This window comes from Streptomyces sp. NPDC059256 (assembly GCF_042753785.1).
In the GTDB taxonomy this organism is placed as follows: domain Bacteria; phylum Actinomycetota; class Actinomycetes; order Streptomycetales; family Streptomycetaceae; genus Streptomyces.
This window is the reverse complement of record NZ_JBHYZO010000030.1, coordinates 1-57,671: the sequence shown is the minus strand read 5'-3', so window position 1 is coordinate 57,671 and position 57,671 is coordinate 1. Positions and strand designations below refer to the sequence as shown.

Sequence of the window (57,671 nt, the reverse complement as noted above, 5' to 3'; positions counted from 1 at the left end):
GGGCGGGGCTTGGAGACCCCCGCCTGCGCAGTCCAGCGGACGGAGCAGCCGCTGTGGTGGACCGCGAGTCCAAGGGAGCGCCAGCGGCACGCCCCCCCCGGGGCGCGGGTGACGCGGGGCATCGAGTCGGGGCAGCGGACAGATGGTGCGGCACGTGTGCCAAGGTGACCGCATGACGTGGAACGGTGACGAGTATCAGGCCAGGTTCGACCGCATTGCCGCCGACGGACAGGATGTCCACGGTGAAGCCACGATGGTCCGGTCCTTCGAGCCCACCACCGTCCTTGACGCAGGCTGCGGCACCGGTCGGGTCGCCATTGAGCTGGCCCGCCATGGAATCGCCGTGACCGGCGTGGACGTGGACGAGTCGATGCTCGCCGTCGCCCGGCGTCAGGCGCCGGAGATCCGCTGGCATCAGCATGACCTGGCCGATCTCAATCTGGGACTGTTGTTCGACATCGTGGTGATGGCCGGCAATGTTCCCCTATTCACATCGCCGGGGACGGAATCGGCCCTGGTGGCCGGGGTGGCGGCGCACGTAGGTCCGGGTGGCCGTCTCATTGCCGGCTTCTCCCTCGACCGCGGTTACTCGTTGGATGACTACGACGCCTACTGCCGCGTGGCGGGACTTGCCCTTGAGGCCAGATACGCCACTTGGTCCCGGGCCGCTTATGCGGGCGGAACGTACGCAGTTTCAGTCCACCGAAAGTCCTGAACTCCCGACGGCCAGCGCTCCCGACGGCCAATCGGGCTCCATAACCTGCCGTACTCCTGGACGACGTGCCCGTACCCCTGGCCGCGGGCTCAAGACGGCTGTCGTGGCTAGCGCGGCGCTGAGGCGTTCGGTGCCGCGGGAGCTGTGCGCCGATCTCGACTGGGACGTCTAAGACATGAACACCGCCAGGATCAAGCCGTTGAGTCGACTGCCCGATGCGCTTCACCCGCAGCGTCGTAACATGTCATCTCATGGATGACAGACAGGATGTCGTCGGCGTGATGACCGTCTGAGGGGGGTGCCTGTGACCGCAGCCAAGCGGCCGTCCACGACCAGAGCCGATGCCCACGGTCCGTCGTCCTTCCTCGCCGCCGCGGCGGCCCTTGCCGCCATAGACGACGTCCTGCGCGATGCCCAGTACGAGGCTCCCGACGCTGCTGGCCCCGGTCCCGAGCAGGCGCTGGCCTCGCTGATGATGCTGCGGCACGTGCGCGAGCAGCTCGCCGGCTGGGAGACCGGTCTGATCGAAACCGCCCGCGCTGCGGGCGCCAGCTGGGCCGATCTCGCCCGCCCCCTCGGCGTCGCCAGCCGTCAGGCCGCCGAACGCCGGTACCTCCGTGGCCGCCCCGGCGCCATCGGCACCACCGGAGAGCAGCGTGTGACAGCCACCCGCCAGGCCAGGGCCGCTGAACGCGCCGCGGTCACCTGGGCCCGCGCCAATGCCGCCGACCTGCGCCGCCTCGCCGGACAGATCACCGCGCTCGCCCACCTGACGCCCGAAGCACGCTCAGCTCAGGCCGCACTGCTTGCCGCCCTCGGCGCCACCGACGCCGCCGAGCTGCTCGCCCCTCTGACCGGCATGCGCCCTTACCTCGATGCCCACCACACCGACCTCGTCACCTGCCTGGACGCCCTCGACGACCGGCTCACGGTGACGGCCGCTGACCATGCCTGATGCCTATCACAGAGAGTCACCACAATCGGGCGCACTCCAGCCCGCCCTGAACCACGCCGACGACGGGCAACGACTCGTCTCGGCTTTGATTTCCAACCATTTATGACGTTCCCACCGAAAGGGCTCCACATGGGTAGCAGCAGTGTCGAGACGCTGGAATTCCAGGCTGAGACACGCCAGTTGCTCCGACTGGTGATTCACTCGATCTACTCGAACAAGGACATCTTCTTGCGCGAGCTGATCTCGAACGCCTCCGACGCACTGGACAAGCTGCGGCTGGAATCCCTGATCGACTCCAGCCTCGTCGACATCGACACCACCGACCTGCACATCGCGTTGGAGGTCGACCAGGACGCCCGCACCTTGACCGTCCGTGACAATGGGATCGGCATGAGCCGGGACGATCTCGTGGAGCTGATCGGCACGATTGCCAAGTCCGGCACCGCCGGACTGCTGGAGAAGATCAAGGAGTCCAAGGACGCCGCCACCGCCGAGAGCCTGATCGGGCAGTTCGGCGTCGGCTTCTACTCGGCGTTCATGGTTGCCGACAAGGTCATCCTGCGCACCCGGCGGGCCGGCACCGACTCCGGTACCCAGTGGGAGTCCGACGGCGAGGGCGCTTACACCGTCCAGGCCGTCGACGGCCTGCCCATGGGCACCTCGGTCACCCTGCACCTCAAGCCCGCCGACAGCGAGGACGGACTCGCCGACTACCTCGCCGAATCGAAGATCCGTCAGATCGTCAAGCAGTACTCGGACTTCATCCGCTGGCCCATTCGGATGGCCACCGAGCCCACCGAGTCCACGGAGCCCACCGAGTCCGAGGGCGAGACCACTCGCGACGTCGAAACGCTCAACTCGATGAAGGCGCTGTGGGCCCGGCCACGCACCGAGGTGACCGAGGCGGAGTACCACGAGTTCTACCAGCAGATCAGCCATGACTGGCTGGCCCCGGCCGCGACGATCCACATGCGGGCCGAAGGCACCTTCGAGTACGAGGCGCTGCTGTTCATCCCCTCGCAGGCACCCTTCGACCTGTTCTCGCGCGAGACCAAGAGCGGTGTGCAGCTGTACGTCAAGCGGGTGTTCATCATGGACGACTGCGAAGCGCTCATGCCCAACTATCTGCGCTTCGTCAAGGGTGTCGTGGACGCCCACGACCTGTCGTTGAACGTCTCCCGCGAGATCCTTCAGCACGACCGCCAGATCCGCGGTGTGCGTCGGCGCCTGGTCAAGAAGGTCCTCGGTGCCATCAAGGACATGCAGTCCAAGGACGCCGAGTCCTATGGGAAGGTGTGGGCGCAGTTCGGCCGGGCCCTGAAGGAAGGGTTGGTCGAGGACTCGGACAGCTCCGAGACCCTGCTTGAGCTGGTGTCGGCTGCTTCCACGCACGACCCGGAGAAGACCACCACGCTGCGCGAGTACGTCGAGCGCATGAAGGAGGGTCAGGAAGCGATCTACTACCTGACCGGCGAGACCCGCGCGATGGTGGAGAACTCCCCGCACATGGAAGCCTTCACCGCCAAGGGGTATGAGGTCCTGATCCTCACCGACCCCGTCGACGAGGTGTGGGTGGACCAGGTCCCGGCCTTCGACGGCCACCGTTTGCAGTCCATCGCCAAGGGCCAGGTCGACCTTGACGAGTCCGCCGACGGCGACGAGGAAACCACCGCCGAGAAGGCTCAGCGCGAGCAGGACTTCGCCGCCCTGCTGTCGTGGCTGACCACCACCCTGTCCGAGCAGGTCAAGCAGGTTCGTCTGTCGTCACGCCTGACGACCTCGGCGGCATGCATCGTCGGCGACGCCCACGATGTGACGCCGACCCTGGAGAAGATGTATCGGGCGATGGGACAGCAACTGCCCACGGTCAAGAGGATCCTTGAACTCAACCCCACACACCCACTGATCACCGCCCTGCGCACAGCACACGACGCCAATGCCGATGACTCCACACTGGCAGAGATCGCCGAGCTGGTGTACGGCAGTGCATTGCTCGCCGAAGGGGGCGAACTGTCCGACCCGGCCCGCTTCACTCGGCTGCTCACCGACCGCCTCACCCGCACTCTGTAACCGTGGGTGCAGACCGGCAGAGTTGAAGCGCCCGGTCGCTCCCCGAACTTGCCAGCCTCGCACTCACCTTGAACTCGCCCGCCCTACAACCCCTTGGGGTTTCAGGGCGGGCGAGTGGGTTCAGGCTGCCTTCGCTCACCCCGACCGTAGTACCCTCCGGGTTGCGCCCGGCACGGTCGAGACAGCAGTCAGAAGGGCCCATGAGTCTTCGATGTTCCGCGTCCAACTACCGTGGGTGCCATGACACTGCTGTCTCGACTCCACCGTTTTCATCAGAGGCATCCGTGGAGTCACAACGATCACTACGGCCCATGGACTGCCGACAGTGTGATCGCGTCAGGGGCCCGCAGCGTCCTCGACGTCGGATGCGGTACGGGGAATCTCGCCGCACTGCTCCATCGTCGCGGCGCCACCGTCACCGGGCTCGAACCCGACCCCGCGACCGCCCGCACCGCGGCGGAACGCTTCGCCGACAACCCTGCGGTCACCATCGTCCAAGCCAGCTTCGCAGAGCGCGACCGTCGAAGACGCTGGGATGCCATCACCCTTGTCGCTGTCTTGCACCACCTACCGCTGGTGCCCACGCTGCGGGAACTGCGCGGCTGTCTCACCCCGGGCGGGCGCCTCGTGGTCGTCGGCTGTTACCGGGAGAACGGACCCGTCGACCGGCTCGCCAATCTGCCGGCTGCACTCGCGAACCCGATCATGGCATTGGCCAAGCACCCGGCCCGCGCCGCTGAGCCGCCCTCGCACATGACAGCACCCACCACCGACCCGCAGGAGACCCTGAGCGACATCCGGTCTGCGGCCACCCAGGAGCTGCCCGGCGCCCGGATACGCCGTCGCCTGTTCTGGCGATACACCCTGGTCCATGACGCTCCTGCCTGACTGACCAGCCGCTGGCCCCTCGTAACGTGGTCTCTCCATCGACGATCCCAACGAGGCACCATGTCCAGGCCCGGACGTTGCAGTGCAGGTGCATGGGAAGGGACCGAACGCCTCTGCTCGCCATGGCGGGTCGGTCGACCTCTGAACGGAGAAGGGGGTGCTTCTCCGGGCACGGGTGCCGGGAGGAGTGGCTCGGGTTGCACCTTCCGTAGCGGTATGTGGTCCGGTGGACTCATATCCCACCCCACTGAGGAAGGCCCCTGCTCATGTTTTCGTCCTTCATTCCGCCGCGCCAGGTGAAGATCGGTGACGCGGCGGCCTTCGTCGGCACCACACCGCGGGCGATCCGTCACTACCATGAGATCGGCCTGCTCCCCGAGCCCGTGCGGGGCGGCGACGACCGCCGCCGCTACGGCTACGAAGACATGATCGGGCTGCTGTGGATCCGCAGGATGGCCGATGCCGGGATCGCCCTGGACGACATCCGTGACGCCTTCGCCGACACGGCTTCCGCCGGTGCCGACAGCGACGACGGCATCGCGGGCATCCTGGAGCGGCTGGAGGAAACCCTCATCGCCCAGGAAGCAGAACTGCGGCGGCAACGGACTGCCGTGCAGCGCATGCGTACCGAGGGCAGCAGGATGGGTCTGCTCTCCGACTTCGTCACCAGCCGCCTCAAGAGCCTGCCCGAGGGCTCGCTGCACCAGGCGGACCTGGACAGCCTGCTGGTCACCGAGCGGATCTTCGGCCCGCTCGGTGCGGCCGTCCAGGCCACCCGTTTCGTAGCCCTGGCCACTCACCCGGATCTGCGTGAAGACTCCGACCGTATCGATGCCGCCGAGGAGGCACTCGATGACACGATCGCTGTCGATGACCCCCGCGTAGCCCGGGTGGCTGCCGAACGGCACGCCTTCGAAACGGCGCTGCATGCCGTGATCGAGGATTCCGGCCTGGCGGAGAGCGACGACGCGCTCTTCGACTCCTGGGAAGACACCTTGCACCCCGCTACTGATGATGAGGGTGAGGCCGAGGCCGGCCCAAGCTCAGGCAGGGGGCATGAGTCCATGAGCGCCTTCGAAGCGATAGGAAAGATGCCCTACGACTTCTCACCGGCCCGACTGCGCTGCATGGAACTGGCCGAAGAACTCGCCGCTCACGAGTCACCCGCTTCCTGAATCACACCCTGGCTGTGTTGCTCGGAGGGTGGGTTGCTCGGGTGACGGGTTGGTGTCCGTTCAGTGGGTGTGGGGGACAGTCCGACGGTGGATCGCCCCGCTTCCACATCAGTCAGGGTGGGGGCGCGCCCGGCAGCTGGAGCGGGCCCGGAACCAGTGGCGCCGCGGGTGTGGCGGAAGCTGCTCGAATGGCAACCCGGGTGCTGTCGGTGGAGACGACGGACCTCGGCTCCGGCTGCTTCTCTCGACCTGTCGACCTATCCATCTCGCCGACTCAGATGGGACCGTATTGCTGTGGGGTGGTTGATGCCGATGGGACTTCCGAGAGACGGAAGATCGCTCGTATCTCCAGTTGCGCGATCGATCACCACTCGCCCCACGGGGAGCGACCGCTGGTTCCGTTCTGCGTCGCTGAAGCCAGGTGGTTGCCGGGCGCGGGAGCCCTGTACTTCCGACGGTAAGTCGGGCGATACCAGTGGGTAGTTGAGGGGTATCCTCTGTCGTATTTGCTGCCAGAGTGTTGAGTGATTTGCGGTGGGAGCGGGCAGCAAGCCTGTCCGCTCCATTGTTGCGTCGGCAGTCCTGACGTCTCCCGGTCGCGCTCTTGGCCGGGCTCTAGAAGGTGGGGGCATGGTCAAGGCGAGAGCCCAATACTCGGAGCACGGTTCGCAGGATCCGAGCGGATCCGGTGGCGTGGGCGAGGTGGAGCTGCGGCAGTTGCTTGCCGGGCTGACGGCCGTGCGTGACGGGGACTTCGGTACCCGTCTGCCCGGTGAGGCTGATGGGCTGCTCGGCGAGATCGCCACTGTCTTCAATGGCATGGTCGACCAGTTGTCCCTGTTCACTTCCGAAGTGACCCGGGTGGCCCGCGAGGTGGGCACCGAGGGCACACTCGGCGGCCAGGCGGAGGTTCCTGGTGTCTCCGGCACCTGGGCGGACCTCACCGATTCGGTCAATGCCATGGCCGGCAATCTCACCACCCAGGTCCGGGACATCGCGCAGGTTGCGACAGCGGTGGCCCGGGGCGATCTCTCCCAGAAGATCGACGTCGATGCGCGCGGCGAGATCCTGGAGCTGAAGAGCACCGTCAACACCATGGTGGACCAGCTCTCCGCGTTTGCGGACGAGGTGACGCGTGTGGCCCGCGAGGTGGGCAGCGAGGGCCGGCTCGGCGGCCAGGCGGAGGTCCCCGGGGTGGGGGGCGTCTGGCGCGAGCTGACCGACTCGGTGAACTTCATGGCCGGCAATCTCACCGACCAGGTCCGTAACGTCGCCCAGGTCACCACGGCGGTTGCCAAGGGTGATCTGTCCCAGAAGATCACTGTGGATGCGCGCGGCGAGATCCTGGAACTGAAGAACACCATCAATACGATGGTCGATCAGCTCTCCTCCTTCGCCGACGAGGTCACCCGCATGGCCCGGGAGGTCGGCACCGAAGGACAGTTGGGCGGGCAGGCCGACGTCAAGGGCGTCTCCGGCACCTGGCGTGACCTGACCGACTCGGTGAACTCCATGGCCGGGAACCTCACAGCCCAGGTGCGTTCGATCGCCCAGGTTGCGACGGCGGTTGCCAAGGGTGATCTATCGCAGAAGATCACCGTGACGGCCCGGGGCGAGATCCTGGAATTGAAGAACACCATCAATACGATGGTCGATCAGTTGTCCGCGTTTGCGGACGAGGTGACGCGTGTGGCCCGGGAGGTGGGCACCGAGGGCCGGCTCGGCGGGCAGGCCGACGTCAAGGGCGTCTCGGGCACCTGGAAGGACCTCACCGAGTCCGTCAACGTCATGGGCGACAACCTCACCGCGCAGGTGCGCTCCATCGCCGAGGTCACCACCGCGGTGGCTCAGGGGGATCTGTCCCAGAAGATTCGGGTGGACGCCCGGGGCGAGATCCTGGAGCTGAAGGAGACCATCAATACGATGGTCGATCAGTTGTCCGCGTTTGCGGACGAGGTGACGCGTGTCGCCCGGGAGGTCGGCACCGAGGGCAACCTCGGCGGGCAGGCGACCGTACGGGGTGTGTCCGGTACCTGGAAGGACCTGACCGACAACGTCAACGTGATGGCGTCCAATCTGACCGGTCAGGTGCGCTCCATCGCTCAGGTCGCCACCGCGGTGGCCAGAGGTGACCTCTCCCAGAAAATCACTGTCGAGGCGAAGGGCGAGGTGGCAGCCCTCGCCGGGGTGATCAACACCATGGTCGACACCCTCTCGGCCTTCGCGGACGAGGTGACCCGAGTCGCCCGCGAGGTCGGCACCGAGGGCCGGCTCGGCGGGCAGGCCAGGGTGCCGAACGTCGCCGGCACCTGGAAGGACCTCACGGACAACGTCAACTCGATGGCGAACAATCTGACCGGTCAGGTCCGCAACATCGCCCAGGTCACCACCGCTGTCGCCAACGGCGACCTGTCGAAGAAGATCGACGTCGACGCACGCGGTGAGATCCTGGAACTCAAGACGACCATCAACACCATGGTGGATCAGCTGTCGTCGTTCGCCGCCGAAGTCACGCGTGTGGCCCGCGAGGTGGGCAGCGAGGGCCGGCTCGGCGGACAGGCCGAGGTGGAAGGCGTCTCGGGCACCTGGAAGCGCCTCACGGAGAACGTCAATGAACTGGCCGGCAACCTCACCCGACAGGTGCGCGCGATCGCCGAGGTCGCGAGCGCCGTGGCCGAAGGCGATCTGACCCGCTCGATCACCGTGGACGCCTCGGGCGAGGTCGCCGAACTCAAGGACAACATCAACTCCATGGTCGGCTCGCTCCGGGAGACCACCAGAGCCAACCAGGAGCAGGACTGGCTCAAGTCCAACCTGGCCCGGATCTCCTCGCTGATGCAGGGGCACCGCGATCTGTCCCTCGTCGCAGAACTCGTGATGGACGAGCTGACCCCGCTGGTCGCCGCTCAGTACGGGGCGTTCTATCTCGCCGACGAAGGTGCCGAAGGTACGGAACTCACCCTCGTCGGCTGGTACGGAGGACCGGTCGGCACGGTCACCGGTCGACGCTTCGGTCTCGGCGAGTCCCTGGTCGGCCAGGCCGCCCGCAGTCGTCGCACGATCGCCGCCGACAAGGTGCCGGGCGACTACGTCATCTCGTCCGGACTGGGCGCCACGACTCCCGGCAGCCTCATCATCCTGCCGATCGTGGTCGAGGATCAGGTCCTCGGCGTCATCGAACTCGCCTCGTTCACTTCGTTCACCCCCGTCCACCGCGACTTTCTCGACCAGTTGATGGAGACCATCGGCGTCAACGTCAACACCATCGTCGCCAACGCCCGTACCGACGAACTCCTGGGCGAGTCACAGCGGCTCGCGGGCGAACTCCAGGCACGCTCCGAAGAACTCCAGGTCCAGCAGGACGAACTCCAGCGCTCCAACGCCGAACTGGAGGAGAAGGCCGCCCTGCTCGCCACACAGAACCACGACATCGAGACCAAGAACCTGGAGATCGAGCAAGCCCGCCAGGAACTGGAGACCAGGGCTCAGCAACTGTCCCTCGCCTCCAAGTACAAGTCCGAGTTCCTGGCCAACATGAGCCATGAACTGCGCACACCACTCAACAGCCTGCTGATCCTGGCCCAGCTCCTGGCGCAGAATCCCACCCGGAACCTCAGCCCGAAGCAGGTCGAGTACGCGGGGATCATCCACTCGGCCGGCTCCGACCTGCTCCAGCTGATCAACGACATCCTCGACCTCTCCAAAGTCGAGGCGGGGAAGATGGACATCCATCCCGAACGGATCCCGCTGCGGCAACTGCTCGACTACGTGGAAGCGACCTTCCGTCCGATGACCACGCACAAGAGCCTCAGCTTCTCCGTCACCACGGCTCCTGGAGTGCCCGGTGAACTGGTCACTGACGACTCCCGGCTGCGACAGGTGCTGCGCAATCTCCTCTCCAACGCCGTCAAGTTCACCGAGGACGGGAGCGTCGAGCTACAGATCGAGCCCGCTGCAACAAGCGAGCTGCCGACGACCATGGACCGCAGCGGCCCGGTCATCGCCTTCCGGGTGAAGGACACCGGTATCGGCATCGCCGAGCAACAGCTCGAAGCGATCTTCGGTGCGTTCCAGCAGGCGGACGGCACCACCAGTCGCCGGTACGGCGGCACCGGACTGGGCCTGTCGATCAGTCGGGAGATCGCTCAGGTCCTCGGTGGAGTCGTGACCGCGCGGAGCACTCCAGGCACGGGCAGTGTCTTCACCCTGTACCTTCCCGTCACTCGGGCGGGCTTCGAGGCCCAGACGGACGGTCCCGACACGGCCGGCCCACCAACCCATGAGCAGCCCCCGATTCCGATGCCGCGCCAGCAGCGCCGTCTACTGGTGATCGAGGAGCGTCCGCACGGCTTGCTCTCCCTCGTCGCCGAGAGCGCTGCCGCCAATCTCCCGGCCGGGCACGAGCGTACCGATCACCAGCCGGACACCTCCGTGATCACCGCTCTCGGCGCACAGGAGGCGGCGACGGCCCTCGCCGCCGAACCCGTCCACTGCGTCGTCCTCGACCTCGAACTACCCGACGGCGCGGCGCTACGGTTCCTCGAACACATGGACGGCGACCCGGCCCTCACCGCTCTACCGGTGCTCGCCCACAACAACCGGCGTCTCAACCCGGAGCAGGAACAAGCCCTGTTGAGCAGGTCCGAGAACCGCCCCCTGGAAGTGCTCTCCAGTCTGGACGAGCTGCGCGAGCGCATCGCGCTCCACCTGGCGGCGGAGCAGCCCGGCAGCGTGCTGCCGCTGGTCCGTGCCGAGGACGCGGGCCGACTCGCGGCCCATCCCGTCGATGCGTCGCTTGCGGAACGTACCGTCCTCGTCGTCGACGACGACGCCCGCAACCTCTATGCGCTCAGTGGCATCCTGGAACTGCACGGAATCCGCGTGGTGCACGCGGAGAACGGCCGCAAGGGAATAGAGGCGCTCATCCGTCATCCCCGGGTCGATCTCGTCCTGATGGATGTGATGATGCCCGAGATGGACGGCTACACCGCGACGGAGGAGATCCGTCGCATGCCTGCGTACGCGGAGTTGCCGATCATCGCGGTCACCGCGAAGGCGATGCCGGGCGACCGGGAGAAGAGTCTGGCCTCGGGAGCGAGTGACTACGTGACCAAACCAGTCGACGCGAATGACCTCATCGACTGCGTCCGCCGCTGGCTCCCACCCGGCAAGTAGGCCCCTGCGCCCGTCCTTCCCGACGACCCCCAGCCAGAAATCAGACATCCACGGTGAGCACCCCAGACGAAACCCCAGGACCGGAAAGAGCGGACGCGCCGGATGCTCCTTCCCCAGCCGTGCCACTGAACGATCCCGACGCGACGGTGGACGGCGCGGCCCACATGAGTTCCCCCGTGGGCAGGCTCGCCGCCACGGTCGAACGGTTGCGGCGCGAAGTCCGTGTGGCTCATGCCGAAGCGGACGGCCGTGCCCTGGTGGAGATGGCGAAAGGCATCCTCATCGAACGGCTGGGATACGGCCCCTCCCAGGCCGCCCAGCAACTGGCCACCCTCACCGGCCGCACCGGACTCACCCTCCTGGAACTCGCCGTGGACATCGTGAACGAAGCGTCCCGGGACGATGTCAGTCACGTCGCGGCCGAGTTCCTCCAGCGCACGGCATCTTCACCCGAGAGCCAGGCACGCCCTTCGGCCGCCGTACGCCTGCGCACGGCGGAGAGCGGCATCCTCGCGGCCGGCGATACGCAGGCGATGGCACACGCACTCCTCCACAACGCCCTGCGCCCCCTCGGGGCCTGCGCGGTCGCCCTATGGACCGCCCACGGGGACGGCTCCTTCGCCCTGGCCGGCTCCGCCGGATTCACCCCGCAGGAGGCAGCGCGCTGGCACCACGTGCCGCCCGGAGTCACCACTCTCGCCCGCCGGGCCCTGGACGAACGCGAACCCATCATCCTGCCCAGCCTCATCGAGACGGCGACGCCCTCCTTGGGCAGAAAGGACTGGCCGAGAGGCGGCAGGATGGCGGTCCCAGCAGGAACAGGAGGGCGCCTGCACGGCGTGTTGGAAATCTGCTGGCCGGGACCGCTGCCGCCGCAGCCCCCGCAGATCGTCCGCCAGATCGAAGCACTCGCCCAGTTGTGTGGGCACACCCTGGAGACCCTGCCCGCCCACAACGCACCAGCGCCGCTCCAACCACCCGGCATGGCGGAACTGATCGACCTCGCGGAAGGAGTCAGTGACCCCCTGCTCCTTCTCACCCCACTCCTGGATGCCGACGGGCATCTGGTCGACTTTCGTATCCGCCATGTGAATAGCCGATTTGCCGACCCCGCAGGGCGCCCGCCCGCCCAGATCCGGGGAGCGCTGCTACTGGAGGCGTACCCGCTGGCCGCCGAGGACCACGCCCTCTACGGGAAGATCGAGCATGTCCATGCGACCGGAGAGCCCTTCCGTGCCCGGCACATGAATCTCACCGCCCTCGTTGACCAGGTCCCCCTGACCGCGGTCGCCGATGTCAGCATCAGCCGCGTGGGGGAGACACTGGTGTTGATCTGGCGGATCGAGGACGAGACCGTGCGCTTGGCGAGCCTGTTGCAGCATGCCCAGCGACTCGGGCGCATCGGTGGTTTCGAAGAGAACCTGACGACCGGCAGCATCACCTGGAACAGTCAACTGTTCGATCTCTACGGCCGACAGCCCACCTTGGCACCCCTGCCGCTGCGCGACCTGGCCGCGCACGCCCATCCTGACGACCGGGTCGTCATCGACCGCCTTCTGCACACGGTCTTCCAGTATCGGCGCCCCGCCTCCGCAGCCTTTCGCCTACGCCGTGCCGACGGCGTCACCCGGCATATCCGTGTCATCGCCGAACCGGTGCTCGACACCGACCAACAACTCAGGACGGTCCGCGGCGCCTACCAGGACATCTCATCCCAACACTGGACTGAAGTAGCCCTGCACGCCACACGGGATCAACTCGCCTACAGCGAAGCCGAGTCGGAGGAACGCAACCGGCTTGCCCTACAGCTCCAGCACGCCATCATGCCCCCCAGCCAAGGCCCGCTCGACCTCCCCGGCCTCAGCGTCGCCGTGCGGTACCGCCCGGCCGCCACGGACGCGCTCGTCGGCGGCGACTGGTACGACAGCGTCGTCCTGCCCTCCCGGAAGATCCTCCTCTGCGTCGGCGACATCGCCGGACACGGGGTCGGAGCCGCCACCAGCATGGTGGTCCTGCGCAACGCCCTACGGGGACTCGCCGTCACCGGCGCCGGCCCGGGGCAGCTCCTCACCTGGCTCAATCTCGTCGCCCACCATCTCACCGAACAGATCACCGCCACCGCAGTCTGCGCCCTCTACGACCCCCGAACCCGCGTACTGCGCTGGGCGCGCGCCGGGCACCTACCGCCCGTCCTGATCCGCAACCAGAAGGCCCAGTCATTCCCGCTGGGGCGCGGGCTTCTTCTCGGCGCGATACCGGAAGTCCCCTACAGCGAGCAGGAAGTGCAACTCGAACAGGGCGACATCTTGCTGATGTACTCCGATGGACTGGTCGAGCGCAAGGACCTCGCCCTCGACGATGCTCTGACCCAGCTGCTCACCACCGCGACAGGACCCGACCAATCCCTGGAACAACGTCTCGACGATCTCCTCGCCCGTAGTCAGTCGGACACCGACGATGACACCTGCCTCATCGGTATCCACATCACCTGACACCTGCCGTTGGAGTGCGGAGTCCAGGCGTCGCAAGGGGCATGCGGGCGCGCCACGGTAGCGCTCCGACCGGTTTGGATTCGGGTGAGCCGTGCCCGACGCGCCCTGGCCACGGTGCCGATCCCGGTCCCCGCCGCTGCGGAGCATCACGTCAAGCTCCCGCCCGTCCCACTCACCGTCGATCAGGCATTCCCTCTTGCCCTCGCCTCTCTGAAGGGCAGCGCCCGCATGGTTCCGCGCCATCCCCGGCTATCGATCGGGTCTGTCGTGAGGGTGCCTGCATAGGCGGGTCGGCTATAGGGCAGCCTTCCCCCGTCCCATGGCAGGACCCTGGATGGAGCCCTCTTTCGTGCGCGTACTGTTCACCACTCTTGGCAGCCCATCCCATGGGCGTGCCCAGTTGCCACTGGCCCGAGCCCTCGCCGCAGCAGGGTGTGAAGTGCTGGCGGCCACCACCGCACCCGTCGCTGAGGTCTTCGAGCAGGACGACGTCAGGGTGACGAGCTGTATCAGCGGGTTCAATCCGGGCTCCCACGCGACGCCGTCCCAACTCAGTGAAATCACCGACCGCACCGATGTACATCCCGAGCAGCGACGGGCGCTGTTCTTACGGGTCATGTCACAGGCTCTGTCCGGTCCGATGGCCCGGGACGTTCTTGATGCGGTGCTCCCCGTGGTGCGTGATTTCCGGCCGGAGCTGATTCTTCGCGACGGTATGGACCTGGGCAGCGTCCTGATCGGTGAGATGCTCGGCATTCCCCAACTGCCCACTCCCTCCGGGGCACTCAACGCGTTCGACCCGGCTGAACTCCTGCCGGGCCTCAACATCCTGCGGGAAGAGCATGGGCTGCCCGCACATGAGGATCCGCTGTCGATCGTCCCGCGAGGGCGCATCGACTATGTGCCGCCCGCCTACTCCTTCGCCCGGTATCTGCCGGTGTCGCGGTCGTACCGGCAGACGGTGACCGTGGATCGCAGATCGGTCCTGCCGCGGTGGGTTGTGGATCTGCCCACCGACCGACCGTTGGTGTTCGCCGCCATCGGCACGGCGCTTCCCATGATCCATGAGAAGACAGTCGACCAGGAGGCCGGGAAACCACCGTTCTTGATGCCGGATCCGGTCGACACTCTGCGGTCGATCATCGAGGCCGCAATCCGGTTGGACGACTGCACCGTCCTCGTGGCGACCATGGGCCTCCCCGTGGACATCGATCCCCTGCCGTCACACATCCACATCACGGAGCGTCTGCCGCAGCCGCTGCTGCTGGAATCCGTCGACCTGTTCCTCACCCATGGCGGGTTCAACAGCGTCCGGGAGTCGCTGCGCACGGCGACACCCATGGCGGTGCTCCCTCAGTTCGGAGATCAACACGGCAACGCACAACGCGTCGAGGAACTCGGACTCGGACGAGAGATCATCGACAACACCCCCGACGGCATCACGACGGTCTGCCGCCAGGTCCTGGCGGATCCGGTGATCGGCGCGAACTCCCGTCGGGCGCGCCTGGCGACCCTTACGCTCCCGGAGATCGAGAGCGCGGTCACCGACCTGGAAAATCTCGTTGGTGCTTCATGACCAGGTGATGCGCAGGGACAGTGGCGGCGGCTGTCTGGTTCGTGGCGTGCCGGTTGGTGGCGTGCCGGTTCGCCCTTTCGGTCATGTCACCGTGGGGGCCCTCGTACGCTTCTGGGGCGCTGAAGCGTGACGGGTGCGCGGACTTTCGCGCCGGATTGACGGTCGCGAAGGGCAGCCCGCTCACCTTCCGCCGGGCCGGGGGCCTCGACCTCCGTGAGCAGGTCCGCCTCGACACTGCCCTGAGCGAGCTGGGCGCGACCTTCTGTGGCCCGCGCTGATCACGGTCACCTTCGATGTGCTCCGTGCGGCATTCTCCTGTCTGGGCATCACGAGCTGACATCCCGCTTCGAACACGCGGTTCCCCCGAAAGTACGCCCGTCGAAGTGCGCCCGCGCGACGAGAGGGACGCTGGGGGCCGGGCCGCAGAGACAAACACCTCGATGGCCCCCGAATCCGCCCCTCCTCGTTTGGTCGTACTGGCATAAAATCCTCAAAGTGAGGAGGTGTCCTGATCACGCCCTCTGCGAGGCGCTCCCGCTTCGCCGATGCCCTGCCCACGCTTGGGAACAGTGCAGCCGTCCGCGGCACAGAACTGTGTCCCCGGCCGCTCTCTGTGGGCCGCCTGCCAGCCGGTACCGCACTCCAACCCACCAGTGGAGGTCCGATGAGCTACTTCCTCCCCGAAGACGATGCGGTACGCACGGCATGCCAGGGGCTGGCGCTGACGTATCCCGGAATCGGCCTGTGCGTCGAGCCCCTCTATCTGCTTGCGACCAGGCCCGCGCCCCCACGGAGGGTGGCACTGGTGACCGGGGGCGGTGCCGGTCATGAGCCACTGCACACCGGCCTCCTCGGCCGAGGCGGACTGGACGCCGTGATACCCGGCCCGGTCTTCACCTCACCCAGCAGAGCGCAGATCGCCGCGGCCACGCAGGCGGCAGCCGCTCTCGGCCAGCGCGACGGCGTCCTGCACATCGTGAAGAACTACACGGGTGACCGCATCAACTTTCGCCTTGCCGCCGAACAGGTCCGCTCGGCGGGCATTCCGGTGGCCGAGGTCGTCATCGACGACGACCTCGCCACTGAGGGAGCCGCCGCCGGGCGCCGGGGCACGGCGGCTACGGTCGTGGTGGAGAAGCTGCTCGGTGCCCTGGCCGACCAAGGCGCCGACCTCGACACCCTCGCCGCACTGGGCAACCAGGTCGCCGCCGCCTCCCGCAGTCTCGCCGTCTGCGCACGCGCCCACACCACCCCCGCCACCAGGGCACCCGCCTTCCGGCTGGAACCGCACGAGCTGGATTTCGGAATCGGTATCCACGGCGAGCGTGCCGCCCACACCACCACCGAACCCCACATCGTCGGCCGCCTCGTCACCCGCATGGTCGATGAGCTCCTCGGCAGTGTGACACCGGGCGAGCACGGAGTGATCGCACTCGTATCCGGTCTCGGCGGAACCAGCGACCTCGAACTACATGCCATCGGCGCTCTGCTCCACCACGACCTCACCACCCGTGGCATCCATGTCCACGCCCTGGCCGCGGGCACCTACGTCTCCGCCCTCGACATGGCCGGCTTCAGCATCACACTGACCGCCCTGGCCCCCGCCTGGCCGGGCCTGTGGGACCTGCCCACGGACACACCGCTGCGCCTCCCGGGCCCCGCTGCCTCCCGCACCACCACCCTGACACCTCCCACCACCACGTTCGACCACCAGGGTCGAGAGCAGGAACAAGGACAAGGCAGCCGCGCCTTCCTCGATGAACTCGCGCGGCTTTGCGCCTCGGCCCACAGCGACCTCACCGCACTGGACCAGGCGAGCGGAGACGGGGACTTCGGCGACAACTTCTGCGGTGGCGTGGCCACCGCGGTCCGCCACGCCACCGCGACGGGTCTCACGGGTACCTCAGCGCTCGCCGACACCTTCCGCGACCGCGTCGGAGGCTCCAGCGGCCCCCTCTTCGGTATCCTCTTCTCCGCTCTGGCTCCCGGCGCCGACCACACCCCACCGGACATTCCCGCCATCGGTGCTGCGCTGCACCGGGCGTTGAGCCGGATCACCGCCATCGGGGGCGCGTCTCCGGGCGACTGCACACTGATCGACGCCCTCGCCCCCGCGTCCGAAGCGATGGTCGCGACCCACCCCTCGGACTCACGACGACCTCTGACCGCGGCGGCGTTGGCAGCCGTCGAAGGAGCGCGTGCCACCGCCGAGCTCACCGCCCGCAGGGGCCGAGCCAGCTACACCGGTCACCGCTCCGCCGGTCGCCCCGATCCAGGCGCGGTCGCGGTCGCCCTCGTCCTCATCGCTCTCGCCCGGGTACACGAACCCCACCCCGCAGCGGAACTCCCCGAACTCCCGACCATCACCCGCTAGCCGAGGGGCCGGCCGCCTGGGAGCGGCCCGAGGGACGCGTCCTGCCCCGCAGGGTCTCCGTGCTCGCGAGTTGAGGCACGTCGAGCCCCGCTCACCGAGCCTGCCGCTGCCGGCTGAACTCCGTTGGCGGAGAGGTCCTTTCTCGTACCGGCACAAGTATGGCCGTGGCTACTTTTGCCGGCGGAACTGCCTGGTCGGCCGGGGTGCGCAGCGATTGGATCAGGGCTGTCCGGTACAGCGCCGTCCCGGTGGAAACCATCACCTCGCCACCTCGCCACCTCGTCGCTTCGTCGCTTCGGCCATGGGGCGGGTGTTCCCCTCACACAAAAGGAAGAAGCCTGTCGTGAAACTGTTCCGACGCCGTACCGGGAAGCAGAGCAAGAGCCTGCCCGCACTCCTCACGGCCCTGGGCACGGCCGCTCTGATCCTGGGTGCGCAGTCCGTCTTCTCGCAGCAGGCACCGGAGAAACCGGAAGAGAAGAAGGAGAGCTTCGCCGTGCTCCCCGCGGCAGCGGCGACAAGCAAGGGCTTCCATCTGACGGACGCGCTCTGGACGACAGCGCACATCAGAAACGGAAGGGGGGTTATCCCTGGTACCGGTTACGACACCGGTGTGGTGGTGAGCTACATATCCCCCGCCAACCGAAATCCTGAAACCCAGAGGGACTGGATCGGAATTCACCCGCACGGCAATGTGACGCACGGAAACAAGATCGACTGGGACTGGGTGTGCCCGAACGAGAACGACCGCTGCACTTCGTTCGGGGCTGCGGCAATCGGTGCGGGATCTACCCGTATCAAGAGGGGTGAGAAGTACACGATCGCCTACTGGCGGGATGAGCCGGTGATCGGAGAAGGAACGGTCGTTGCGACGATCGATTTCGTGGCCCCGTGATGAGTAATTCCCCCGTGCCTCGGATGCACGGTTTCAGCGGTCCGCTGCGCTCGGTCCTTGCACTGGTTCTGGCACTCACTTTCACCCTGACCGTGCTGGAGCGTCCCGCCCGGGCGGCGCCGTCCGACGCGAATTCCCGGGCGTATGTGACGGCATACATGGGCCTCATCGCTTCGATTCGTGAGCGCCTCCGAGCGGCTGGCACCGGTGGGACCACGACCGCAACCGCTCCGGCGGGAGCCATTTCCTGGGAGCTGGGAGGCGAGGAGCAGGTGCTCGTCAGCGTCAGGGCGCTTGCCAGCTTCAATGGAGCGGACGACCCGGACTCTGCTGATGTCCAGATAGTGTTCAACCGGACGAACCTCTATGTGCTCGGGTTCTACCTACCGGGCACAACGGGAAGATACTACTACTTCAGGCACGGCGTAAGCCATCCGAATGTCGATTGGGGTGCTTCGACCGTGGAGCGCCACGAGCTTCCCTTCGGAGAGAGATACGCCAACATGGGCGTCGGTGATCTCAATTTCGAGGTGAGCCGGGAAGCCATCATGTCGGCGGTGATGGCACTGCGCGCTCCGAACAACAGCAACCTCGGCAGCCTGCAGAGAAGCGTTGCGGTACTGGTGGTGGCGCTCGCGGAGGGCGCACGGTTCCGTCCCGTCGTGCAAGCCCTGGCGAACAACATCCTCTGGAACCAGTCCTGGAATCCACAGATCCATGAGCGGCTCATCCACAACTGGAGCGCGATCTCGGCTGCGGTTCGTGACCCGGCGAGCGAGGGATACGTCAACGGGTCCCCGGAACAGCCGAACTGGACGATGTCCAGGGTCGAGATAGCCATCGCCCTGTACTTCCTGTGGCGGCATGTGCCTTCGCCACCCGGTCCGAAGGTCCCGAAGGTCAGAGTCATGGCACTGGGGGACTCCATCACGCTGGGTGTGGGCAGTACGCCTGCTCGTCTTGGCTACCGGCCCGCTCTGGCCGCGGCGCTGGCCAGCACGGCGACCACCGTGGAGTTCGTCGGCTCGCAGACGGATGCAGAAGGCAACCGGCACGAGGGCCACTCGGGCTGGTTCATCGAGGGCATCTCCTCGTACATCGAGGAGTGGCTGGCTGCGGCGCAGCCCAATGTGGTTACCCTGCACATCGGATCCAACAACATCCACCACGGCCAGAACGTCGCAGGCGCACCCGCTGAACTGGGTGGCCTGCTGGACAAGATGTTCGCCATGGCACCTGACCTCACGGTGCTCCTCGCTCCCATCGTCCCCAACAGCAATCCGGGCAAGCAGGCCCTGGTGAACACCTTCAACGCCGCGCTTCCCGGGATCGTGCAAGAGCGGCGGTTGAAGAACAACAAGGTGCGGCTGGTCGACTTCAGCGCCATCAACGACAGCGACCTGAACGACAGGCTCCACCCCAACAACAGTGGCTACCAGAAGATGGCCGACGCCTTCCACAAGGGAATGGGCGCAGCCGCTACCGACAAGTGGATCACTGAGAACGTCGTCGTCTCACCACCTCCGCCCGGCTCCGACATCCCCGGCGACTACGATGTCGACCTCGATGGTGATGGTAAGGCTGAGTACTTGGTCCTTGGTCCGAATGGTTCGGTGAATGCTTATAGGTACACCACCGGTACTAGTTGGACGGATCTGGGTCGTATCGCTTCGGGTTCTGCGCAGTGGACGGATAAGCAGGTTCGTTTTGCTGATCTCGATGGTGATGGTAAGGCTGAGTACTTGGTTCTCGGTCCGAATGGTTCGGTGAATGCTTATAGGTACACCACCGGTACTAGTTGGACGGATCTGGGTCGTATCGCGTCTGGCTCTGCGCAGTGGACCGATAAGCAAGTCCGTATCTGAACCCTTCGCCCGCACGACTATGGCGGGCCTGCCGGTCACCGGCGGGCCCGCCATTTGGCGTTCGCGTTCACAACTGATGCCCCACCCAGTGGTACAGGCTCTGGTGCGGCACCCACTCGCCCCCGAAGGCGGACAGAAGCCGGGCCGGCGTCTCCCTCGCGACGGTATGGGCTCGTCGTCCATGGCACGCAGATCGAGGTTGAACTGCCCGTCCGGGACGATCTGGGCCCAGCAGTCCGCAACGCGGCGACGTCGATCCGCGGCGGCCACAAGGCACACGGCGCTCGCTCGGCGCGAGCAGCACCTCGGACGGTACGCACCAAACCGGTCAGGCTTTCTTGACCACGCTGGATTTGAGTTGCATGGCGCCGAGTCCGTCGATCTTGCAGTCGATATCGTGGCCGTCCGCACCGTTGACCAGGCGGATGTTGCGGACTTTGGTGCCGGCCTTGATGCCGCTCGGGCTGCCCTTGACCTTCAGCGCCTTGACGACGGTGACGGTGTCGCCGTCGGCGAGTACGTTGCCGACCGCATCCCTGATCACCTGGGCCTCGGCGCCGCTCGCGGAGCCGCGGGTTGTCGGCGTCCACTCATGGGCGCACTCGGGACAGATCAGGAGTGCACCCATGGTGTAGGTGTAGGCGCTGGAGCACTGGGGGCATGGCGGGAGGGTGTCGGTCGCGTCGTTCACGGGGTTTCTCATCCGGAGGGTTCCTGTGTCGGGTATCAGGTGTCGGGTGTCAGGTTGTGGTGGCGTTGGGCCATTCGTCGCTGTACCACTGGCGTTGATCCCCTGGCACGAGGTGGTGGGCGGTGAGGGCGGTGGGCAGATCGCCGTGTACGGGGATCGATGGATGGGTGCTTTCGGGTACGAGGAAGCCGTCGGCCGGGATGGCGGCCAGCTCCAGGCGGCGTCCTTCGGCGGCGAGTTGGCGTGCGGCCTGGACGACGGCAGCTTGTCCGTCGGTCGACCAGCCGCGCAGTTCGGTCAGGTCCAGGATGACCGGTCCTGTACCCCGGGCCAGGGCCCAGCCGATCGCACCGGTGAACCGGGCGACCGCCTCGGGGCCCAGGTGCCCGGCCAGGGAGAGAACGCTCAGGTTGGGGTGGGTGGTATAGCGCCACTCGATGGTCATCCGCTGCTACCTCGGTCTTTCGTAGGGGATGGTTCACAGGGGGAGGGTGATCCAGATGCTTGTGCCGTTGCCGTCGGCGTCACCCCGGTACGGGATCGCGGGCCGCCACCGGGCGCCCACCGGCATCAGCGCCGTCACCGCGGTCGCGTGCCCGGTTTCGGGAGTCGAGCCCGGAGGAGACGCCGGAACCGAGGGTGAGCGGCAGGGTCGCGATCGCCACGGTCAGGCGGGCGAGTAGATCGCGGCGCGGATTGCGGGTCATGGCGGTGAAGTCCGTGGCGGCAGGCAGCAGCGACCGGATCGGGTCCCAGGGCCGGCGGGCCAGCAAGGTGCTCACCGGGACGTGACCACGTCTTCCCGTAGCTCCGCGAGGAGCTCGTTCTGCCCGGCCAGCATCTCGGTCAGAATCCGCCGCGCGGCCCGCATCAACTCCGCCACATCCCCGCCAGCCAACTCGTACACCACCGTCGAGCCCTCCCGGGTGGAGGTGACGATCCCAGAGCGACGCAGCACAGCGAGCTGCTGAGACAGCGCCGCAGGCTCCACCTCGATCGCGGTCAACAGATCCCTGACCGGCATCGGACCACTCTGGAGCAGCTCAAGCACCCGTATGCGGACCGGGTGCCCGAGCATCCGAAAGAACTCAGCCTTCGCCTGATACAACGGCACCTGCACCCCTACACCAGCTCCCTCATCCACATCCATGGCGCTACCGCACCCGAGGTCGGATGAACGCCCGGCTGCCACACCTCCTCAGCAAGGACGCGGCGACGTTCATGATGTAGCGAATTGCGCAAATTTGCAATTTGTGTCGTCGTGTGATGGGCGCACAGGTGGGCCACCTGGGTAGCTGCCATGCTGCCCCAGCCGATTTCGGTATCTGCCTGCGGGGCTTCGGCGCCCCGTACCGAGTGACTGTTTGGCCAGTGATGAGTTCACGGCCTACGTCGTACTACGTGACCGGTCATTGGTGCGTCGAGCCGGAGAGCCGCGATCCACGGCGTGGCCCTCGAACGGTCCGTTCCCCATGCTTCCCCGGGCATCGTCCCATCAGGGGACCCACCGCGGGGTAGCCATAGGGGCGGCCCGTGACAGCCGACTAGGTGGGGGGATCGACGGTGATGGTTCGGAATTGGCTGGATGAATCCATCTCGGCAACGGAGGTCCGCAAGATATGGGTGTGGGTCGGCCACGTTGCCGGCTGGCTCTGCGCGTTGTCCGCGTGCGTGTACTCGGTACTGTACGGATCCACCTTCGCTGGTTTCGTCATCACACTCGCGGCCTGCACTGTCTGTCAGATGTTCGCAGTGGCGGCGGCCCTGTGGCCCGGCGATGGCGCGCGCTCCAAGGGCGCACTTGACTGCCACATCCGCGCCGCGTTATCCGGCATTCTCTTCCACTACTTCGCCATGGTGGCTGCGTTCCCTGTCCTGCTTGTCGTGCTGGTGACCGGGCATGACATTGACAAGGAGGTGCTCGGTCCGATCGCCATGGGCGTGCCCGCCCATATGGCGGCCAGCATCATGAACCTGATCGCCGTGGGGCTGTGCGTCGGTCGTTCAGAGCGACGCGCAAGGCGCGATGGAATGCCGGACTGCCCGGACTGGAGCGACAGCGGAGGAGGCTGTGGCTGCGGTGCCGACTGATCGCCCCGCGGGCGACCCGCGCGGTGCAGTTGTCGGGTGCGGGCGCGTCGGCGCCGCCCTGGGGAGCCTCCCTCCTGAAGGCGACCGGCCCATTCAGGCGGGGTCCGGGTTTCGGGCGCCGCGGCGGCCTGATCAGCACCTTCCTCCTCGCTGCCTGTCTCACCGGCGCACTTGCGCACTCAACGAACCGTGGGAGGTGCCCGTATTGGGCCCCTCCCATGGCTGCGCCATGACTCAACCAGCGCTCACATGCTGACTAGCGGGTCCTGTCCCACGGTCAGGCTTGGATGCGGCAGTACAACTTTCCCTTGTAGATGAGGCATTCGCGGGGTTCGGAAGCGAGGGTCCGTGATGTCGGCGTGGACGGCGTGGTCGGCGCCAGAGCGGATGCGGTACCGGCCAGCGGAAGCAGAGCGAATGCGGCGACGACCGTCGCGGCAGCAACTCGGCCAAGAGCCTTGTGCATATGGTTCTCCCCGTGAGGTAGAGCGGAATGTGGAGGGACTCAACAGCCCGACTCCGCCGGGCAACACCTCCCCGTGGAATGGAGACCCCTGAACCCCACCTAACGCAACGCTACCCAGCGCGATTGCACGAATACCCTCTGTTGCTGAATGCGGAACTTCGTTGCGCCTCCGATGCGGAATGTGCGAAAAGGGCGTTCGATGCCAGGATGCCCGGTTCGTTCCGCACGCGGACCCTGTGTGAAGGAAGCCGCGCAGCACCTTCCGGACGTGAAGCGAGCCGTGAGCGTCGTCGAAGTCGGCCACTCGGCATGCGATCGACGGTCTCCCATGCTGTTGGGCATACCGCTCGCCGGCTCCAACAGACCCGCCCTCGCCACTCCGTTCCCCGCTTCAGACACCAGTCGCAAGGCAGATCACAAGGTCCTCGTAACCAGGCACTCTCCCTTCAGCGTCTGGCTCCAACACCATGATGTGCTGGGGTCAGTCCCACCAGAATTCCCAGGAGTGAGCGTCAACGAGTCGCTCGGCGTATGAGACCAGCGTGTGGGGACGGGAGCCCTGCCAGATGTTGTCCGGGCAGAACGCAAAGTGCTCCGCGGCGATGAGGAGCGCGTCTTCTGTCTGCGTCGGCGGGGTGGCGATGCTGAGGTGGAGGGTGTCGAACCCTACGGCGACGACGCGTGCGCCGAAGCGCTGCTCCCAGGTTCGCAGAACGGTGGAGAACTTCGCGGTGTCGTTGTCGTAGTTGGCGGGCCCGTCCCATCCTGCGACGGCGAGTGCGTCGGCACCCGAAGCCGCAGGGACCAGCCCGAGGCGGACACGGGCCCGCAGGGAGGCGAAGAACTCCGCGTACTCGGCGGCCTCTTTGTCCGGATCGGGTCCTGTCGGCCGGCCGGGGGCCAGGCCCGGCCATCGCTGCCCGAAGGGTGCGGTGACGGCCAGTCGTTCGGCGGGCGGAAGTACATCGTCGACCTCGTCGGTGGTCGTGTATCCGCGCCACCAGTGTGCGAGGAGTTCGGCCGGGTCGTGATCCCCGGGCGAGGACATGCGCTCGGGGGACAGCTCACCCGAGGCCCAGGGCCGGAACTCGCTGTCGCCGGGATCCCGGCAGTCGAGCAGGAGGGGCCACAGTCCGGTGCGGGTGTGTTCGGCGCGTATGCGCGCCCACAGTCCGGGAGCGACCGGGCCGTCGCTCAGCCAGAGAATCTGGTTGCCGTCGCTGCTGTCTTCGGACGTGATCATTCGGCCGGGCGGCAACGGGGTGTCGAGAAGCGTGCAGGGTTCAAAGGTCACGCGCGGATGCTAGCCCCACGGACTGACACGCCTCGCAGTCGACGGCACTCTGACGCCAGTCTCCATTCCCGGCGGCGTCGAGCCGAGACGCGCGGCCACGCCGACGATCTCGTCGAGGACTCCATCCGGCGTTGGGAGGGGGCGCGGAAGTCGATGATGTTGTGTTGGCCTGCCGCTGGCTCGGACACGCCGCTGAACGGCGCGCCGACTCCCGTCGAGGTACCCCTTGAGGAACAGCAGAGACGGGTGGGGACGGTTGGCGTCGACGACGATGTCGGCTTCGTCCAGGTGGGTCGGCTGTCGGGAGACGAGGCCGATGGCCATCGCGGCCGTACTCACCCGCCGGTTGCGAGAGCCCACCGCTGCCCCGATGTCGGCCCTGGATGGAACATCCGCAAGGCGAGCCGGAAGTCATATCTCTCGGGGATGGTTCACATCCCTTGCTATTGGTACGGACCAATGTGATTCTCTGGTATAGACCTCCGCCCCAACCCCCCGCACCCGGGGCGGTGTTGTCCAGATCCTCCCGACGTCCCCTACACGTACGAGAGTGAGTCGCCATGTCTGCCGTCCGACGCCGCTTGGCCGCAGCCTCCGCGGTCGTGTCCACCGCTACGTTCCTGTCCCTGACGCCCTCACCCGCGAGTGCGCACGGCTCTGTCTTCGGCCCGGTCAGCCGGGTGAGCGCATGCTTCGCCGAAGGCCCGGAGACGCCGAAGTCCCAGATCTGCAAGGACCTCATCGCCGACTCGGGGACCCAGCCGCTGTACGACTGGAACGAGGTGAACATCGCCAATGCCGACGGCAGGCACCAGCAGATCATCCCCGACGGCAAGCTCTGCTCCGCCAACCGCGTGAAGTACCGCGCCTTGGACTGGGCCCGCACTGACTGGCCCGCCACGGCGGTGACCGCGGGTTCCTACGACTTCAACGTGAGGGTCACCGCGGCCCATCGGGGCACGATGACGATGTACATCACCAAGCAGGGCTTCGACCCGACGAAGCCACTGAAGTGGTCGGATCTGGACGCGGCCCCGGTGGGTACGTACTCCACGCCGGGCATCAGCGACAGCGGCTACTACCGCTTCACCGGTACCCTTCCCGCCCGCACGGGCCGCCATATCGTCTACAAGGTCTGGCAGCGCCACGACAGCACCGAGGCGTTCTACGGCTGCTCGGACGTCACCTTCGGCGGGGCGGGCACGTCCGTGGCCAAGGCTCCGACCGAGGCGAGGATCGACACGAGCGCACCCCGATCGACCGTAAGCCACGCGGGCCATGGCGGGGACGAGCACGCGCCCGCACTGGTCTCCGCTCCGTCGCAGCCCGCGACCGCTTCACTGCCAGGTGCTGTGGCCTGGGCTGGAGGCGCAGCCGCGTTCGCGGTGGGCGCCCTGCTCCTCGGCCGCGGTCGACGCAGGACGAACTAAGGCGGTTTCCGGGCGGTGTGACGCCACCGCGAAGACCTCATGCCGGACATCGTGCTGAGGCAGCCTCTTCTCCCCCCACGGCCTTCGCGCTGATCCCTGTGCCCCACTGGTTGGAGCACAGGGATCAGACGGAGGCCGATTTCGTATCCGCGGCACCAGCACGGGGACGCGGAGAAGGCACGGGGACGCGGAGAAGCACGGCGCAGTAGTCGTACGGGCCCATGAGGAGTTCTCCGCAGGGAGTGAGGAGTTACTGCGCAGGGCCGGAACGATCCACTTGTTTCGTTTCGGACCCCACTGGCGATCCGTCCACGGAAAACCTGGTCGGTACGGGAACTCCGATGGTCCGCTGTCCGACCAATGGAGCAGATCACCCCAGGACCGATGAGGAGACCCGAATGCCACGCATGAACCGACGGGATGTGCTCCGTGCCTCCACCGCGCTGAGCGCCACCGGCGTGCTGGTGGGCGCCGCAGGCTCCATGAGTGCCGCGGCGGCGGATCATTCGGTCGCTGGGAAGGAGCGGATCGGCCCGTTCCGAGTGCAGGTCGTCATGTTCGACGGCGTGGAGGAGCTCGACTTCGCCGCGCCGTACGAGGTGTTCTCCGCTGCGGGGTTCTTCACCTCGCGGCCGGTGGAGGTCGACTACGTGAGAGCCTCGGGACCGGCCGCCGTCACGGCGGCCTACGGGACACGGCTGCGGGGCATCGGCCGCTGGGCGCCCGACGAGGCCGATGTGCTGGTCGTACCGGGCGGTGGCTACGGCCGACGGGACAGCCCGGGGGTATGGGCCGAGATCACCCGGGGCACACTGCCCCGGGCACTGGCCGAGGCGGCCCGTCCGGGACTCACCATCGCCGCACTGTGCACGGGCGTCATGCTCTGCTCCGCCGCCGGGTTGACCCGTGGCCGCCCCTGCACCACCCATCATGGGGCCCGCGCGGACCTGGAGTCGCAGGGCGGCGTGGTGAAGAAAGCCCGGGTCGTGGACGACGGCGATCTGGTGACCGCGGGCGGTATCACCTCGGGTCTGGAACTCGCTCTGTGGATCGTCCGCCGTGAACTCGGACCGGACACCGCACTCGGCATCGAGGCGATGCTGGAGTACGAGGCACGTGGCACGGTCTGGGCACGACACTCCTCGGCGCGATAGACCCAGGGCCCGGGGCCGTCTTCATCCGACGGTATCCGGGAGCCCGACGCCGCCGCCCCCCCGACCGCGCCGCCGATCTCGTCGATGTCGGGGCGGGTCGGGTCGATGTTGGGTCGGGTCGGGTCGGGTCGATGGGGAGGGTGGATGCCACCGATGGCGCGCCTCCAGTCCTCCGGCCGGACTGACCGCTGCGCATGCTCCCTGGAGCGCGATGCCGCACACTCTTGAAGAGGGCTATTGCGCAGGCCAAAGTGAGGGTGTTCGGCGTGCTGGAGGTTCCGGTCTGGCTGTGGGGTGTGTTCGCCGTGACGGTGATCGTGTCGCTGGCGGTGGACCTGCTGTCCCACCGGACCGCGCACGTCATCCGCTTCAAGGAGGCAGCCCTGTGGAGCGGCCTGTGGGTGAGCCTCGCCGTGATCTTCGGTGCGGTCGTCTTCCTCGTCCTCGGAAGTGCTGCCGGCACCGAGTACACAACGGCTTGGCTGCTGGAGAAGAGCCTGTCGGTCGACAATCTGTTCGTCTTCGCGGTGATCTTCGCGTACTTCAAGGTGCCCCGCGCCTACCAGCACCGCGTGTTGTTCTTGGGGGTCATCGGCGCGCTCGTCTTCCGCGGGATCTTCCTCTTCCTCGGTGTGGCCGTGGTCAGCCGCTTCACCGCGGTGCTGTTCGTCTTTGCGGGGGTGCTCTTCTACAGCGCCTACAAACTCCTGAAGGACGAGGAGGACAGTTTCGACCCGGGCAAGAACTTTGCCGTGCGGATGCTCCGGAAAATCATCCCGGTTCGGGACGAGTACGTTGGGGCGAAGTTCTTCGTCAGGGAAGTCGGCAAGTGGGTGGCGACGCCACTTCTTGCGGTGGTGGCGTCGATCGAGGCCGCCGACCTGATCTTCGCGGTCGACAGTGTTCCGGCCGTCCTCGCGGTCAGCGACGATGCCTTCATCGTCTACACCAGTAATGCGTTCGCCATCCTCGGCTTGCGGGCCCTCTACTTCATGCTCGCCGGCCTTCTGGACCGCTTCCACTACCTGGGCAAAGGCTTGGCGATCATCCTCGCCTTCATCGGTGTCAAGCTGATCCTTCAGGCATCCCACAAGATGATCAGCCCCAGCATTCCGGAAATCCCCTCACCGATCAGCCTCGCAGTCATCGTCGTGATCCTGACGGGTTCCGTGCTCCTCAGTCTCAGAAGGTCCGCTCGGATGGACGGTGCGAAACAGGCCGATGAACAGCGAGCTTCTTCCGCGGCCCCCGAGCAACCTGGCCCGCCGCCTGCGGCGAATGACGGTGATTCCTCATCTGGATCACAGGGTCGGGACGTTTGAGCCCGTCCGCGCTCACGGCAAGGAGGCGGCACTTTCCTTCCCGTAAATGCGGACATATAGTAAAAATATGGCCAAAACAAAGAGCGAAACTGACGTGTACATGTGCCCGATGTGCAAGCAGCCCGTTCCGACCGCGATCCACCGCCGCCGGACCCTTGGCGTATTCGTTCCGGTCTGGGGCCCCGGCGCATGCCAGAACCGCGACTGTCCCGAGTACCGATTGGACCCCCAACGCAAGAAGTCGCCAGCCCGGTGACGAGGAGGACGACGGAGCGTCCGTGGTCAGACGAGACTCCATAGGCGTACATCCCGGTCGGCGCTGGCCACGGTTTTCCCGTCCCGGCTGATGGCGACCGAGCACAGGGCCCCGGCGCTGTCGGAGAGGGTCGTGGTGCTGGCCCGACGCAGGATGTCCCATATACGTACGGTCTCGTCCTCGCTGGCGCTGGCGAGCTGCTCGCCATCCGGTGTGAACGCGACTGCTCTCACGATCTCGGTGTGCCCATCGAGTGTGGCGGTACTGGTCCGGGAAGCCACGTCCCACAGCCGGATCTTCTTGTCCCAACCACCGCTGGCGAGAGACTTTCCGTCGGGGCTGAAGGCGACCGACGACACATAGAGGGTGTGGCCGGTGAGGGTGGCGAGCGGGCTTTCGGCTGTCACGTCCCAGAGGCGGACCGTGTTGTCCCAGGCGCCGCTGGCGACGGTCTTCCCATCAGGACTGAAGGCGACGGAGACGACATCGGAGGTGTGGCCGGCGAAGACCGCGATGGGGACTCCGCCGGAGACCTTCCACAGACGCACCGTCAGATCCCGGCCCGCACTGGCGATGGTCTTGCCGTCCGGGCTGAAGGCGACACCGTTCACCGATTTGCTGTGACCGGTGAGGGTGGCGACGAGATTGCGGTCGGCCACCCGCCACAGCCGGATGGCGCTGTCGCCGTGACCGGTGGCGAGGGTCTTGCCGTCCGGGCTGAACGCCACGGCCAACACCAGGGAACGCCCGTTGACCGACGCGGTGAGGGACCTGGTGGCCGTGTTCCACAAACGGACGGTGTTGTCCTCGCCCCCACTGGCGACGGTCTTCCCATCGGGGCTGAACGCCACCGCGTACACACCCTTGGTGTGCCCCTTGAGGCTGGTCGTGCTCGGTTGGCCGGATGGCTCGTCCGCACCCGGTTTGAGCGCCCATGCGGCCCCAGCGAGCCCGGCGACGGCCGTGGCCCCGGCAAGGACGACCGTCCGACGGGCCGGCCCACTCCGCCCTACCCCTCCTGCACCCGCCGGTGCGGCGGGTGTATCCGGTGTGGAGATATGGGTGGGCGGGTGCGGCACGGACGGACGTTGCCGGGCGGGTGCGGTGACGGTGGGCTGGTACTTCGGTGCCGGTGGCGCTGGATGGTCCGGCCGGGTGGGCGGGTGATGGAGTTGGCTGAGTCGGGCGGCGAGGGCAGTGGCACTGGGGCGTTGATCGGGGTTCTTGGAGAGAAGGTCGTTCAGGGTGGGGGCGAGTTGTGCGGCGTGCCGGGGTGCGGGCAGGGGCTGGGAGAGGATGGCGTGGAAGAGTGCCATCAAGGTGGGAGCTTCGAAGGGGCTCCTGCCTTCGACGGCGGCGTACAGGGTGGCTCCGAGGGACCAGAGATCGCCGGCAGCCGTGGCGTCCCCGCCTTCGAGCTGCTCGGGAGCCATGTACTGAGGCGTTCCTACGATGGTTCCGGTACGGGTGAGCCGGGTGCCAGCCGAGTCGTCGAGGACACGGGCGATGCCGAAGTCGGTGAGGATGGTGCGCGCGCCGTGGATGAGGATGTTGTCGGGCTTGAGGTCACGGTGGACGACGCCAGCGGCGTGGGCATGTGCGAGCGCGTCAGCGATCTCCGCGCCGATCTCGGCGACCCTCTGCCAAGGGAGCTTGCCGTTCTGGGCGATCAGGCCGCCAAGTGAGTTCCCGGGGATGAACTCCATGACGATCCATGGAGCGTCAGCGTCCTTGACCACGTCATGGACGGTGATGATCCCGGGGTGTCCGAGTGTCGCTGCCACCCGCGCCTCGCGCATGGTGCGTTGAAGCAACTGCTCCCGTTCACCCGACGAAGTTCCCGCCGGCAACACCACTTCCTTGACGGCGACCCTGCGGTCGAGGGTGTCATCGTGCCCCCGCCACACCCGTCCCATACCGCCCTGGCCCACCAACTCGACCAATCGGTACCGGCCACCCACCAAGCGTCCCACTTCCCCCACCATGGCGGTCACTTTAGGCCACGCCACCCCGGAAGGCCGGCCGAAGTCACAGCGGGGACCGGGCAACACGAATCCCAACCGCGGCCACTCCTGGCGCATGTCCGACGGCTCTGGCTCGGATGATCGCCCCCGAGCCTCCGACCGGTGCGCCGCGACGGAAGGCCCGTACGGAAATGATCCCGTACGGGCCCCGGTCGTCATGTCGCTACGGTACGAGCCTCAGCAGCTTGTTCGGGGAGCCCGCTCCGATGGCGGTGAGAACGTTGGGCGTTGCGCCGTTCACGAGTGCCGTCGCCACGGCCGCGGGGGAGGCGCCGGGGTGGTTGGTCAGGTAGATCGCGGCAGCGCCGGAAACGTGGGGCGCGGCGAAGGAGGTGCCGTTACCCGTGTAGGTGGCGGTGTCGGAGTTGTTCCAGCCGGCCGTGATGTCGGAGCCCGGCGCGAAAATGTCCACGATGGGACCGTGGTTGGAGTAGGTGGCCTTGGCGTCGGTCCTGGTCGTGGCACCCACGGTGATCGCAGTGGTCACTCGGGCGGGTGAGTAACCGGATGCGGGTGCCCCTGAGTTGCCGGCCGCGATGGAGTACGTGACGCCAGAGGCGATCGACCGCCGGACCGCGTTGTCCAGCGTGGGGCTGGGCCCTCCGCCGAGCGACACGTTCGCGACGGAGGAGGCCACGTGGTTGGCGGTGATCCAGTCGACGCCGGCGATGACGCCAGCGGTGGTACCGGACCCGGTGTTGCCGAGGACACGCACGGCAACGATCTTGGCCTTCTTCGCCACTCCCCAGGTGGTCCCGGCCGCTGTGGTGGCGACATGGGTGCCGTGCCCGTAACCGTCCTGGGCGATGGGGTCGTTGTCGACGAAGTCGTACCCGTTGAAGGCGCGGCCTGCGATGTCCTGATGGGTGATGCGGACCCCGGTGTCCAGGACGTAGATGGTCGTGTTGATGCCCGCCGAGTCCGGGTAGGTGTACGTACCGTTCAGCGGGAGGTTCGCCTGGTCGATCCGGTCAAGTCCCCAGGGCGCGTTGTACTGGGTGGCGGTCGAGTGGACCTTCTGGTCCTGCTCGACCGAGGCGACCGCCGGGTCCGCGGCGAGCCGCTTGGCCTCGGTGTGGCTGAGCGTGGCGGCATAGCCGTTCAACGCCGCGGTGTAGGTGCGCTTGATCTGGCCGCCGTAGCTGGCTATCAGTTGCTTGCCGCGGGCGGTGGACGCGGTGAAACCAGCGGTCTGCTTCAGCGTGACGAGATAGCTTCCCGGCACTGCGCCTGCTGCTCCGGCCTGCAGGATTCTTCCCTCGGGCTGGGCTGCCTGGGCCGGTAAGATCGCGCCCGCTCCGGCTGCCAACGCCACTGTCGCCACGGTTGCTACCGCTGCGACGATCCGCCGCTTGGTGTTGCGCACTGCTGCCATCGAGTGGTCCTCCTCGAATGGTGGCGCGCCAGAAGTGCACGCGCCCGCTGGGTGCGGCGTACGGGGTCTGTACGCCGCCACCGACGATGGCGCGACGCTCTCGGGCAGGGCAAGCACAAGCCGACTGTTGCCATGAGCACGACATGTTGCCACTCGCCCGTCAACTTGGCTTTACATGCGGCAATATGAACGTCGTCTTGTGTGCGCGATCCGACCGGCTCAGTCCGAGTGTCCGCGGAGCATGCAGAGCCCGCCGTTCTTGCGCAACCGTCCGGACAAGAAGTGACATCAGCTGCCGAAAGGGTCGATTCAGGAGGGCCTGCCCACCCGGCGAACACTCAAGGCCGATGGTCTCCGGCGCCTGACTTCTGGCTGCACGGATCAGAGTGATCGGCGTGCTCAGGGTGTCTCTCGGGTCTTCGCATCGAGGCGGGTACGGCCGCGCTTCTCGCCCAGCGGGTATCCGCCCACGGCTCCCAAGTAACGGGTGCTCTGCAGAGCACCCGAGAAGAAGAGGACACTGCACCTATGACCCTACCCAAAACGCATCATTGCTCAGCCTGCTCGGACGGTGCTGTGACGGAGACAATCGTTCATGAGGACCTGGTCGTCGGAGCACCCCTGTCCATGGAAGATCTCACCGATGCAGAGCGCCTCGATCGGTTCGCCCGTAAGTACGCCCACGACGGTTGCCAGGTCAAAGAGGTCCGGCGGGTCACACAGGACAGCTTGAGCGGCTACGCCTGGTCCGTTCGTTTCACCGAGAGCCCTTGACGCATTGATCACCGGGCAGCTCCGGGAAGAGCGCCGCGAGGAGGAGCCTGGCCGATGAACATGCGCTTCGCGTAGCGGGCTCTGAAGGGGAGGTCGCCGTGTGTGCTGAATGGCTGCGCGGTGGCCTCGCTACGGGGAAGCCAATGCACCCGCCCCGGCACCGGTCGTGCGTGGCCGACCCCGGAACCCCGAGGGCCGGCGGGCAGAACAGAACAGCCGCGACGACTTCCACGCCACAGCGGAGTGGCTGATCGACAACAGATACGGGCACCAGCGCGGAGCCTGCGAGCCCGGTCAGGTCAGCCCGCGGCCGTACGCCTCCTGTGGGCCTTTCTGTCGATCCCTCGTCAGCCCCGATGCCGCCGTACTGTCGCAGGGCCGCACCTTCGTGAGGGCGTGGGACGCGATGTGCCTGCGACCGCGGCGACATCGCCGGTGGGGTGTGCGGCCGGTCAAGATCAATCTGAGCGGCGCTTTCCGTACCGTTACTGCTGGGACCCGGGCCAGGTCGCGGTGTTGGGGTCGATGTGGTGGGCACGGGCGCTGGCGTCGATGCTTCGACGAAGCCATGTGGCGAGGCCGGCGCGGATGCCGTCGTAGTGGGCGGCGAATCCCGGGTCGGCCTCATACATCCGGCCGAGACAGACCTGCATCTGTCTGGTGAGGGGAAAGTACGAAGCAAAGACTTCGCGGTGTCGCTCGACGAGTTGATTCGCTTCCGGGCTGCCAGGTGTGACGCCTGCATCCATCGCATCCCCGAGGGCGCTGTCGAAGCCGGCGATGCCGTCGGCTATGGCCTGCCATTCCTCCGGACTGCGAGAGGCCGAGCGTTCGGCGTACTGCCGCCATTGCGTCGTGTCTCCGTAGCGCTGACGGGCTAGGGCCGGCCCGTCCGGGTTCCACTGGGGGCCGAAGATCGCGGCCTGCTGTTCGACGGTGAGCAGCAGGCCGCGCTCGTGGGCGTCGATCATCCGGTCCAGTCCGGCGCCGAGTCGCTGAAGGCGGTCGATCCGTTCAGCGACCTGGGCACGCTGCGCGCGCAACGCGCCGGGCACGTCTGCGGTCGAGTCGTCGAGGACGGCCCGGATCCTGTCCAGACCGAGACCGAGCTCTCGGTAGACGACGATGCGGTGCAGGCGTTCCAGATCACCAGGGGTGTAGAGCCGGTATCCGGCAGTCGTGCGCAGCGATGGTCGCGCCAGACCGATCTCGTCCCAGTGGTGCAACGCGCGGACCGTCACGTCCAGCCGTGTCGAGACCTGCCCGACGGTCAGGCCATCGGTGTCAGTGGTGTCAGGCGTGCTGGTCATGGTCGCCGCGACCGTCGACGGGTGCGGTGATCCCGATGGCTTCAAGGTTCCGTGCCTCCTGGCTGGTCGGATCGAAGGGCTTCGCGGCGGTGAAGACGACCCGTGTGTTCTCAGGGGTGATCACCTCCACATCGCGGGTGTTCCAGGGAGTGTCCCGTGGGCCGTCGACCGAGTTCGGGCGCAACCGACGACATGCCTCGGCAAGGGAATCGACCTGGCTGAGCACGCCCGAGAAGCTGAAGCTCATCGCCGGTGGCTGCTCGGGCACGCTCGCCGCCGAGACGAGGAGTACGTCCTGGAACGCCCACCGGCGCAGATGCACCATGGTGTCGGGGATGCTGAACAGCTCGAAGAACCCGAGCCCACGAATCCAGAAGTCCACCGACGCCGCCAGATCGCTCGTGGGGATCGTCACGAACGCGGGCATCCCGTAGATGCCGCGGAACGGCTCCGGCGGAACCGCATCCGGGCCGGGAGCAGGTACGGGACTCATCTCGAACGCGTTGTAGTAGTCGCTCATGCACCCCACCCTCCAGCCTCACCCAACGTGAGGGTCAAGCCGGACCTGTGAATCTCGACCCATCCCAACGGTCCGACCGATGTTGTGACTGCGTACAACTGAACGGTAAGGCAGCCAAGGCAGCTTCTGAACGCGCTGTGCCGTCCGACCCCGCCCGCGACCAAGCGCATGTCAGTTTCTGGCCGCGTTGCCGCGTTGCAGGTCGGTGATGTGTGCAGTGGGACCGTGGCAGAGGTGTCTGGAATCGGCTACGTGCTCCGGGGCGGCAGACAGGTGTCGATGACCTCGGCGATGAGGGTGGCGCCGCGGCTGTTCTGGTGGATGTGGTCTGTCGTGAGCACGAGACCTCGGCGCCGCGAGATCGTGTCGAAGCTGCGGCGTAGTACGGAGTGCCGGAAGAGGACGCCGACGCCCGCCGCGGGAGTCAGCTCCCGGTAGGGGATCGGCAGCGGGTCCGCTTGGCGTAGTTCCTCGATCTGGCGTTCGTGCAGCGGGAGGTAGGTTGCCTTGTTGGCGGTGGCGACCTCGGCGATCATCCGGCTGTACGCCTGCGATGCCTGCGCCGCCGCTCCGTCGAGTTGTTGGCCGAGGACCGGGAGCGACAGCAGCCCGATCGTCGCGTCGGTCTCCGTTCGCAGCCGGTCGACGACGGTTCCCAGGCACTGCTGGAACCAGCCGGCCGACGGGCGCTCGGGGAGTTGCTTGCGTCTTATGGCCCGCTCGATGGGGTATCCGGGGAGGCTCGCTCGGGCGTCGTTCGTCCCGATCAACACGGTGATCACGTCCGGCGGGTCATCGACGACGGCATCGAGGCGTTGCAAGAGGTTGAAAGCGAAGTCGCCGTTGGCGCCGAAGCGGTTGAGCCGTACGCCGCCTGGACGGTGACGTCGTTCGAGGATGTCCAGGTAGTCGACGCTGAGCTGTGCGCGGGTGAGACTGTCGCCGAGGCACGCGATGTGTGTTGTCACGGCGTCTGCGGGTCGGGTGTGCCGACGTGCTCGGTCGGGCGGGTGTCGGTCCGGGGCCGGTGTTCGGTGCCGAGGCCGGCGGTGATGGTCAGGATGGAGGCCGGCCCCGCCATGTCGACCGCGTGCCAGGTCCCGGCCAGGTTGACGGTGGCCTCTCCCGGCCCGAGCACAACGCGTTCGGGCACTCCGGCCATGTCGCGGATGACCGTCACCGATCCGCTGAGGCAGACGACCAGTTCGTCGCCGGCGGGGTGGCGCTCCCAGTGGTTGCCGAGGCCGTCGCCGTCGAAGATCGTCACGATCCGGCCCTCAGGGCCGTCCGCTGCGACGGCGGCGCTGTATGCCTGAAGCACCTCCGGGACCCAGGCGAAGCCCTCGATGGGTTTCGCTCTCGATCCCAGCCCGAGGTGTACGGGGGTGGTCCGCAGGTCGATGGCGTTGCGTTCGTGGTTGACGAGTCTCATGCCGACGATCGTCACAGGACGGCGAGAGGTTGGTCTTGAAGGAAAGGGAACGGAATCCGACGCGACGGGCAGCCGGTAGGCGACTACCTGTTCCCGAGGAGAACTTCACCGCGACGCCAGGCCGTCGGTGATCGGCCCGTGAACTCGCTCCAGTCCCGGACGAGATGGGCCTGGTCCGCGTAGCCGGAGGCGGTGGCCACATCGGCCCAGGGGAGCGGGTCGACTGCCGTCGCCAGTTCGTGTGCGTGCTCGAAGCGGAGAACTCGGGCGAAGGTCTTCGGCGACAGGCCCACCTCACCGCCAAACCGCTCGGTGAGGTACCGACGGCTCCAGCCCAGTTCTGCCGCGACCGCCCCAACCTGGACGCGGCCCCGCGCGGTGACGAGGCGGCGCCATGCCTCGGCCACCTCGGGGCGTATCCGGGGCGCGCGGTCGCCGCCGCGGCTGACGGTGCGCAGGAGCAACTCGTCCAGTGCAGCGAACCGTGCGGCCCATGTCGTGGCCGCTCGGAGCCGGTCGACCAGTTCGACCCCAACCGTTCCGAGAAGCTCGTCGAGTGGGACCAGTCGGTGGGCGAGCGCAGCGGCGGGCATGCCGTAGATGGCCCGAGCCCCGAGCGGTGTGAGGGACACTTGAACGCCTTGTTGGCGTCCGTCGTGGTGGATCGCGACGGAACGGCACATCAGACCGCCGGCCACACTGTCGAATCGGGTGACCGGTGACCCGTCGTCGACGCACGCCGCCACCTCCAAAGGGTCGGACAGGCTGATCACCGCAGTGAGCACGCGGCTCGGCGGACCGCAGTGCACCCCTGCCGGGAACCCGCGAAGGTCGAAACCCACATACGAGCCGACGTACCGCCGCAAGGCAGGCGCCGGACGGGCAGCGAACCTGGTGGCCAGATGGTCTTCCACCCTCATCAGTGTACGAACCCGCGAGCCAGGCGAGATCACCACCGGAGAGCAACCAAGTTGCCCCGGTTCGTTGTGAGCCGTACGGAGATACCTCAGCGAGCGGCGGGCGCCTGCGCAGGAGACAACGGCAAGCCGGTCCTCTGCCCTGAAGCGGAGGCGCTACTCAGGCATGCTCGGACGGTCGACGGTCGACGGATGGTGGCTCGGGGCTCATCAGTGAGCCGGCTGCGCCGTCCCCAGCGTTTCCCGGTGCCTCCGGTTCGCGGCCATCAGCCCGTCGAGTGTGTCCCTGGTCCGTACGAGGTCGGCGATGTGTGTGGTGAGTCGCTCATGCTCCAGCGCCATCCGTGCCAGCGCAGAGTCGGAGTTCTCCTCGCTGGCCGCGTCGATGCCGGGCAGCAGTTCGGTGATGGTGCGGCTGGACAGCCCAGCGGCGTAGCGCCGTTGGATGAGCGCGACCCGCTCGATTTCAAAACTTAGGCTACCCTCACTCAAATGAGACAGCCTGTCTGTGAAGAGGAGGCGGCATGACCATAATCGAAACAACGGCCCCCGATCGGGAGAGCGATGCTCCTCAAGAGGTCCCGGCATCCCACCCCGTGTCCGGCTCCGACGACCGGGCGCGCACCGTCCTGAAGGATCTGCTCGCGCCGGTCCGCGTCCCGACCTTGATCGGTATGGGACTCCAGGTGATCGGCTCCGCCGCCGCCGTCGTTCCCTTCATCGCCATCGCCGAACTGGCCCGGGCCCTACTGGCCGCCGGGCCCACCGACGAGAGCGCGGTGCGCCGGGCCGTACTGATCGCCCTGCTCGGTCTGACCGTCCGCGGAGTGTTCGGCCTCGCGGCCCTCGTCGTCACCCACTTCGCCGACGTCCGACTCCAGGCGTCACTGCGGCGCCGGATCGTAGACCGGCTGGGCCGGGTCCCGCTCGGCTGGTTCGACGCCAACTCCTCGGCCGCAGTGCGCAAGGCGGCCCAGAACGACGTGCACGACCTCCACCATCTCGTCGCCCACAGCGCGATCGAATCCGTGGGTGCGATCACCGTCCCGATCGCCGGATTCGGCTATCTCCTCTGGCTGGACTGGCGCCTCGCCCTGCTCGCCGTCGTCACTCTGCCCGTGTACCTCGGCGTGTACGCGTACATGATGCGGGACTTCGCCCCGCAGATGGCCGCGATGGACGCGGGTGTGGCGGCGGTCAACCGCAGCATCGTCGAGTTCGTCCAGGGCATCGCCGTGGTCAAGACCTTCGGCCGTACCGGGCAGGCCCACGCCAGCTACCGGGAGGCAGCCACCCGCTTCGGCCGCAACTACAGCGACTGGGTACGCCCGATGCTCAAACTGGAGGCCGTGGCCTCGATGGCGATCTCACCACCGGTCGTCCTGCTGGTCACCCTCGGCGGCGGCATCTGGTTCGTCTCCCGCGGCTGGGTGACACCCGTGGACGCGGTGACCACCTCCCTGGTCGCCATGATCCTGCCCAGCGCGCTGCTCACCCTCGGATTCAGCGCCCAGGCCAAACGCGAGGCGACCGCCGCCGCGCTGCGGATCGACGCCGTCCTCACCGTCCCCGTCCTGCCCGAGCCGGAGCACCCCCGACCCCTCCGGGGCCACGAAGTCGCCCTGGAGACCGTGTCGTTCAGCTACGACGGCACCCGGCAGGTCCTGGACGGAGTGAGCCTGCGGCTCGCTCCCGGCACCCTGACCGCGCTCGTCGGCCCATCCGGTGCCGGAAAATCCACCCTCGCCGCCCTGGTCACCCGCTTCCACGAAGTGACGGGCGGCCGTGTGACCGTAGGCGGAGTGGACGTCCGCGAACTGAGCACCAGGGACCTCTACCGCACCGTCGGCTTCGTCCTCCAGGACGTCCGGCTGGTACGCGGCACAATCCGCGACAACATCCGGCTGGGAAAGCCCGAGGCCGGCGACGCGGAGGTTCGGGCGGCGGCGGAGGCAGCCCGGGTGCACCAGCGCATCCTCGCCCTCCCGGACGGCTACGACACGGTCGTCGGCGAGGGACTGGCCCTCTCCGGCGGTGAGGCGCAGCGCGTCTCCATCGCCCGCGCGCTCCTCGCGGACACCCCCGTCCTCGTCCTCGACGAGGCCACCGCCTTCGCCGACCCCTCCTCGGAGGCCGAAATCCAAGACGCCCTCGCCCCGTTGATCGCCGGACGGACCGTCCTGGTGATCGCGCACCGGCTCTCCACCGTCACGACCGCCGACACCATCGCCGTACTGGACGGCGGACGCCTAGTGGAGCGCGGCACCCACGCCGAACTGCTGGCCGCCGACGGCCGCTACGCCCGGCTGTGGGCGACCCACGAAGGGACCAACTCATGATCCGCGACCTGGCGGCCGTACTCGGCCCCGACCACCGACCCGCCCTCGTCCGCTACCTGGGAACCCTCGCCCTCACCGGTGTCTCCCAGGGCGCCGCGGTCGCCTTCATCGTCCCCGTACTGGGCCGGCTGTTGGCGGGGGACACGGACGGCGCCGCGCAGTGGCTCCCCTGGATGGGCGGGGCGGTGGCCCTCTCGCTCCTCGCCCACTACGCCCAGGCCATGCTGGGCTTCCGGCTCGCCCTGGTGATCCTGACCACGCTCCATCACCGACTGGGCGACCACGCGGTGACCCTGCCGCTCGGCTGGTTCGACGGGACCACGGTCGGACGGCTCAGCCGGATCGGCACCAAATCCGTCTTCTCCATCGCAGGAAGCTGCGCCCATTTGCTCCAGCCACTGGTCACCGGCGTCCTCGCCCCGGCAACCGTGATCGTGGTGATGCTCTGGCACGACTGGCGGCTCGGCCTCGCCGTCCTGGTCTGCTCACCACTGATCCTGCTGACCGCCCGGCTCTCCGTACGGCTGATGACACGATCGGACGAGGAGAACGACCGGGCCGGGGTTGAGGCGGCCAACCGAGTGCTGGAGTTCGCCCGCGACCAGACCGTTCTACGGGCCTTCGGGCGCACCACCGAGGGCTACCGACCGCTGGAAGACGCCCTGGAGGAACAGCGGATCGCAGCACGCCGACAGGTCGTGCTCTCCATCCCCGGCATGCTGCTCAGCGGTTTCGCCGTACAGCTCTGCTTCTCCGCCCTGATCGGCGTGGGTGCTCTGCTTGCGCTGCGGGACAGCGTCGACCCGGTCGAACTCATCGCCCTCCTCGCCCTGGTGGCGCGCTTCACCGGGCCGCTCGCGGAGGTGGGGGAACTGGCCGGGGTGCTACGGATGGCCGGGAACGATCTGCGCCGGGTGCGCGAGGTCCTGGACGAATCGCCACTGCCCGCACCCGAGCGCTCCACCCCGGTCCGCACCCCTGGTGAGATCGAGCTGACCCGGGTGCGCTTCGGGTACGGGGAGGGCCCGGACGTGCTCGACGGCGTCGGCTTCACCGTGCCGCCCCGGACCATGACCGCCCTGGTCGGTGCCTCCGGGTCCGGGAAGACCACCGTGACCCGGCTGATCGGCCGCTTCTCCGACGTCCGCGGGGGCACGGTCCGGGTCGGCGGAACGGACGTGCGGGAACAGCGCACCGAGGACCTGATGGCCCAGTTGGCACTGGTCTTCCAGGACGTGCACCTCTTCGACGACACCCTGATCGGCAATATCCGCATCGGACGGCCGGACGCGACCGACGAAGAGGTCCATCGCGCGGCCCGCCTCGCCGGGGTGGACGAGATCGTCGACCGGCTCCCGGACGGCTGGTCGGCCCGGGTCGGCGAGGGCGGTCGGGCCCTCTCGGGCGGTGAACGCCAGCGGGTCTCGGTCGCCCGCGCCCTGCTGAAGAACGCGCCAGTGGTCCTGCTGGACGAGGCCACTGCCGCGCTCGACCCGGAGAACGAGGCGGCGGTACAGCGCGCCCTTGAGGAACTGCGCGCGAACAGCACTCTCCTGGTCATCGCCCATAGGCTGAGCACCGTGATGACAGCGGACCAGATCGTGGTACTCCACGAAGGACGGGTCGCCGAACGCGGCACCCATGCGGACCTCCTCGCCCTCGACGGGCACTATGCGCGCTTTTGGCACGAGCGGAGCCGGGCGGCCGGGTGGCGGATCACCGCGGCCCGCTCATGACGAACGCCGCCGACGGGGCGGGCACGGAGGAGCCGGGACCGGGGTCCACCGGTCCCCGGCGATCCGGAACGGACCACAGGGGCGGCGGGCGGGGGGCTTCACCCCGGCCGCGCCCCGCCCCCCCCCCCCCGCGCCGCCCCCCCCCCCCCCCCCGACTCTGCCCGCCGAGTACCGCTGGACAGCCTTAGGAGCCCTCGCCCGCCGCTGCGGCCTTGGCCTGCGCGTCCTCCACGGACTTGCGCACCTCATCCATGTCCAGCCCACGCGCCTGACCGATCACGTCCTCCAGCGCGGCCTCGGGCAGCGCGCCCGGCTGGGCGAAGACGGCGATGTTCTCGCGCACGATCATCAGGGTCGGGATCGAACGGATGTCGAAGGCCGCGGCCAGCTCCTGCTGTGCCTCGGTGTCGACCTTGGCGAAGACCAGGTCGGGGTGACGCTCGGCGGCACCCTCGTACACGGGCGCGAACTGCCGGCAAGGGCCGCACCACGAAGCCCAGAAATCGATCAGGACGAAGTCGTTCTCCGACACCACCTGGTCGAAGTTCTCCTTGGTGAGCTCGACAGTGCTCATGATTTCTTACCTCTCGGATGGATACGGTGGGCTCGCCCCGCACAACCGATCCCGGGGGCGCGCTATTCCACCCCCTGCCCGTGTGGCCAGGAGCCACACCCGGCACCAGACTGTCCCTATGACGACCGAACCTGTGGAGTACGACGTCGTGGTGCTGGGCGCAGGGCCCACCGGGGAGAACGTGGCGGACCGGCTGCGCGCCGGGGGCCTGAGCACGGCGGTCGTGGAGAGCGAGCTGGTCGGGGGCGAATGCTCGTACTGGGCGTGCATGCCCAGCAAGGCGCTGCTACGACCGGTGATCGCCCGGGCGGAGGCCCGCCGGGTACCCGGGCTGAGGCAGTCCGTGCAAGGACCGCTCGATGCGGCTGCCGTCCTTGCACACCGTGACCAGGAGGTGTCCCACTGGAAGGACGACGGCCAGGTGTCCTGGCTGGAATCCACCGGAACCCACCTCTATCGCGGACGCGGTCGGCTGGAGGGCCCGAAACGAGTCGTGGTCGAAGGACCCGACGCGGAGCGCCGTGTGCTCACCGCACGACACGCCGTGGCGGTGTGCACGGGCAGCCGGGCCCTGCTGCCGGATCTGCCCGGTCTGGTGGGTGCGAAGCCCTGGACCAGCCGCGAGGCGACGAGCGCCACGGAGGTGCCCGCTCGATTGACCGTGGTGGGCGGCGGGGTCGTGGGTGTCGAGATGGCGACCGCCTGGCAGGCGCTCGGCTCGCAGGTCACCCTGGTCGCACGTGGTGACCTGCTGCTTCCCCGGATGGAACCCTTCGTGGGACAGCACATCGCCGATGCACTGAGCGAGGCCGGCGTCCGGGTGCTGATGAACACCGGGGTGACCGCGGTGGAACGCGAAGGAGGTTCTGGCCCGGTGACCGTGGTGGTCGACGGCGGAGAGCGGATCGAGGCCGACGAGGTCCTCTTCGCCACGGGCCGGGCGCCGCGCACCGAGGACGTGGGGTTGGACACCGTGGGTCTGCAACCGGGGTCCTGGCTCTCGGTGGACGACAGTTGCCGGGTCGAGGGCAGTGACTGGCTGTACGCGGTGGGCGATGTCAACCATCGCGCACTCCTCACTCACCAGGGCAAGTACCAGGCCCGGATCGCGGGAGCGGCGATCGTCGCGCGGGCCCAGGGCGTACCTCTGCTGGAAACCGACCGTTGGGGCGCCCACAGTGCGTCCGCCGACCGCTTCGCCGTACCGCAGGTGGTCTTCACGGATCCGGAGGCAGCCGCCGTGGGCCTCTCCCTCGCGGAGGCGGAAGCGGAAGGTCACCGGGTGCGCGCGGTCGACTACGAAATCGGCTCCGTGGCCGGCGCGGCCCTCTACGCGGACGGCTACCGCGGCCGGGCCCGGATGATCGTGGACCTGGACCGACAGATCCTGCTCGGTGTCACGTTCGTCGGCCCCGGTGTGGGCGAACTCCTCCACTCGGCGACGGTGGCCGTCGTCGCGGAAGTGCCCATCGACCGGCTCTGGCACGCCGTTCCCGCCTATCCCACGATCAGCGAGGTCTGGTTGCGGCTGCTGGAGACGTACAGGGAGGGGTAACGGTCCCTGAGTTCGGATCGGCAGTTTTGCGACAGCGCCGACCGGTGCTGATGGCTGGTTGGGGTGCGTCGTGCGCGGTGCGAGCGGGTGGGGCCCGCATAGAGGCCGGTGGTCCGCTGGACGGTAGGGCGGACCAGGCCATGTGCCTGTCACAGACCCGAGAACGGCGATGGCCATCGCCGTTCTCGGGTCTGTTGTTTGTGTTCGCCGCGCGTCCGTGCCCGGTGCTGGCCCGTGTGCGCATGACGGAGGGGTCCGGGGCCCCTCTCCTTGTGGACAACAAGCCTTCGCTTGCTGCTCGTTGATCTCGGAGCGGTATCGATCCCTTCGTCCGCCTGATGCGGTAGGTGCCGATCTGATTATCTTGTCCATTCTTGAACAATCACGTTCCCCAGAGTCCGCTTTGGCCATGCCCGCATACCCGCCGCCCGTCGGCCCGCCCCCGCCCTCCAATCAGCTCAACGGGAAGCAGAAGGCCACCCTCGGTTGTGGCGGGTTGCTCTTCTTGGCCCTGGTCATCGGGCTCATCGGATCCGCGATCTCCCCCACCCCACGAACCGTCACCAAGTCCGTGGCGGGGCCCGCGGTAACGAAGTCGGTGACGGTGACCGTCACTCCGGAGGTCAAGGCACCTGGGACGCCGACTCCGTCGAAGAAGCCGACACCGGTCGCCACCACGAAGGTCGCCGCGACACCGGCCGCGAAGGCGGTCACGACACCAGCAGCGATAGCGAGCCCGATAACGAAGCCGAAGCCGAAGACGACTCCGAAGAAGCCCGCTGCGCCGACGGCCGCCGCGAATGTGGAGACCAGGACCCTGCCCAACTTTGTGGGGCAGCAACTCCAGGCGGCTCAGGACGCGGCTCAGGCCGCGGGCTTCTATCTGCTCACCTCGCACGACGCGACCGGTGCGGGCCGTATGCAACTGCTGGACCGGAACTGGAAGGTCTGCTCCCAGAGCCCCGCTCCTGGATCGGTCGATCCATTCGAGACGGTCGACTTCGGAACCGTCAAGATCGAGGAGTCCTGCCCGTGAGCAACCAGTACCCTCCCCAACCGTACGCACCGACTCCGCCGCCCGCTCCGGGAGCTGGCACCTCGCTCGACGGGAAGCGGAAGACCCTGTACGGCTGTGGCGGCATGGTGGCCATCGCCTTTGTGCTCGCACTGATCGTCGCGGCGTGCGCACCCGATGAAGTGGTGAAGACCAAAGCCGTCCCCGGCCCCACGATCACGGTTACGCGCACCGTCACCGCCCCGCCCCCGACGCCCCCGGCAACTGCAACGACTCCTGCAACCGCAACAACGGCACCGTCTCCCGAACGCGAGGAGGCCGAGCCCAACAAACCCAAGCCCAAGCCAAAGCCCAAGTCGACGCCGAAGACAACCGGTTCCGGTGGGTCCACCAGCACGGGCGGGGGCGGTGGGAACGTCTACTACAAGAACTGCACGGCGGTTCGCGCCGCGGGTGCCGACCCCATCCGGACGGGCGATCCCGGGTACGGCTTCCACCTCGACCGGGATCGCGACGGTATCGCCTGCGAGTAGGGCCCAGCCGGGCGGAAACACACGGTGGACGACCGGTACGGGGGCGAGACCCCACCCTCGTACCGGTCAGTCGTCCGTGGTCTCGGGGCCATGCGCCTCACCAAGCCCGTGTCACCCGTGCCCTGTTGTGGGCCGTCAGACGGTCGGCGTGCCGGCACCTGCCGGGGGCGCATCAGACCTGTCGTCCCAGGAAGTTGAGCAACCGCGTCTGAGGGGCGGCATCGGCAGCGGAAGAGTACTTGGCACCGAATGCGCCCGGTACTCGAATGTCGTCGTCCTCGGGGACCAGTATCGCCATCGCGACCGATACCCCTTCGGCATCCAGGGTTTCACCCTGCCCGGTCGCCCTGGCGAGATCCCAGGTGTGAATCAACGTGTCCGCGCACGCCATGCGTTTCACGAATTCCTCGAACGGAATGCATCCGAACTCTTCACCCAGCAGGGTGTTCGCCCTCTTCTGATCGTACAGAGAGGCTTTGACAGCACCAGAAGCCGACTGCCACGCCCGGAGCAGGTCTTCGTCAGGGCCAGGCGGGCCGTAGGCCGAATCGTCGAGTCCTGCAACGGCTCTCCGATGGTTGGAGATGACGTGCGCGGCGACGTCCCAGGCAGTCCAACCTGGACAGGGGGAGGGCAGATCCCAATTCTCGGGCGGGCAGTTCTCGATGAGATGTCCAAAGCGGTAGGCGATGCGCCCGTACAGGTCTTGGATGCTGGATTCCATTGCTCTCCCCTGCTTTCCCGGATTGCTGACGCTGGTGCTGGAGCGAATGCTCTTTCGGAAGGAACATGGCGCTGATCGAAGGGGCCTGGTGCCCCACGTCGAGCGGGGGCAGGCCGGGGGAGTGGGTAACGGGGTTTCGCCCGTCCGGACGGTCACAGTTGTTCCGAACGGTGATCGCCCAGTCGTGCGGGAGATCACGGTACCGTCCCCTGGTCCGCTGATCAGGGCCTTCCGGGAAGCAGGCAGGACCGAGGCGATAGCGGCAGTGGCGGTGAGGGGCGGTGGATCGGGCGGCTTCGAGGGGGAGGCGTCAGGGCGTACGGGGAGTTCGGTGCTGTACCCGTAGGCCGAGAGGTACGTCGGCTCGACGGCACCGATGGCTCGGCGATCGCAGGCGACACGACGTCGTTGTCGCACGGAAGCGAACGGAAGCGATCGAGGGCGATCGGGAGCGATCGTGGTTGATCGGGTAGCCGCGATCCGGTCGATCGGATCGCGGCCGAAGACGATCCCTAGCCGTAGGGCAGCGATGCCGCCAGGTGCTCCCACGCCGTGTGCACGTGCTCCCCGACCATCCCCAACTGGGTGATGACCGCGACGCAGCGCCCGTCCTCGTCATCGAGCTCGATCGCCGAGGTCGGGCCGTGCGCTGCCGTGGAGCGGACGAGATGGCAGGCACGGACGCCCGCGAGATCGATCTGCACCGAACTCTCCGCGAACGCCGCGAACACCCTTCCGCCGACGGTCTGGTCGGTGACGTGCACCCGACCGCTGTACGCCTGCATGGCTGCCGGGGCGAACACCGCGACGCCGATCGGCAACCCGGCGGAGCAGACGTGCTCCAGCACTGCGGGCAGGACGCCGACATCAATGGCGCGGTGCTCACCGCGGTACCGGTCGAAGCTCGCGCGCCGGGCTGCGCCACCGTCCACGAGGATCGCGTCGAGTTGCGCGAGTTGGTCGCCGTCCTCCCACGCAGGCGACTCGGGGACAGTAGCCCCCTTCGTGAACAGCGCCCCGATGTCAGGCGCACCGGCGAGAGAGACCAACAGCCGGTCCCCCTCGGAGAGCAGCTCCCCCTGGTGCACGGTCCGGCCGCTCGCGTCGAGCAGTCGCAGAGCGACCGCGCCGGAGCTCTTGTCCCGTACGACCAGGGCCGATGCGACCCCTTCGCCATCGACGCGCAGGGCGATCGAGCCCGGTTGGACGGTGAATGCTTCGCCGCGCAGGCTCGGAACCGCATAGTTGCCGGCCTGCTCGATCCGTGCGACCGGCCCGCCCGTCACCGCCTGGACGTACTGGAGCAGCGTCAGACAGCGCGCGAGTTCCGGCATCCGCGGGTCGATCAGCCGTACGGTGCTGTTGCGTCTGCCGCAGAGTTCCTCGAAGGCGCACTGGCCCTCGCCGCTCCCGTGCTCGGGATGGTGGTTCGTCATGCTCAGTACACATCCCGTACGTAGCGTTTCGCCCGGCGCAGATCCGCCAGGTATTGTGCCGCATCCTCGTTGCCACGTCCGCGCTGTTCGGCGATCACACCCAGCAGCGCCGTCTCGACGTCCTTCGCCATCCGGGAGGCGTCGCCGCAGACGTACACGTACGCGCCGTCCTCCAGCCATCCGTACAGCTCGCGCGACTGCTCGCGCATCCGGGTCTGCACATAGACCTTCTCGGCCTGGTCGCGCGAGAACGCGAGGTCGAGCCGGGTGAGCACGCCCTGCTCACCGAGTCGGGTGAGCTCGTCCTCGTACACGAAGTCGGTGCCGCGGTGCTGGTCGCCGAAGAACAACCAGTTGCGTCCGGTCGCACCCCGCGCGGCGCGCTCGTGGAGGAAGCCGCGGAACGGCGCGATCCCGGTGCCGGGGCCGATCATGACCATCGGGGCGTCGTCGTTCGTCGGGACGCTGAAGGAGGTGTTGGGCTGGAGATAGATGCCCACGGTCCCTTCCGTGGCCGTGGAGGGCGAGGCGTTCGCGGCGACCTCCCCGATCCGGTCCGCGAGATAGGTGGAGGCGACTCCTTCGTAGCGGCGGTCCGGGCTGCCGTACCGCACGGACGCGACCGTGAGGTGGATACGGTCCGGGTGGGCCAGCGGACTCGACGAGATCGAGTACTGCCGCGCCTGGAGCGGCCTGAGGAACGGCAGCAGTTCATCGAGTCCCGGTGCGGCGGACCCGGCGTCATGGAGCAGGTCGAGCAGGTCCCGTCCCCAGAGCCAGGAGTCGAGGTCGGACCGGTCGCCGTGTGCGACGACCGACGCCAGGTCGCTCGACGGCGCCCGCTCGACCAGGTCGGCGATGAGGTCCTTCGAAGGAGTGCGGATCTCGCGTTCGGTGCGCAGCACATCGGCCAGCGGTCGACCGTCGACATCCTCCTCACCGCTCGCACCGAGCTGCGTCAGGAGTGCACTGACGAGCGCGTCGTCGTTGACCGGCAGCACGGCGAGCGCGTCCCCCGCCGCATAGGTGATGCCGCTGTCGCCGAGGTCGAACTCGTAGTGGCGGATCTCCTTCGCGCTGCCCGGCGCCGACAGCAACTCGTTCACCACGAGCCGGGAGCGGTACGGGTTGCGCTTGTTCCAGGGGGAGCGGGTCTTGGGCGTGGTTCCCTTCGCACCGGCCGTGTCCCCGCCGTCCACCGGGGCTGGTGTACTCGTCGCCGTCGCCCCGGTCTCCGCGGCGAGCAGATCGAGTACCCCGGTCGTCCAGGCCGCGGCGGGCTCTTCGAAGTCGACGTCGCAGTCGACGCGTCCGTGCAGACGGGCGGCGCCGAGCTGCTCCAGACGGGTGTCGATGAGCTTCGCGGCCCCGCAGAAGTCGTCGTAGCCCCGGTCGCCGAGCCCGAGGACCGAGTAACGCAGACCCTCCAGCCGCGGTGCTCCATCGGCCTGGAGCGCTTCCCAGAACAGTCCGGCGTTGTCGGGCATCTCGCCCTCGCCGTATGTGGAGGTGACGATGAGCAGGTGGGACATGGCGGTGAGTCGCTCGGGCGTGATGTCGTCGAGCGCGGTGGCGATCCCACCGAGGCCACGGGCACGGGCACCGGCGACGATCTCGCCGGCGAGGAACTCGGCGGTCCCGGTCTGGGTGCCGAACAGGACGTCGATCGTCGCCACGGGAGCGTCGTCGGCCGTGGCGTCCTGCCGACCGGCCGCTGCGATGCCGGCGATGAACCCGGCGAGCCACGCCTCCTGTTCGGCGGAGAACGGGGCGTCGGCCGGGATGAGGGACCCGGTCGGGGACATGAGCGTCACGTGGTCACCGCTTCGGTCGGGGCGGGCGGGGTGCGGCGGCCCGCGGAGGCGGCGATGTCGGCGAGTGCCGCGGTCGCGAGCAGTTCGTCGAACCGGGCGGCGCGGACACGGCCGGCGTTCTTGTTGTTCTGGTGGATGATCCAGCCGTAGGTACCGGGGGCGTCCACACTGAGGTTGTTCCGCTGCCTCAGCGCACACTTGTAGTCGTCCAGGCGCTTGATCGCGATCAGCGTGGCGAGCTCGTCGTCGTTGAACCGCTCAAGGGTGCCGCGCAGGTACTTCACGACGCGCTGCTTGACGAAGAAGTCCTCCGTGAGGACGAGGTTGCGGACGGCCTCGGCGACCCGCGGGTCATCCGGGCCGAGCGCGCCGGGCACCCGTTTGAGCGCCAGGTCCTGCGCGACGCCGAGCACCGTGTACGACGACAGCAACGAGAACATGTCGTCGCCGCCCTGGTCGCCGAGCGCGGGGGCACGGCCGCCGAGCACGGTGCGGCGGTCGCGGTAGTCGACCTTGAACGCCCGGAGCTTGTCCGTCGCGATCGAGTTCGCGAGTTCGTCGAGGAGCTCGGTCCTGGTCGCCGCCGCGAGGATCTCGGACGCGTCTTGGTACAGCAGCAGCGCCCGTGGCATCCCGCAGTAGACATGGCGCCGCTCTCTCGCCCAGTCGTCGAGCAGTCGGGCCGCGAGCGGGGAGCCGGTGGCCGCCAGGTGCCATTCCAGGAGGAGCCGAACGGCTTCCTCGTGGAAGGTGCCGTGTTCGGTGTCCGTCACCGGGAACACGAGCAGGGAGTCCGCGCTCACCTTGCCGGGGAGCTCTCCCGTCGGGTCGTACTGGTACAGGAACCCGCCGCTCATGCCGTTGCCGAGGCCCTTGCCGAAGCCACCGAGGTTGAGCACGGTACCGCCGGTCATGTACTCGCAGCCGAAGTCGCCGACGCCCTCGACGACCGCGGTAGCCCCCGAGTTCCGCACGGCGAACCGGTCACCGGCCTCCCCCTGTACGAAGGTCCGGCCGCCGGTCGCACCGAACAGTGCGAAGTTCCCGATGAGCACATTGCCGCCGCGTTCGGTGTCGCCGCCCCCCGGGGCGCGGACGACGATCCGGCCGCCGCTCTGGCTCTTGCCGACGCCGTCGTTCGCGGTGCCGGTGTGTTCGAGCGTGATGCCGTCGTTGCAGAACACTCCGTACGACTGGCCGGCGGACCCGGTGGTGCGGATCCGGACGGCGCCGTCCACGAGGCGACGGCGACCGCGGTCGTCGGCCGTGACGGCCGGTGCGCCGGCGAGGTCGTCGGCGTCGAGTTCATGGTTGAGGAGCCGTTCGATGTCGATTCCGAGCTGCCCGCCGACCGACTTGTCGCTGTTGCCGAGGTGGATGCCCTCGATGAGCGCGGTCGCCTCGCGCCGGTCGACGAGGGCGGCACGGACGTGCTCGATGAGGGCGTCGTCGGTGGTGAAGTCCTTCTCCAGGTACTCCGGGTCCTCGACGACCTTCTCGGGCACATGTGCGAGGAGATGGCGAACATCGAGGCGCCCGATACTCGCGGGGTGGTCGAGCAACTGGAGCAGATCAGTGCGTCCCCGCGCTTCACGCAGGGACCGCAGCCCCAGGCGGGCGAGGATCTGGCGGACATCGTGCGCGATGTTGAGCAGGTACTGCGCGAGTGCACGCGGATCGCCCTCGAACGCCTCGGCGTTCGTGGTGAGCCCGGCCGGACACTTCACATTGCAGTTCTTCGCCATGACGCAGCCGAGCATCATCAGCGCGGTCGTGCCGAACTCGAAGCTGTCGGCCCCCAGCAGTGCCGAGGTGACGACATCGCCGCCGGTCTGGTGCGCGCCGGAACAGCGCAGGACGACCTTCTGCCGCAGTCCGTTCGCAACGAGCGACTGGTGCACTTCGGCGACACCGATCTCTGCCGAACGCCCCGCGTACTTGAGGCTGGTGACCGCCGCGGCGCCCGTGCCACCGGTGTTCCCGGCGACGTTGATCACATCCGCGCCCGCCTTGGCGACGCCGACCGCGATGGTGCCGATGCCCTCCGATGAGACGAGTTTGACGATCACCCGCACCCGCGCGGCCTTGCAGTCGTGGATGAGCTGTGCGAGATCCTCGATCGAGTAGGTGTCGTGGTGCGGCGGAGGGGAGATGAGTTCGATGCCCGGGGTGCCGCCGCGCGCCGCCGCGATGTCGACGGTGACCTTCGGCGCGGGCAACTGGCCGCCCTCGCCCGGCTTCGCACCCTGCCCGATCTTGATCTCCAGCTCCTGGAGCATCGGGTCGGCGAGGTAGCCCGCCCAGATCCCGAACCGGCCGGACGCGAACTGCTTGATCCGGGAGCCGCGGATGGTGCCGTACCGCGAGTGGTGTTCGCCGCCCTCGCCGCTGTTCGACATGCCGCCGACCATGTTCGTGCCGTGGGCGACTGCCTCGTGCGCGGTCGCCACGAGCGCGCCGTGGCTCATCGCGCCGGAGGCGAGCGCACGGGTGATCCGGTGCGCGGGCTGCACCTCGTCGAGCGGGACGCTCTCGGGTGCGCTCTCGAAGAGCGCGAGGAGCCGTGCGGCGGTGCCGACGGCCGTGACGAGGACCCCATCGGCAGCGACGTCGAGCGTCTCGACCTCGCCGGGGTGCGCGAGCGCCAGCCCGGCGGCGAGCGCGGCGTGCCGCTCGGCGCCGTCCGGGCCCGGGGCGGCCAGGTACAGCCGGACGGTCATTGCGCCGCCCCGCTCCTCTTCGCCCGTGGGCGGCTCCGCCACGGATGCCACCACACCGCGGACCGTGACGCTCGCATTGCCGGTGGTGGAGAACCGGCCGAGCTCCCGGGCGAAGTCCTCGGGGGTGCGCAGCGCCGTGACGTCCGCGGGCAGGGCGAGCACATCACGGAGCGCGGAGGGGCGCCGAAGGCGCTCCTCGTGTGTCGTCCGCAGGAAGGCGCGGTACCCGGGCGTGATCCGGAACGCGTCGATCTCGGTGTCGTCCAGCGCGGCGTACCCGGTGTTGCGGTACGCGGCGTCGGTGATGCCGAACGCGTCGTCGAGCTGGCCGAGCGTCAGGAGGCGCAGTGCGTCCGAGTCGTCCGGCCTGCCGAACTCCGGCCGCTCCTCGGTCATACCGCCGAAGCCACGCACGGCCGTGACACCGAACGAGTGCCCGGCGCCGTCCGACCGCTCCTTGAACAGGCCGAGCAGTGGGATCTGCTGCTCGGTCTCCACCGTACGGGCCTGCTCGTGCCAGTCCGTAGCGGTCTGTGCGATCCGGGCGAACCCGACACCACCGACCGGGGCCTGCATATGAGGGAAGGTCCGCGCGAACACATCGTCACGGGTGTCGAGGTAGTTCGGTTCGAAGAACTCGCCGCCGATGTAGCTCTCCGCGGTGCACAGCCCGACGCGCCCCATCGTCTTGGCGAGGGACTTCTCGGCCGCCTTGCGGAACCGCGCCAGCGCCCGGTCGGTCTCGGTGATCTCACCCGCGGGTGCCGGGGCGCTCGGGTGCTTCTCCTCGGCGCGCAGACGTGCGCTGAGGCTGTAGACGGCCGATGCGCCGAAGCCGAGCGCGGTCGCGACGTGGTGTGAGGAGGCCAGTTGACCGCTCTCCGCGACGATCGACACGCGCAGGCGCAGCCCGGTCTCGATGAGGCGCTGGTTCACCGCGGCTACGGCGAGGATCACCGGCAGCGGCGCACGCGTCGATGAGATCGCCCGGTCGCTGAGGAGCGCGATGCCACCCTGCCTGGCGGCGAACCGCTCGACGTCGTCGCAGAGCCGTCCGAGCGCGGAGCGAAGGGCGTCCGCGTTCGCGGTCACATCGCCGGAGACGGGCTCGTACAGCATGTCGAACCGTGCCAGCGGCACGATCTGCTGGTCGCGCAGCCGGACCATGTCGAGGTGGCCGAGCACGGGCGAGTTCACCACGAGCTGCCGGCCGTTCGTGTTCCCGGTGCCGTCGGGCTTCGGGCCGAGTGCGACCCGCATGCTCATTCCGTCGGCCTCGCGGATGCTGTCCAGCGGGGGGTTGGTGACCTGGGCGAAACGCTGGGAGAAGTACTTCGCCATGCCGCCCTCGGTGTCGCTGAGCGCGTTGATGGCGTTGCCGTAGCCCATGGCCGAGATCCGCTCCGACCCATGGGCGAGCATCGGGTCGAGCATGAACCGGAAGCTCTCCTGGTTCAGCGAGTACGCCACGTACCGGCCGGCGAGGGTCAGATCGCCGTCGTACCCGAGCGTCTTCGTACCGCGCACGTAGGCGGGCGTCGGCAGATCGTCGAGGTTCACCCGGGCCGCGGTGAGCAGTTCGGAGTACGGCCGGCGTGCGGCGAGGGCGTCGAGCACCTCGCCGGTGCGCATCCGTCGGCCGGCGCGGTGGTCGACGACGAGCATGCCGCCCGCCTCGATGCGGCCCCGGTGCACGACCTCGTCATCGGGGAACGCGACCTGCCCGGCCTCCGATGCCACCATGAGGTACTCGGCGGTCTCCACGGTGCGCAGCGGGCGCAGTCCGAGCCGGTCGAGCCGGGCGCCGATGACGTCTCCGTCGCTGAAGATCACGGCCGCCGGGCCGTCGTTCTTCTCCTCGTACAGCGAGAAGTACTCCAGCATGTCCCGGACGGCGGCGGGCAGCGTCCGGTCGTTCTCCCACGCGGGCGGCATGAGCGACACGACGGCCTCGACGATGTCCAGACCGTCGTCGAACACACGGCTCTGCAAGGTCTGGTCGAGCCGGCTGGAGTCCGACTGCCCCGGCGGACGCACGATGCTCCGGGTGCGGGCGCGGGCGAGTGCCTCGTCGGACAGCCGGTTCTTGCGGTCGGTGTTGAGCTCCCCGTTGTGTGCCATCAGCCGGAAGGGCTGCGCCATGGTGGGGTGTGGCTCGGTGTTCGTGGAGAACCGGGTGTGGAAGTAGAGCGATCGGACGGAGTGCCGTGGATCGCCGAGGTCGCGGAAGTACCCGATGACCTCACCGGAGTTGAGCCGCCCCTTGAGCACCTGGGTCCGCGCGCTCAGGGAGAGCGGGTACAGACCGGCGAAGGCGTCCTCGGCGTAGGCGACGGCTTCCACGGAGAGCAGGGCGCGGTTGGCGGCCGTGTCGACGTCGGGGCGCTGCCAGCTCTCGGGTGCCCGGAACACCCACTGCACGATGGGCAGTTGGTACTGCTCGGCCACGGGTCGGGCGACGGTGTGGTCCACCGGGACATCGCGGACCAGCAGGACATCGAACCCCTGCTCGGCGATGCTCCGGCCGACGAGGTCCAACGCGCCTTTGCGGCGGTCGGGGTCGGCCGGAACGAAGCAGTTCGCGACGCCGAAGTGTCCGGCCCGCAGTTCCTCGCCGGTGATCGCGCTGAAGAACTCCACCGACAGGTCGACGCTGACGCCGGCGCCGTCGCCGACCCCCTCGGCGGACTTGCCGCCGCGGTGCGGGATCGCGCGGAGTGCTTCGTCGCCCCTGCGGATGACGTCATGGCACGGCACCCCGTCGAGGCGGGTGATGAAGCCGACGCCGCAGGCGCTGTGTTCGCGGGCAGGGCTGTGCAGCCCGAAGGCGGAGTGATTCACGTGGGTCCTGTCGGCGAGGTTCCGGCAGCGGACGGCCAGGCTGCGTCGGTGAAGCGCTCGCCGCGGGCGGACCGTTGTGACGGTCGAGCCCTGAGTGGTGGGAGTGGATACGGTAAGGCTTACCTAAGCCTCGCCGCAAGTAGGTGCCTTCCGCAGGTCGGGACCGGATCGTCAACAGCGGGGCGAATCGCCTTCCCTTGGCCTCGGGGTGAAGGGGCTGCCTCGCCCCGTCGATTGCTTCGTCTGCTTCGTCTGCTTCGACGGCGGGGATGGATCGTTGTTGCGGCCGGCTCTGCCCCTGAGGGAGGACGGAAGCGTGCGAGGGCGGTCGAAGGTGCACGGGGCCCTCTCGACGGATCGGGGCCTGGACTTCAGGGCCGGTGTGCAGAAGCACAACGAGCCCCGTCCGAAGGATCGCGCACCCGCGCTGCCGTGCTCGTCACAACCATCCGTTGCGTTGTGCCTGCAAAGCCATCTGAAAGCGGTTCGCAGCGCCCAGTTGGGCCATCAGGACCTGGAGGCGCCGGAACAGCGTGCGGCGGCTGATCCCCAGCTCACGGGCGATGACATCATCACCCGCACCGCCCGCGAGGAGCCACAACAGACGTCGGTCGGCCGGTGGGAGACCGCCCGGGCGGGTGGTGCGGCCCTGAAACGGCAGCGCGCTCTGCCAGGACAGTTCGAACAGCGCCATGAGCCCCGAGAGCAGACCGCACGGCTGCACCACCAGCATGGTGTTGTGCACATCGGCTTCCTTGATCGACAACGACACCAGGGCGTATGCCTCGTCGATGATCACAAGTTTGACCGGGACCGAAGGCAGTACCCTCGCCTGCTCGCCGGCGCGGACACACGGTTCGATGACGTCCTTCAGATGGCCCGGCTCCTCCAGCGACGCACGCGAGTACACGACGCGCTGCGTCACACCACGGGCGAGCGTGGCCAATGCGTCGTCCGTGGCGCCGGGCAGGGGAAAGTACGGCGGCGACTCGAACTGTCGGATCTGCTCCCGGGCGCTCGCCCAGGCCCGACGCATCCTCGGGCCGATCGCATCGCCGGTGACGACCTCGACGAGGTCGTCGTTGTACGCGGCCAGCCGCTGCCGCCGGAACGACTCGAACGCGCCCCCGACAGCGATGCGCGACTCCTCCACCTCGGCCGCCCGGTGCCGGGCCAGGATCTCCAGACCGGCCGTGGGCGGTACCGGCGCGACCACGTCCGCGTCCGTGTGGGCAGCACTGGCCAGACCGGCATCGACCAGCGCGTCGTAAGCCGTGGCGAGCTCTGCGGCGTCCATGCCGGCCGCTTCCGCGATCGTGATCAGCGGGGCGGGGGCTGTTTCCAGGAGCGTCAGATAGACCCGGGCCGCCGCCTGGTCGAGCCCCAGCAGCCGAAGGGCCTCGCCGAGCTTCTCGTGGTTCATGCGTCCCATTATCGACGTATCCGCCCCCCGCTTTGGCTGATCTGTGCCAGTGGCACTCCTGGGCGCCGAGTGGGTGTGGTGCGAGGTACCTTCCGAAGGCCGCCGACGACCGGGGGCAGCGAGGGCGCGCCCCACCATTGCGCGGGTGAGCCGGTCCTTTCGGCCCCCACGGTCCCTCGCCGGTGACGAACCAACCCAGGGGAAGGTGTACGACATGGCGAAGGGCCGAAAGAACGGTCTCTACTCGGAGATCTCCGAGGAACTGTCCGCGCTGATGCGGACGGGGTGGGCGGACACCGAGCGGCACGATCTGCAACTCGACGAGCAGGCCCCGTACGCGGCCCGCCGTCGCGCCGCGCTCTCGGCGCGCTTCCCCGGCGAACGCCTCGTGATTCCCTCGGGCAATCTCAAGGTCCGCTCGAACGACGACAGCTACCCCTTCCGGCCCTACACGGGTTATGTGCACATGACCGGAGACCAGGCCCGGGACTGCGCCCTCGTGCTCGAACCCCGTGTGGACGGTGGCCATGACGCCTACTGCTACCAACTGCCCCGGGACGGCAGGGACGACAACGAGTTCTGGACCGGCGTCACGGCGGAGCTGTGGATGGGCCGACGGCGTTCGCTCGCCGAGTCGGGGCTCGTGCTCGGTCTGCCCTGTCGCGATGTCCGCACCGCCGCCGACGATCTCGCCGCCGACTCCGCTGTGCCGACTCGGATCGTCCGTGGCATCGATGCGACTCTGGAAGCCGCCGTCACCACGGACGAGGAGCGTGACGAGGAACTGGAAGAGGCGCTCAGCGATCTCCGTCTCGTCAAGGACGACTGGGAGATCGAGGAGCTCCGCAAGGCCGTGGACTCCACCGTGCGCGGATTCACCGATGTGATGGGCGAGCTCTCCGTGGCGATCGCATCGTCCGAGCGGTGGATCGAGGGCACCTTCTTCCGCCGAGCGCGTCTGGAGGGCAACTCCGTCGGCTACGGCTCGATCTGCGCCGCCGGTGACCACGCCACGATCATGCACTGGACGGACAACGACGGCCCCGTGCGCCCCGGCGATCTGCTCCTGCTCGATGCCGGAGTGGAGACCCACACCCTCTACACGGCCGACGTCACACGCACCCTTCCGATCAGCGGAACCTTCACGCCACTCCAGCGCAAGGTCTACGACGCCGTGTACGAGGCCCAGGAAGCCGGCATGGCAGCGGTCAAGCCGGGCGTGGCGTACCGCGACTTCCATGAAGCGTCGCAGCGCCACCTGGCGGCCACACTCGTCGAGTGGGGCTTCATCGAAGGCCCGGCCGAGCGCGCGTACGAACTCGGTCTCCAGCGTCGCTTCACCATGGCCGGCACTGGTCACATGCTCGGGCTGGACGTCCACGACTGCGCGCAGGCCCGGAACGAGGAGTACGTCGACGGCGTCCTGGAGCCCGGCATGGTGCTCACGGTGGAGCCCGGCCTCTACTTCCAGCCGGACGACCTCACCGTGCCCGAGGAGTGGCGCGGCATCGGCGTCCGGATCGAGGACGACCTCGTCGTCACCGAGGACGGTCACGAGAACCTGTCGGCGGGGCTGCCCCGGTCGGCGGACGACATCGAGGCATGGATGGCCAAGGTCGCCGGCTGAGCGTGGCGAACGGTCCGTCCGAAGGGGATGGGGCAGCCCCTTCGGCGGCCGGTGGAGGTGGGCCCCCACCCCCGGGGGGGGGGGGGGGGCAACCCCAA

40 protein-coding genes and 2 pseudogenes are annotated in these 57,671 nt (G+C 67.9%); 22 read left to right on the top strand and 20 right to left on the bottom strand.

Annotated features, from left to right (window positions below; all coding sequences use genetic code 11):
* The first annotated feature begins 172 nt into the window (after positions 1 to 172).
* The 11 genes from ACFXJL_RS32605 (at position 173) to ACFXJL_RS32555 (ending at position 20,180) form a co-directional block, all read left to right on the top strand.
* Positions 173 to 715, top strand: coding sequence for a class I SAM-dependent DNA methyltransferase (locus ACFXJL_RS32605; protein ID WP_384698583.1), 543 nt, complete (start codon positions 173 to 175; stop codon positions 713 to 715).
* Positions 716 to 1,019: 304 nt separating this feature from the next.
* Positions 1,020 to 1,670, top strand: coding sequence for a type III effector protein (locus ACFXJL_RS32600; protein WP_384698580.1), 651 nt, complete (start codon positions 1,020 to 1,022; stop codon positions 1,668 to 1,670).
* A gap of 129 nt (positions 1,671 to 1,799) precedes the next feature.
* Complete coding sequence (gene htpG, locus ACFXJL_RS32595; RefSeq protein WP_384698578.1) at positions 1,800 to 3,740, top strand: molecular chaperone HtpG; 1,941 nt, start codon at positions 1,800 to 1,802, stop codon at positions 3,738 to 3,740.
* A gap of 240 nt (positions 3,741 to 3,980) precedes the next feature.
* A complete protein-coding gene (locus tag ACFXJL_RS32590) occupies positions 3,981 to 4,628 on the top strand; it encodes a class I SAM-dependent methyltransferase (RefSeq protein WP_384698575.1) in 648 nt (215 codons plus the stop codon).
* 266 nt (positions 4,629 to 4,894) lie between these two features.
* Positions 4,895 to 5,803: a MerR family transcriptional regulator gene (locus ACFXJL_RS32585; protein ID WP_384698572.1), complete on the top strand. Its 909-nt coding sequence runs from the start codon at positions 4,895 to 4,897 to the stop codon at positions 5,801 to 5,803.
* 630 nt (positions 5,804 to 6,433) lie between these two features.
* On the top strand, positions 6,434 to 10,978 hold the full coding sequence (locus ACFXJL_RS32580) for a HAMP domain-containing protein (RefSeq protein WP_384698569.1): 4,545 nt from the start codon (positions 6,434 to 6,436) through the stop codon (positions 10,976 to 10,978).
* Between the two features lie 164 nt (positions 10,979 to 11,142).
* A complete protein-coding gene (locus ACFXJL_RS32575) occupies positions 11,143 to 13,470 on the top strand; it encodes a SpoIIE family protein phosphatase (protein ID WP_384698566.1) in 2,328 nt (775 codons plus the stop codon).
* Positions 13,471 to 13,819: 349 nt separating this feature from the next.
* A complete protein-coding gene (locus ACFXJL_RS32570) occupies positions 13,820 to 15,046 on the top strand; it encodes a glycosyltransferase (protein WP_384698563.1) in 1,227 nt (408 codons plus the stop codon).
* A 664-nt stretch (positions 15,047 to 15,710) separates the two neighbouring features.
* Positions 15,711 to 17,420, top strand: coding sequence for a dihydroxyacetone kinase subunit DhaK (locus ACFXJL_RS32565; protein WP_384698561.1), 1,710 nt, complete (start codon positions 15,711 to 15,713; stop codon positions 17,418 to 17,420).
* 301 nt (positions 17,421 to 17,721) lie between these two features.
* On the top strand, positions 17,722 to 18,315 hold the full coding sequence (locus tag ACFXJL_RS32560) for a hypothetical protein (RefSeq protein WP_358878027.1): 594 nt from the start codon (positions 17,722 to 17,724) through the stop codon (positions 18,313 to 18,315).
* A 23-nt stretch (positions 18,316 to 18,338) separates the two neighbouring features.
* Positions 18,339 to 20,180: a GDSL-type esterase/lipase family protein gene (locus ACFXJL_RS32555; RefSeq protein WP_384698557.1), complete on the top strand. Its 1,842-nt coding sequence runs from the start codon at positions 18,339 to 18,341 to the stop codon at positions 20,178 to 20,180.
* A 328-nt stretch (positions 20,181 to 20,508) separates the two neighbouring features.
* On the opposite strand, the gene ACFXJL_RS32550 is transcribed toward ACFXJL_RS32555, so the two are convergent.
* From ACFXJL_RS32550 to ACFXJL_RS32535, 4 genes and pseudogenes are all read right to left on the bottom strand, one after another.
* Positions 20,509 to 20,871 (bottom strand): zinc ribbon domain-containing protein YjdM, encoded by a 363-nt coding sequence (locus ACFXJL_RS32550; protein WP_384642720.1) that lies wholly within the window; start codon positions 20,869 to 20,871, stop codon positions 20,509 to 20,511.
* 49 nt (positions 20,872 to 20,920) lie between these two features.
* Entirely contained in the window at positions 20,921 to 21,316 is a 396-nt protein-coding gene (locus ACFXJL_RS32545) for an STAS domain-containing protein (protein ID WP_384698553.1), read from the bottom strand.
* Between the two features lie 129 nt (positions 21,317 to 21,445).
* Positions 21,446 to 21,617: pseudogene (locus ACFXJL_RS32540) on the bottom strand (sodium-independent anion transporter); the annotation flags it as partial.
* A 32-nt stretch (positions 21,618 to 21,649) separates the two neighbouring features.
* Positions 21,650 to 21,991, bottom strand: a complete 342-nt coding sequence (locus ACFXJL_RS32535) for a metalloregulator ArsR/SmtB family transcription factor (protein WP_329027256.1) — start codon at positions 21,989 to 21,991, stop codon at positions 21,650 to 21,652.
* 428 nt (positions 21,992 to 22,419) lie between these two features.
* Here ACFXJL_RS32535 and ACFXJL_RS32530 point away from each other — a divergent pair, with 428 nt between their 5' ends.
* The gene (locus ACFXJL_RS32530; protein WP_384698550.1) at positions 22,420 to 22,962 is read left to right on the top strand and encodes a hypothetical protein; all 543 of its coding nucleotides are present in this window, start codon (positions 22,420 to 22,422) and stop codon (positions 22,960 to 22,962) included.
* A 277-nt stretch (positions 22,963 to 23,239) separates the two neighbouring features.
* Here the strand turns inward: ACFXJL_RS32530 and ACFXJL_RS32525 are convergent, their stop codons facing one another.
* Together ACFXJL_RS32525 and ACFXJL_RS32520 are read right to left on the bottom strand one after the other, a co-directional pair.
* Positions 23,240 to 23,428 carry a hypothetical protein gene (locus tag ACFXJL_RS32525; RefSeq protein ID WP_358878021.1) on the bottom strand — a complete coding sequence of 63 codons (189 nt, stop codon included), beginning with the start codon at positions 23,426 to 23,428 and terminating at the stop codon, positions 23,240 to 23,242.
* 481 nt (positions 23,429 to 23,909) lie between these two features.
* Positions 23,910 to 24,722 carry a DUF4253 domain-containing protein gene (locus ACFXJL_RS32520; protein ID WP_384698547.1) on the bottom strand — a complete coding sequence of 271 codons (813 nt, stop codon included), beginning with the start codon at positions 24,720 to 24,722 and terminating at the stop codon, positions 23,910 to 23,912.
* A 560-nt stretch (positions 24,723 to 25,282) separates the two neighbouring features.
* Between ACFXJL_RS32520 and ACFXJL_RS32515 the strand changes: the two genes are divergently transcribed.
* The 3 genes from ACFXJL_RS32515 to ACFXJL_RS32505 all read left to right on the top strand — a co-directional run bounded on the left by ACFXJL_RS32515 (position 25,283) and on the right by ACFXJL_RS32505 (position 28,628).
* Positions 25,283 to 26,152 carry a lytic polysaccharide monooxygenase gene (locus ACFXJL_RS32515; RefSeq protein WP_384698544.1) on the top strand — a complete coding sequence of 290 codons (870 nt, stop codon included), beginning with the start codon at positions 25,283 to 25,285 and terminating at the stop codon, positions 26,150 to 26,152.
* A gap of 407 nt (positions 26,153 to 26,559) precedes the next feature.
* Positions 26,560 to 27,306, top strand: a complete 747-nt coding sequence (locus tag ACFXJL_RS32510; RefSeq protein WP_384698632.1) for a DJ-1/PfpI family protein — start codon at positions 26,560 to 26,562, stop codon at positions 27,304 to 27,306.
* A gap of 266 nt (positions 27,307 to 27,572) precedes the next feature.
* Entirely contained in the window at positions 27,573 to 28,628 is a 1,056-nt protein-coding gene (locus ACFXJL_RS32505; protein ID WP_384698541.1) for a TerC family protein, read from the top strand.
* Positions 28,629 to 28,910: 282 nt separating this feature from the next.
* On the opposite strand, the gene ACFXJL_RS32500 is transcribed toward ACFXJL_RS32505, so the two are convergent.
* Together ACFXJL_RS32500 and ACFXJL_RS32495 are read right to left on the bottom strand one after the other, a co-directional pair.
* Complete coding sequence (locus ACFXJL_RS32500) at positions 28,911 to 30,869, bottom strand: WD40 repeat domain-containing serine/threonine protein kinase (protein WP_384698538.1); 1,959 nt, start codon at positions 30,867 to 30,869, stop codon at positions 28,911 to 28,913.
* Between the two features lie 202 nt (positions 30,870 to 31,071).
* A complete protein-coding gene (locus ACFXJL_RS32495) occupies positions 31,072 to 32,283 on the bottom strand; it encodes a S8 family peptidase (RefSeq protein ID WP_358878016.1) in 1,212 nt (403 codons plus the stop codon).
* 576 nt (positions 32,284 to 32,859) lie between these two features.
* On the opposite strand from ACFXJL_RS32495, the gene ACFXJL_RS32490 reads away from it, so the two are divergent.
* The gene (locus tag ACFXJL_RS32490) at positions 32,860 to 33,057 is read left to right on the top strand and encodes a hypothetical protein (protein ID WP_329013888.1); all 198 of its coding nucleotides are present in this window, start codon (positions 32,860 to 32,862) and stop codon (positions 33,055 to 33,057) included.
* Positions 33,058 to 33,542: 485 nt separating this feature from the next.
* Here ACFXJL_RS32490 and ACFXJL_RS32485 read toward each other — a convergent pair whose 3' ends face one another.
* The 6 genes and pseudogenes from ACFXJL_RS32485 to ACFXJL_RS32460 form a co-directional block, all read right to left on the bottom strand.
* Positions 33,543 to 34,367, bottom strand: a complete 825-nt coding sequence (locus tag ACFXJL_RS32485) for a MerR family transcriptional regulator (RefSeq protein WP_384698535.1) — start codon at positions 34,365 to 34,367, stop codon at positions 33,543 to 33,545.
* Positions 34,351 to 34,887 (bottom strand): VOC family protein, encoded by a 537-nt coding sequence (locus ACFXJL_RS32480; RefSeq protein ID WP_384698532.1) that lies wholly within the window; start codon positions 34,885 to 34,887, stop codon positions 34,351 to 34,353. The genes ACFXJL_RS32485 and ACFXJL_RS32480 overlap by 17 nt, the downstream gene beginning before the upstream one ends.
* Before the next feature lie 248 nt (positions 34,888 to 35,135).
* Positions 35,136 to 35,855: an SGNH/GDSL hydrolase family protein gene (locus ACFXJL_RS32475; RefSeq protein ID WP_384698529.1), complete on the bottom strand. Its 720-nt coding sequence runs from the start codon at positions 35,853 to 35,855 to the stop codon at positions 35,136 to 35,138.
* On the bottom strand, positions 35,852 to 36,319 hold the full coding sequence (locus ACFXJL_RS32470) for a cupin domain-containing protein (RefSeq protein ID WP_384698526.1): 468 nt from the start codon (positions 36,317 to 36,319) through the stop codon (positions 35,852 to 35,854). The genes ACFXJL_RS32475 and ACFXJL_RS32470 overlap by 4 nt, the downstream gene beginning before the upstream one ends.
* 83 nt (positions 36,320 to 36,402) lie before the next feature.
* Positions 36,403 to 37,239, bottom strand: coding sequence for a helix-turn-helix domain-containing protein (locus ACFXJL_RS32465; protein WP_384698523.1), 837 nt, complete (start codon positions 37,237 to 37,239; stop codon positions 36,403 to 36,405).
* Between the two features lie 207 nt (positions 37,240 to 37,446).
* A pseudogene (locus ACFXJL_RS32460) lies at positions 37,447 to 37,704 on the bottom strand (MerR family transcriptional regulator); the annotation flags it as partial.
* A gap of 56 nt (positions 37,705 to 37,760) precedes the next feature.
* Between ACFXJL_RS32460 and ACFXJL_RS32455 the strand changes: the two are divergent.
* Positions 37,761 to 39,575, top strand: coding sequence for an ABC transporter ATP-binding protein (locus ACFXJL_RS32455; protein ID WP_384698520.1), 1,815 nt, complete (start codon positions 37,761 to 37,763; stop codon positions 39,573 to 39,575).
* Positions 39,572 to 41,311 (top strand): ABC transporter ATP-binding protein, encoded by a 1,740-nt coding sequence (locus tag ACFXJL_RS32450; RefSeq protein WP_384698516.1) that lies wholly within the window; start codon positions 39,572 to 39,574, stop codon positions 41,309 to 41,311. Before ACFXJL_RS32455 ends, ACFXJL_RS32450 begins: the two co-directional genes overlap by 4 nt.
* A gap of 184 nt (positions 41,312 to 41,495) precedes the next feature.
* Here ACFXJL_RS32450 and trxA read toward each other — a convergent pair whose 3' ends face one another.
* On the bottom strand, positions 41,496 to 41,885 hold the full coding sequence (gene trxA / locus ACFXJL_RS32445) for a thioredoxin (protein WP_329025542.1): 390 nt from the start codon (positions 41,883 to 41,885) through the stop codon (positions 41,496 to 41,498).
* A 118-nt stretch (positions 41,886 to 42,003) separates the two neighbouring features.
* Here trxA and ACFXJL_RS32440 point away from each other — a divergent pair, with 118 nt between their 5' ends.
* The 3 genes from ACFXJL_RS32440 (at position 42,004) to ACFXJL_RS32430 (ending at position 44,988) form a co-directional block, all read left to right on the top strand.
* Complete coding sequence (locus tag ACFXJL_RS32440) at positions 42,004 to 43,440, top strand: dihydrolipoyl dehydrogenase family protein (protein ID WP_384698512.1); 1,437 nt, start codon at positions 42,004 to 42,006, stop codon at positions 43,438 to 43,440.
* A 409-nt stretch (positions 43,441 to 43,849) separates the two neighbouring features.
* Positions 43,850 to 44,476: a PASTA domain-containing protein gene (locus ACFXJL_RS32435; protein WP_384698509.1), complete on the top strand. Its 627-nt coding sequence runs from the start codon at positions 43,850 to 43,852 to the stop codon at positions 44,474 to 44,476.
* Positions 44,473 to 44,988, top strand: a complete 516-nt coding sequence (locus ACFXJL_RS32430) for an excalibur calcium-binding domain-containing protein (RefSeq protein ID WP_384698506.1) — start codon at positions 44,473 to 44,475, stop codon at positions 44,986 to 44,988. The genes ACFXJL_RS32435 and ACFXJL_RS32430 overlap by 4 nt, the downstream gene beginning before the upstream one ends.
* A gap of 172 nt (positions 44,989 to 45,160) precedes the next feature.
* Here ACFXJL_RS32430 and ACFXJL_RS32425 read toward each other — a convergent pair whose 3' ends face one another.
* From ACFXJL_RS32425 to ACFXJL_RS32405, 5 genes are all read right to left on the bottom strand, one after another.
* A complete protein-coding gene (locus ACFXJL_RS32425) occupies positions 45,161 to 45,712 on the bottom strand; it encodes a TIGR03086 family metal-binding protein (protein WP_358881148.1) in 552 nt (183 codons plus the stop codon).
* 512 nt (positions 45,713 to 46,224) lie between these two features.
* On the bottom strand, positions 46,225 to 47,148 hold the full coding sequence (locus ACFXJL_RS32420; RefSeq protein WP_384698502.1) for a hypothetical protein: 924 nt from the start codon (positions 47,146 to 47,148) through the stop codon (positions 46,225 to 46,227).
* 2 nt (positions 47,149 to 47,150) lie between these two features.
* Positions 47,151 to 48,953: a sulfite reductase flavoprotein subunit alpha gene (locus ACFXJL_RS32415; RefSeq protein WP_384698629.1), complete on the bottom strand. Its 1,803-nt coding sequence runs from the start codon at positions 48,951 to 48,953 to the stop codon at positions 47,151 to 47,153.
* Between the two features lie 5 nt (positions 48,954 to 48,958).
* The gene (locus tag ACFXJL_RS32410) at positions 48,959 to 54,523 is read right to left on the bottom strand and encodes a glutamate synthase-related protein (protein WP_384698499.1); all 5,565 of its coding nucleotides are present in this window, start codon (positions 54,521 to 54,523) and stop codon (positions 48,959 to 48,961) included.
* A 439-nt stretch (positions 54,524 to 54,962) separates the two neighbouring features.
* Complete coding sequence (locus tag ACFXJL_RS32405; RefSeq protein ID WP_384698496.1) at positions 54,963 to 55,946, bottom strand: LuxR family transcriptional regulator; 984 nt, start codon at positions 55,944 to 55,946, stop codon at positions 54,963 to 54,965.
* A 214-nt stretch (positions 55,947 to 56,160) separates the two neighbouring features.
* Between ACFXJL_RS32405 and ACFXJL_RS32400 the strand changes: the two genes are divergently transcribed.
* Entirely contained in the window at positions 56,161 to 57,573 is a 1,413-nt protein-coding gene (locus ACFXJL_RS32400) for an aminopeptidase P family protein (protein ID WP_384698493.1), read from the top strand.
* Positions 57,574 to 57,671: the final 98 nt, after the last annotated feature.

Bases quoted from the DNA above. Each gene is read 5' to 3' on its own strand.
- ACFXJL_RS32420 (WP_384698502.1), bottom strand. From the start codon at position 47,148: ATGACGAACCACCATCCCGAGCACGGGAGCGGCGAGGGCCAGTGCGCC.
- ACFXJL_RS32415 (WP_384698629.1), bottom strand. From the start codon at position 48,953: ATGTCCCCGACCGGGTCCCTCATCCCGGCCGACGCCCCGTTCTCCGCC.
- ACFXJL_RS32515 (WP_384698544.1), top strand. From the start codon at position 25,283: ATGTCTGCCGTCCGACGCCGCTTGGCCGCAGCCTCCGCGGTCGTGTCC.
- ACFXJL_RS32525 (WP_358878021.1), bottom strand. From the start codon at position 23,428: ATGCACAAGGCTCTTGGCCGAGTTGCTGCCGCGACGGTCGTCGCCGCA.
- ACFXJL_RS32580 (WP_384698569.1), top strand. From the start codon at position 6,434: ATGGTCAAGGCGAGAGCCCAATACTCGGAGCACGGTTCGCAGGATCCG.
- trxA (WP_329025542.1), bottom strand. From the start codon at position 41,885: ATGAGCACTGTCGAGCTCACCAAGGAGAACTTCGACCAGGTGGTGTCG.
- ACFXJL_RS32405 (WP_384698496.1), bottom strand. From the start codon at position 55,946: ATGAACCACGAGAAGCTCGGCGAGGCCCTTCGGCTGCTGGGGCTCGAC.
- htpG (WP_384698578.1), top strand. From the start codon at position 1,800: ATGGGTAGCAGCAGTGTCGAGACGCTGGAATTCCAGGCTGAGACACGC.
- ACFXJL_RS32465 (WP_384698523.1), bottom strand. From the start codon at position 37,239: ATGAGGGTGGAAGACCATCTGGCCACCAGGTTCGCTGCCCGTCCGGCG.
- ACFXJL_RS32565 (WP_384698561.1), top strand. From the start codon at position 15,711: ATGAGCTACTTCCTCCCCGAAGACGATGCGGTACGCACGGCATGCCAG.
- ACFXJL_RS32585 (WP_384698572.1), top strand. From the start codon at position 4,895: ATGTTTTCGTCCTTCATTCCGCCGCGCCAGGTGAAGATCGGTGACGCG.
- ACFXJL_RS32425 (WP_358881148.1), bottom strand. From the start codon at position 45,712: ATGGAATCCAGCATCCAAGACCTGTACGGGCGCATCGCCTACCGCTTT.
- ACFXJL_RS32470 (WP_384698526.1), bottom strand. From the start codon at position 36,319: ATGAGACTCGTCAACCACGAACGCAACGCCATCGACCTGCGGACCACC.
- ACFXJL_RS32500 (WP_384698538.1), bottom strand. From the start codon at position 30,869: ATGGTGGGGGAAGTGGGACGCTTGGTGGGTGGCCGGTACCGATTGGTC.
- ACFXJL_RS32400 (WP_384698493.1), top strand. From the start codon at position 56,161: ATGGCGAAGGGCCGAAAGAACGGTCTCTACTCGGAGATCTCCGAGGAA.
- ACFXJL_RS32485 (WP_384698535.1), bottom strand. From the start codon at position 34,367: ATGACCAGCACGCCTGACACCACTGACACCGATGGCCTGACCGTCGGG.
- ACFXJL_RS32455 (WP_384698520.1), top strand. From the start codon at position 37,761: ATGACCATAATCGAAACAACGGCCCCCGATCGGGAGAGCGATGCTCCT.
- ACFXJL_RS32480 (WP_384698532.1), bottom strand. From the start codon at position 34,887: ATGAGCGACTACTACAACGCGTTCGAGATGAGTCCCGTACCTGCTCCC.
- ACFXJL_RS32555 (WP_384698557.1), top strand. From the start codon at position 18,339: ATGCACGGTTTCAGCGGTCCGCTGCGCTCGGTCCTTGCACTGGTTCTG.
- ACFXJL_RS32435 (WP_384698509.1), top strand. From the start codon at position 43,850: ATGCCCGCATACCCGCCGCCCGTCGGCCCGCCCCCGCCCTCCAATCAG.
- ACFXJL_RS32440 (WP_384698512.1), top strand. From the start codon at position 42,004: ATGACGACCGAACCTGTGGAGTACGACGTCGTGGTGCTGGGCGCAGGG.
- ACFXJL_RS32450 (WP_384698516.1), top strand. From the start codon at position 39,572: ATGATCCGCGACCTGGCGGCCGTACTCGGCCCCGACCACCGACCCGCC.
- ACFXJL_RS32495 (WP_358878016.1), bottom strand. From the start codon at position 32,283: ATGGCAGCAGTGCGCAACACCAAGCGGCGGATCGTCGCAGCGGTAGCA.
- ACFXJL_RS32560 (WP_358878027.1), top strand. From the start codon at position 17,722: ATGGGGCGGGTGTTCCCCTCACACAAAAGGAAGAAGCCTGTCGTGAAA.
- ACFXJL_RS32510 (WP_384698632.1), top strand. From the start codon at position 26,560: ATGAACCGACGGGATGTGCTCCGTGCCTCCACCGCGCTGAGCGCCACC.
- ACFXJL_RS32605 (WP_384698583.1), top strand. From the start codon at position 173: ATGACGTGGAACGGTGACGAGTATCAGGCCAGGTTCGACCGCATTGCC.
- ACFXJL_RS32575 (WP_384698566.1), top strand. From the start codon at position 11,143: ATGAGTTCCCCCGTGGGCAGGCTCGCCGCCACGGTCGAACGGTTGCGG.
- ACFXJL_RS32590 (WP_384698575.1), top strand. From the start codon at position 3,981: ATGACACTGCTGTCTCGACTCCACCGTTTTCATCAGAGGCATCCGTGG.
- ACFXJL_RS32545 (WP_384698553.1), bottom strand. From the start codon at position 21,316: ATGACCATCGAGTGGCGCTATACCACCCACCCCAACCTGAGCGTTCTC.